Source organism: Actinoallomurus sp. NPDC052274 (assembly GCF_040679475.1).
In the GTDB taxonomy this organism is placed as follows: Bacteria; Actinomycetota; Actinomycetes; order Streptosporangiales; family Streptosporangiaceae; genus Actinoallomurus; species Actinoallomurus liliacearum.
On record NZ_JBFAUT010000002.1, the window covers coordinates 38,288 to 92,596 of the forward strand.

The following is a 54,309-nucleotide window of genomic DNA, read 5'->3' on the forward strand; positions in this document are numbered from 1 at the left end:
CGCCAGCGGGACGGATGACCCGGTCGCCAGGACGCTGCCCGACCCCCGGATCCGCCCGCCAGCGGGACGGATGACCCGGTCGCCAGGACGCTGCCCGACCCCCGGATCCGCCCGCCAGCGGGACGGATGACCCGGTCGCCAGGACGCTGCCCAGCCTTCTCGGGCGTCTCAGTTCGAGGTTTTCCGTTGTCCCATCCAGGCCGCGATCTGGGCACGGGAGTTGAAACCCAGCTTGTTCAGGATGTGCTCGACGTGGCCCTCGGCGGTGCGCTGGGCGATCACCAACTTGGCCGCGATGTCCCGGTTGCTCATGCCCTCCGTGACCAGGTGGGCGATCTCCTCCTCGCGGCGGGTGAGCAGCGAGCCGTCGAGACCGGCGGTCGTGGCGAGCCGCTCGCCCAGTGCGTAGGTGAGGGCCTTGCCGAACGGCATCACGGCGCCCTCCTCACAGGCCGCCGCGAAGGCGCGGTCGCCCAGGGCCGTCCGCACACGGGAGACGCACTCGTCGTGACAGCCCGCCAGGTGGCCGTACCCGGACGGCGGTGCGCCGATCAGCCGCCAGGTCGTCCGCAGGATGCCCAGCAGCCGGGCGGCCCGCTCGTGGTCCTCTTCGGCGGCGGCGATCCAGGCGAGGACCTCGAAGTCGACCCCCATCCCCAGCGGGTCGTCGAGCTCTCGGTGGAACCGCAGGCTGCGCCTCTCCAGCTCCGCCGCGCGTCGCAGGTCGCCCTGCCGCCGGCTCTCGACGCCCAGTGCCATGGTCACGTACGCCCTGTGCCAGCGCTCGCCGCTCGCCTCACAGACGGCCAGCCCCTCCTCCCCGTACGCCATGGCGGACTTGGAATCGCCACGGAAGGAGCAGGCGAGGGAGAGCCAGATCAGCCCCAGCGCCAGACCTTCGCGGTCCCCGGTCGCCCGGTGCGCGGCCAGGCCGTCCTCGTAGTACCGGATCGCCGAGTCGGCGTCTCCCGCGTACATCGCGATCATCCCGCAGCACAGCGCGACGTACGCCTTGACGGATCGGGACCCGAGACGATCGGCGATGGTCCTGGCCTCGTGCAGCATGCTCATGGCCTGGCCGCTCTGCCCCTGCATGACGGCCATCCAGGCGTCGGCCCACAGCGCTCCGGCCCGCTCGGCGGTCGGCTCCCTCACCGCGGCGAGTCCGCGATCCAGCCAGTCGCGTCCCTCGGTGAGGTAGTAGTTGACGATCCAGTGATGACGCAGGCGGGCGGACATCTCCAGGCCGACGGCGCTCTGGCCCGGTGTGGCGAAGGAGTACTCCAGGGCCGCACGCAGGTTGGGATGTTCGGTCCGCAGGCGGGTGAGCCAGGCGACCTGGTCGGGGCCGAACCACTCGCGGTCGGCCCGGGCCACAAGGTCGCGGTAGTAGTCGCGGTGGCGTCGTTGGACGCGGGCCTCGCCGTCGGAGGCGATGAGGCGTTCGTGGCCGTACTGGCGGATGGTCTCCAGGAGGCGGTAGCGGACGGTTCCGGCGTGTTCCTCGCGGACCAGTACTGATTTGTCGACGAGTCCGACGACGAGGTCGAGGACGTCTCGGCGGGCGATGCCGTCGCCGGCGCAGACGGATTCGGCGGCTTCCAGGTCCAGGCCGCCGGAGAAGACCGAGACACGTTCCCACAGGAGGCGTTCGGGCTCGGTGCACAGGCCGTAGCTCCAGTCGATCAGGGCGCGCAGGGTCTGGTGGCGGGGCAGGACGGTGCGCGATCCGGAGGTGAGCAGCCGGAACCGGTCGTCCAGGCGGGCCAGGAGCTGGGTGACCGACAGGGCCCGCAGCCGTACCGCCGCCAACTCGATCGCGAGCGGCAGCGCGTCGAGCCGGCGGCAGATCTGTTCGACCGTCTCGCGGTTGTCCTCGGTGACGATGAAGCCGGGCACGACCGCCTCGGCGCGTTCGGCGAACAGCCGGACGGCGTCGCCGGCGACGACGCCGGTGTCGGGGCTCGTCAGGGTGCGGCCGGTCACCGGGAGGCTGGGCACCGACAGGGTCTGTTCGCTGGCGATGCCGAGGGCCTGGCGGCTGGTGGCGAGGATCCGCAGGCGAGGGCACTCGTGCAGCAAGGTCTCGGCCAGCGACGCGGACTCCGGGAGCAGGTGTTCGCAGTTGTCCAGGACCAACAGACCATGGGCGTCGCGGATGTGGTCGATCAGCACCTCGAGGGCGGGCCGGGTCGAGACGTCATCGATCCGCAGAGCGTCGCACACCGCGGGCAGCAGGTTCCGGTTGTTCAGCTCGGCGAGCTCGACCAGCCACACACCGTCGGGGAAGGACCGGTGAATCAGCATCCCCACGCGGAGGGCCAGCCGGGTCTTGCCGACCCCGCCGACCCCGGTCAGCGTGACGAGCCGGGAGACCGACAGGAGTCGTTTGACCTCGGCCACCTCGTGCCGACGTCCCACGAAACTGGTCAGCTCGGCCGGCAGGCGCGGCCTGTGCGGTCGAGACCCGACTCGATCGGAGTTCAGGGCGTTCATCGGAGCCTCCCAGCGGCTCCTGACCGGCCAGACCACGGCAGAAGCTGCGGCTACGCGCAAACAAGAGTCTAGCCATCTGAATGGTCGTTAACGCAGAGTCACCGTCAAAACGGCTTTGCACTCCCTGGAGGTCACATGAACCGTCCCCCGGCGATCTCCAGGACGGCGCCCGTCATGTAGCTCGACAGGTCCGAGGCGAGGAACAGCACGACGTTCGCCACCTCCTCGGGCTCTCCCGCCCGCCCCATCGGGATCTCCCGCATCTTCCCCTCCCAGACGTCCTCGCGCATCGCCTCCGTCATCGCCGTCCTGATCAGCCCGGGCTGGACCGCGTTGACGCGTACGCCCAGGTAGGCGAGCTCCTTGGCGGCGGCCTTGGTCATGCCGACGATGCCCGCCTTGGCGGCGCTGTAGTTGGTCTGGCCGGCCATCCCGACCTTCCCGGAGATCGAGGAGACGTTCACGATCGCACCCCGGCGCTGCTCCCGCATGACGAGCGAGGCGGCGCGGGTGCCGTGCCAGGTGCCCTTGAGGTGGACGTCGATCACGGCGCCGAAGTCCTCCTCCGTCATCTTGCGCATGGTGGCATCCCGGGTGATGCCCGCGTTGTTCACCATGACGTCCAGCCCGCCGTGCTCCGTCACGCACCGATCGACCAGCGCCGACACCTCGGCGGCCGAGGTGACGTCGCACGCCACGGCGACCCCGCCGACCTCCTTGGCCGCCGCCCGCGCGGCGTCCAGGTCACGATCGCCGATCACCACGCGCGCGCCGTTCGCGGCGAACACCCGCGCCGTGGCCAGCCCGATGCCCTGTGCCGCGCCGGTGATCACGGCGCTCCGTCCCTCCAGCAGCCCCACGGATCCTCCTCGACTCGGGCGACTTCCGCCGTCATGCTCGCACGCCGCTACGGTGGGAGACCGAGGAGGCATGACCGTGCCCGAGCTGACCGAGGAAGAACGCGCCATCGTCGAGGTCGTCGCCGACTTCGTCGACCGGGAGGTACGCCCGGTCGTCCGGGACCTCGAGCACGCGAACACCTATCCCGAGCGCCTCATCGAGCGGATGAAGGAGCTGGGCGTCTTCGGGCTGGCCGTGCCCGAACCGTACGGCGAGGTAGCCGTTTCCAAGCGGTGCTACGTCCTCGTCACCGAGGAACTGGCCCGCGGCTGGATGAGCCTGGCCGGGGCCTTCGGCGGTCACACGGTCGTCTCGCACCTGATCGGCGTCTTCGGTACCGAGGAGCAGAAGCGCCGCTACCTGCCCCGCATGGCGACCGGCGAGCTCCGGGCCACCATGGCGCTCACCGAGCCGTCCGGCGGCTCCGACCTCCAGGCGATCACGACCACCGCCCGGCGGGACGGCGATCACTACGTCGTCAACGGCGCGAAGATCTGGATCACCAACGCGCGCCGGGCGGGCCTCATCGCCCTGCTCTGCAAGACCGACCCCGAGGCGACGCCACGACACCGCGGCATCAGCATCCTGCTCGTCGAACCCGGACCCGGCCTGACCGTCTCCCGCGACCTGCCCAAGCTCGGGTACAAGGGCGTCGAGAGCTGTGAGCTGGCCTTCGACGACCACCGCGCGCCCCTCGACGCCGTGCTCGGCGGCGTGGAGGGCAGCGGGTTCGCGCAGATGATGCGGGGCCTCGAGGTCGGCCGCATCCAGGTGGCCGCACGGGCGCTCGGCGTCGGACGCGCCGCGCTGGAGGACTCCCTGCGGTACGCCCAGGAGCGCGAGGCGTTCGGCCGGCCGATCTGGCAGCATCAGTCGATCGGCAACTACCTGGCCGACATGGCGACCCGACTGCGGGCCGCTCAGTTGCTCACGCTCGACGCCGCCGACCGCCTGGACGGCGGCGAACGCTGCGACCTCGAGGCCGGCATGGCCAAGCTGTACGCGTCGGAGGCCGCGATGCGCATCGCCCTCGACGCCGTCCGCATCCACGGCGCGGCCGGCTACTCGACGGAATTCGACGTCGAGCGCTACTTCCGCGACGCCCCGCTCATGATCGTCGGCGAGGGCACCAACGAGATCCAGCGCAACGTCATCGTCAAGCAACTCATCGACCGCCACCGCCTCCACTGACCACGTGATATGGCCCTCACCGGCTTGCGGGCTCCTCCGCATTCCGGACGGTCTCCGTCGTAAGTGACCAAAGCAGATCAAGACGGCGTGGTAAGCCACGTCGTCCTCCAGCCAATCAGGAGGCAGTTATGGCCCGTCAGGTCGTCATCAAGTCCACCGGGGAGTTCATGGTCTCGGCGGACGCCCCCATTCCGCCCGCCACGGTGCAGGCAGCGACCAAGGGACGGCGTGGAGACGTGTCGGAGCGCGTGCGTCAGGTCCTGAACGGCTTCGACGGTGTCGACGCCTCTTCGGCCACCACCGATGCTCCGAACGGGCGGCCCACCTCCGATGGTGGGTGCGCCATCGTGGTCACGGGCACGCTCAACTAGGAGTGAGCAGACCCCGCTGAGGCGGGAGTCTCCTCTCCACCACCAGCGGCCCTCCACCTCCCGGTCACGGGAGGCCGGAGGGCCGTATGCGTTCCTGGCGCGGCGGTGACTTCGCCGCCGTCGTGGTCACCCTGCCGCCGACGTTGCCGGGCCGATGACCGGTTCGCCGGGTCTGCTACGTCGATACCGACGTCAAAGCCACTGATCGATCGGACCAGATGGCCCAAGGGTCCGATTGAGCCGGCCTTGCACTCGGGGTCGGGCATAACGCTCGGCGAAAGTCCGCGCTGCCGGGTGGTTCATCCTGATAAAGGACCTGCTCCGGGTGGCTTCACCGAGCGTTATGCCCACCCAGTACGAATCGCCGAGTCACCTGGCAGCACGAGAACATACGTCCGGGCTACTACTTGTCTGTTCAGTCGCTTTCCGGGATAGCTGTCTCTTCGGCTTGCGCGGCGTACCCTGGCCGCAGGGTCATCGCTATTCGTTGGGAGCCCCCCATGCCCGAGACTCTTCCCCCTGAGCTGACGCGTGGCGAACGTATCCGTGTCCTTCGTGAACGTCGGGGCATGTCCCGTACGGTGCTCGCCAATCTGGTCGGCCGTGGCCCCGACTGGCTGAAGAAGATCGAGAGGGGCGAGCGGGAGCTACGCGATTACACGCTTCTCGTGCGGCTCGCCGTAGCTCTTCGCGTCAATGACCTGTCCGTAATCACTGGTGGAACGACTCCGGTTCCGGTTGACGCCTCTTCGCGCCTCATGCTGCCGTTCGTCGGTGAGATCCGCGATGCCGTGCGGGGGGCGCTGTTCTCGCATCCGTCACAGGACGACCCGCCGTCCGTGGACGTACTTCGCGGGCGGGTCTCGGAACTATGGCGGCTGTGGCACTCCTCGCGCTTCCAGCGCTCGGAGGTCGGCCAGATGTTGCCCACTCTCATTCGAGACGCTCAAGTGTCGACGCGGCACTTCGACGGGCCGGACCGACGCAAGGCGTACGCGGTGCTCGCCGACGTCTACCACCTGGCGCAACAGGTGCTTGCATACGCCTGTGAGCCGGAGCTGTACTGGATCATCGTCGACCGTGGCCGTCTCGCTGCCCAGGAAGCGGACGATCCAGTGAGCCTCGCGGGAGCCGCATGGACGTACGGCAACGGGCTCCGAGAGACCTACGCCGAAGAGGCCATTCGCGAGGTGGAGACGGCCGCGACCGCACTCACACCGCTCCTGGAGGAGGGCTCCGACGATCTCCGGGCCATGTACGGTGCGCTGCATCTGCACGCCGCGATCACCTACGCGCGGGACGGAAGAGACGGTGACGCATGGCGTCACTGGGACGAAGCCAAACGCGTCGTCGAGCGGCTTCCCGCTGACTACACGCACGCCTGGACCGTCTTCGGGCGGGCGAACGTCGACATTCACGGGATCTCCGTCGGGGTCGACCTCCGCACACCCGGTGCCGCTCTGCAGCGCTCCGAAGATATGAACCTCGACACGGTCCCGTCCGTGGAGCGCCGGTCGCGTGTCCTCATCGAACTCGCTCGGGCACAGCACCAACGGCATGACCATGCGGGCACCCTGCATTACATGAACCGTGCGCACGCAGCGTCGCCGGAGTCCGTGCGCTACACCCCTCTTGCCCGAGGACTCGTGTCCGACCTGCTACGCGAGGCACGGGGACCGCTCAAGAGCGACGCCGTCGCACTCGCTGACGCGGTGGGGGTGCTTGCGGGGTAGGGGTACACAGTGTCCCCATCTGATAACTCTCGGTTGCCTATCGTTCAGGCATGACACAAACGGGAACACGGCCAGAGCTCTCGGAGGACGCGCACACGGTCGCAGACCGTTTGGCGCGGGCCTGCCGGATGGAGGGGTTAAGCGCCGACGTGCTCGGCCCTACGCGAGTGCGGGCCTGCGTGCCAAAGACGCATGCGGGGCTGACGGAGATCATCAAAATCATGCCCGATGAGGGCGAGGTTCTGTCCTTCTACTGGAGCTGGGGCGAGCGCATCTGCCCGGCCGCCGACATAACCAGGGCGGTTGCCGCGATCAAGCACGTCGTCACCCCACCGCTTCATTCGGCATTCTGATGACGTCACCGGACGAGCTGATGCGCTCCGTGCACAACTTCCACGCCACCGTGAACCGGATGCGCCGACCGGGCGTCTCGTGGATCGCCGAGGTCGCACAGCTCAAGATTCTCGTCGGCAAGTATCCAGTCCACGCTCGGGAATTCCTGGCGCATCTGGGCGAACCGGCTGACGGTGACGGAACACCGCTCGGCGCAACAACAGAAAAGGGAAGGACGTGACCGCCGTGGTGCCGGGCCGCGGCCTGTCGGAGTGGACTCGTGCCGGGACCGATATGGACGGTATCCCGCTGTGGCAGTGGAACGGGGAGCCGGTGTATGCCGCGACTCGTGACACGGATCAGCTCATTTTTCTTGGCGCCGCTCTGGCGTGGTTCGACGAGATGAGCGCCGAGGATTTTCATGCGTTCATCTCTTCGGCACCGGTCCCGGCCCACAGCGCGACAACGGACGGCGCCGAAACCGATAGTGAGCGTGCGGCGAATGCCGCAGGCAGCTCTTCGCCTGGCAGAAGGGCTAGCACCCAAACCCAGTGGGTGATTCCGCCGACTCGGAGTATCGACCTCTAGGAGCGCCTAAGACGCGTAACGATGACGATGGGAGGTGAGCATGGGCAGGCACGGTGGAGGCAACAGCGACAGCAACACGCCGACGGACGGCAGAGACCCGCAGGGCGGAAAGCGCGGCACCGGCGGCAACACCAACGACAATCCGAGCGACGGTAAGCGAGGTAAGTGAGTGATGAAGTCCCCTGACCCGCGTGCACGCGCAGAAGCCCTTGCTGACCTGCTCGCGGGTCAAGGGGACCTCACGGATGAGCGGTGGCGGCAAGCGCTGGTGGAGGTGCCACGGCACCTGTTCGTGCCAGACGTCGCCTGGGCGAACCCGGACGGTCCTGCCCCCGGGTACCCCGTCGACCGGACCCGCGACGAAGCGGCCTGGTGGGAGGCCGTGTACTCCGATGCGTCGTTGGTCACCCAACGCGACGACGGCGGCTCCGACGTGCTGGGCGACGGACTGGCCAGCTCGTCCTGTTCGGCTCCGGGAGCGGTCTTCGCATTCCTGGAATCGCTCATGGTCAAGGATCACGATCGGGTCCTGGAGATCGGCACGGGAACCGGTTGGACGGCCGCGCTGTTGTCGCACCGCGTCGGCGACCGGAACGTCACCACCATCGAGATCGATCCGGTGCTGGCGGAGCGGGCGGCGGCGAACCTCAAGACGGCCGGATACGCGCCCCGCCTGGTCGTCGGTGACGGTGCCGAAGGGTGGCCGGACGGTGCGCCGTTCGACCGCGTCCACGTGACCTGCGCGGTCGCGACGATTCCGTACGCCTGGGTGGAGCAGACCCGTCCGGGTGGGCTGATCCTCACTCCCTACAGCCCTGGCTACGGGTACGGCTGGTTGGCCCGCTTGGCCGTCGTCGGCGACGGAACGGCCGTCGGGCGGTTTCCGAGCTCGGCCGGATACATGCTGATGCGCTCGCAGCGCCCGGCACGCGGAGCCGCGTTCGACTGGGTGCACGGGTCGGATGACCCGGCCGAGTCGACGACCCGCCTCGACCCGCGGCACCTGCACGACGACACCGACGCGGATTTGTTCATCTGCGCTGGCGTGCCCGGCGTGCAGAAACGCCTCTACTACGACGAGGAGACGGACTCCGGGGAGGCGACATTCTGGGTGCTCGAGAATGCCGGGCACGATGGGTCTTGGGCGTCGGTGGACTACGTGCCCGGCAAGACCGAGTTCCTCGTCCAACAGCATGGGCCGCGCCGCCTGTGGGATGAAGTCTCCGCGGCGTATCTCCGGTGGCTGTCCCTCGGACGTCCGGCCCGGGATCGGTTCGGGCTGACGGTCTCACCGGAAGGCGAACGCGTGTGGCTTGACGACCCGATCAACCTGATCGGACCGTAGCGGAAGCGGGTCGGGCAGTGTCCGGGAGGTGTGTCATGACTGCCGACATGGTGGTTCCCCTGTGGATGCACGAGCAGATCACGGCGGAGCAGTACGACTCCTGGTCCGACGAGCAGTGCGCCGGCATCGAGGTCGTGGACGGGATGGTCGTCGTGAGCCCGCGTGCGTCCAAACGGCACAACCGGCTGGCCCGCATTCTGGCGAACGCCTTGGACGCCGCTGCGGGCCCGGACTGGAACGCGGACACGGACTTCGACGTGCGGCTTCAGGACGTGCCACTCACCAATCGCCGTTCGGATGTCGTCGTGTATCGGGCGGGCACGATCGACATCAAGCCTACTCGTCCCGAGCATGTGCTGCTGGTGGCGGAGGTCGTGTCACCGGGTTCGGAGACGACCGACCGGATCGTGAAGGTCGACCAGTACGCCAAGGCCGGGATCGCGTTCTACTGGCGCGTCGAGCAGGCCGCGACGGGCGTTCCCCTGGTGTACACGTATGTCCTTGATCCCGCGACCAAGACCTACCGCGACGGCGACGTGTTCACCGGCATCGTCAAGGTCGTGGCCCCGTTCGCAGCGGAGATCGACCTCGGCCAGATCTGAGCCACGCGCTGTCGGCGGTCCGTGCGTGAGCGATGTGTGAGCAGACGGCCCGGCACAAGGCGCCAGGAGCCGCACGCATCGGGTGGACGGAGCGGGCTCAAGCGGTCAGAGTGCTGTGCATGTGGTCGTCCAGCTCAGCCACGAACCGCTCGTTGCGCCAGGGGCTGAGGGCAAGACGCGCTTCGCGAATCCGCTGAGCGGCCACCCGTCCACGTGTGCTCGCCGTCAGATCCACGCACTCGTGGAGGAGTTGGACGGCGGCTGTAGGCGCGTCGAGACGGAGACACGCCGTCGCCCTATCGGTGAGGACAATGCCTCGCTGTACGGCATCCCGTGGTCTCCGGAGTGCGCTAGCGGAGTCGGTGAACTGGCCCTCAGCCTTGACGGGGTCTCCCACGTAAAGGTGACACAGGCCATCGAAGCCTTGTAGCCGTCCGGCGTCGAAGCTTCCTGGCGCGGGATCTTCGGCGCTAGCACGATCAACCTCGTGCGACGCGATGTGCAGCGCGGTGAAGGCACCGCGAGCGTCACCGGCCCGCGCCCTCATCTCGGCTTGCAGGGCGTATGCACGGGCACGAACGAGGGCGCTGCTGCCTTGGTCTGCATCGTGTACGGCCTCGTCCGCCATCGACTGGGCCTTACCGAGGTCTCCTGTGGAGTACAGAGTCACCATCGTCTGGCTTGTTCCTACCATCGCACGGCGCCAGGGGTCCGGCAGGCGGTCAGCGGCGGCCAGGGCCTCGGAGTAGAAGCCGGCCGATGAGGGGTCATCGTAGGTCTCGAAGGCCAGGCGAGCGGCGATGGTGCACGCGGTACTTGAGATCGAAAGAACCTGCTCTCGCAGATCGTCGGGGCACGGGTCCGGCGAGAAGCGTGCGACATGACTCGATGATCGGTACGAGTCCGAGCTGAAGTCGTACGAACGGTACGGCGCCGATGCGGTCATTGAGCTCGGCGACGGCCGCGCCCAATTGTGCGATCAACTCGTCGTCGGTGTGGCATGGGTCGGCCAGCGCCGGCATGAGGGAGCCTGTGAGGCTCGGACTGAGGAAGGCGAGCAGGCCACTGGCCCCATTCGTCAGGGCGTCCGCCACCAGGTCACGAAGCTCCGAAATCCGGGAGGTCTCAATCCCGTACATGGCGAACACGGCCATGAGCTGATCGAGATCGGAACCGGGACCGAGTGCCGTCGTCCCGCGTTGATATGCGTAGATATGGGCTAGCAGGAGCTGATAGCGCTCGCCAGGACGGACCGCCTCGTTCTCCCAGCGTGCGATGGTCCGCTGAATGGTGCTCAGCCGCGCCTGGGCGACAGCGGGCATGCGGAGACGGCGGGCCGCATCTCTTAACGCGCGAGCCTCGTCCAGCAGAGACCAGCCCCGGCCCACACGCAAGACGCGCAAGCGCTGGGCGGCTCGCATCCTGCCTTCGGGCATCACAGAATAAGTACAACACATTACTGTCGGTTACACAGGCACAATGAGGCGAGGCTTCCGCTGTTCAGCGGCGTAGTTCGCCGTGTACCAGGTTCCCCGCGTCTGATCCACGCCGCGCGGAAAGGCGATCACGAACTCACTGCGGTCCACCATCCAACGATTCCGAAAGTGGTAAGCCCCGGTCGATGGATGATCCGAGTGTCGTAGTTCGATCAACTCGCCGAGCCGTCCCTTGCCTTGTGCCGTCGCTATCGCCTGGCGCGCTTCAAAGGGCTGATCAGCGAGCGTTCCGGGAGTCACCACAGTGATCTTCGACCTTGCCTCGGTCACCAGCCAGAGAAGGGCAAGGGAATCAATGCCGACGGCACCTCCGATATAGAAGTGCGTCGCCCCGTCGGCGAATGGCGCAAGGTACTCAGCGAATACCGCATCGTACTCTCCGAGCGGCCGGTGTTCCGTCGTGCGGGTGCCTGTGATCGTTATCGCTGCGGGCATGCCGTACCTCCCACCACATGCCATCGGATGTCATCTGCCGTCAACACCGCCTCGCAGAGTTCCATCGACTCCATGACAGCTCAAGAAGCATCGCAGGAGGAGACCCCGGCCGGACTGAACCATGCTCAGAAGGTGGACCGGTTGGTTCATCTATGCCGCGAACTGGCCAAGCGCGGGATCCGGGTCGAGATGAGCGATGCGCGTCCGGCGGTGTTGGTGCGCTCGACTCTGACGGCGCCGCGGGTGTCGGTCGAGGTGGTCGATGGGGCGTTCGTGTGGCGCCGCGACGACTACGACAGGCACCCGGCCGAGGATGTGGCCGGAGCGGCCTACCGTATCGCCGACTACCTCAAGGCGCGCGACGGGGACGGCCCGGAATGACCGGTCACCACTTGTGGGCGCGTCTCACCCGGCCTCACGGCGTCTCGTCATGAACCCGGATCCTGCGTGGGTGATCTCGCGACGGTTCCCGGGCCTGGTGTTCTGGTTCGGACGGCACACCCGGTCCTGGTGGGCAGTGGTGCGGGTTCCGGGCGGATGGCGGCTGGTGGAGGCGGCCGATGCGGACGACCTTACGCGTGCGGTGCTGGAGGTACGGAACGGGGTGCGGCCTCGTGTGGCGAGGCCGCATCCGGCTGGCCGCTGGGCGAGCTGAACAACCCCTACGAGGTCCGTCAGGCGATGCGTTCGAAGACGGCGGCGAGGCCCTGGCCGCCGCCGATGCACATGGTCTCCAGGCCGTAGCGGGCGTCGCGGCGGCGCAGCTCGTACAGCAGTGTGGCGAGGATGCGGGCGCCGGTCGCGCCGACCGGGTGGCCGAGGGAGATGCCCGAGCCGTTGACGTTCAGCTTCTCGAGGCCGGCCTCGTCCAGGTCCCACTCGCGCAGGACGCCGAGCACCTGCGCGGCGAACGCCTCGTTCAGCTCGATCAGGTCCATGTCGTCGAGGCTCAGCCCGGCGCGGCCGAGGGCCTTCTCGGTCGCGGGCACGGGGCCCAGGCCCATCAGGTGCGGGGGCACGCCGGCGACGGCCCAGGAGACCAGGCGGGCCTGGGGGGTCAGGCCGAGCGCGGTGGCCCGCTCCCGCGTCGTGACGAGGCAGACGGCGGCGCCGTCGTTCTGGCCGCTGGAGTTGCCCGCCGTGACGGTCGCGCCGTCGACACGCATGACCGGCTTCAGCGTGGCGAGCCGGTCGAGGGTCGTGTCGGCGCGGGGGTGCTCGTCCCGGTCGACGACCTGCACGCCCTTGCGGTCGCGGACCTCCACGGGCACGATCTCGTCGGCGAACAGCCCCTTGTCCTGGGCGCGCACCGCGCGCTCGTGGGAGCGCAGCGCCAGCTCGTCCTGCTCCGTACGGCCGATCCCGTAGCGTTCGCGGACGTTCTCGGCGGTCTCCAGCATGCCGCCCGGCACGGGGTGGTGCTCCCCGCCCGCCGTGACACGGGCGCGGGCCAGCCGGTCGGTCAGCTTGATCTCCGGGCCGGGACGGCCCCAGCGCAGGTCGGTGGCGTAGTACTCGACGCCGCTCATGCTCTCCGTGCCGCCGGCGATGACCATGTCGCTCACGCCGGTCGCGACCTGCATCACCGCGTTGACGATCGCCTGCAGCCCGGACCCGCACCGCCGGTCCACCTGCACGCCGGCGACCTCGACCGGCAGGCCGGCGTCCAGGGCGGCGACGCGGCCGATGGCGGGCGCCTCGCCGTTCGGGTTGCAGTTGCCGAGGATGACGTCGCCGATCTCCTGGGGGTCGACGCCGGTCCGCTCCACCAGCGCGCGGATCACCGTCACCGCGAGCTCCTGCGCGCTGACGTCCTTCAACGCTCCGCCGAACCGCCCCACCGGCGTACGAACCGGTGCACAGACCGCAACCTCGCGCATATCACCACATCCTCTCGCGACAACCCTACGTTTCGGGTCACGAGAGGGATCGCCGGGTCTTCCGGCAGGTGAGAACCACTCCGAAGTTCAGCCGGCCTGGTCGCCGGGCGGCATCTGCGGGCTCTCCTCCTCGGCCGTCTCGTGCGCGCCCACGCCGGTGCTCTGCTCGGCCGTCGCCTCGCCGACCGGGCGGTCGGCGCCCTCGGCGGGTTCGGCGTTCCGCCCGGAGGCCATCTCCTCCGCCCGCGCGCTCTCGCTCGTGCCGACGCCCAGCGGGCTCCGTGCGTCCATGTCGGTCGACGGGACGCCCTCTTTCTCCTCCTCGGACGGGACGCGGCCCGGCCACTGCGGCTCGGGTGGAGGCGTCCGGAAGGCCTTGTCACCGGCCTGTTTCGTCTCCTCGCTCGCGGTGCCGACGTCGGGCGCGGAGCCGTGCTGCTCTTCGTCCTCGGGGAAACGGCCCGGGCGGTCGGCGCCCTCTGACTCCTTCACCGGGGAACCCCCCTTCTCCCATCACGGTCAGCAGATCCGGGGCAGCGGATCACCGACCAGCACATCGACGATTCGGGTGCCGCCGAACGCGGTCCGCAGCAGGACCAGCCCCGGCGGGTCCGCTCCGACCCGGCCGATCACGGCGGCCTCCGCGCCGAGCGGGTGGGACCGCAGGGCGGCGAGCGCCGCGTCGGCGGCCGGTTCGGCCACGACGGCGACCATCCGGCCCTCGCAGGCGACGTACAGCGGGTCGATGCCGAGCAGCTCGCACGCTCCGCGCACGGCGGTGCGGACCGGGATGGCGTTCTCCTCCAGCACGACGGAGATCTTGGACGCCTCGGCCATCTCGTTGAGGATGGTCGCGACGCCCCCTCGGGTCGCGTCGCGCAGGAACCGGACCCGCCCGGGGCAGGCGTCCAGCAGCGGCCCGGTGAGCTCGCTGAGCGGCGCGGTGTCGGAGGTCAGGTCGGCCTCGATGTCGAGTTCGCCCCGCGCCAGCATGATCGTGATGCCGTGCTCGCCGATGGGGCCGGAGACGATCACCACGTCGCCGGGACGGGCGGCGGACACGCTCAGCGTCGCGTCACGGTCGAGCACGCCGATGCCGGTCGTGTTGATGTAGCAGCCGTCGCCCTTGCCGCGCTGCACGACCTTGGTGTCGCCGGTGACGATGTTGACGCCCGCCCGCTCGGCCGCCGTCGCCATCGCCTCGGTGATGCGCCGCAGGTCGGCGATGGGGAAGCCCTCTTCGAGGATGAACCCGGCGGACAGGTGCCGTGGCCGGGCCCCGCACATCGCCAGGTCGTTCACCGTGCCGTTGACGGCCAGGTCGCCGATGTTGCCGCCGGGGAAGAACAGCGGCGTCACCACGAACGAGTCGGTGCTGAAGGCGAGCCCGTCCACGGTCGCGCCGTCCTCGAGAGGCTCCAGCAGCGGGTTGCGGAACGCCTCCATGAACACCGCCTCGATCAGGTTGTGCGTGGCCTTGCCGCCGGCGCCGTGGCTGAGGTTGATGTACTCCTCCCGGACGCGCGCCTTCCGGTGCCGGGCCCGCTCGATCCGCTCGAGGACCTGCGCCTCCCGGTCCCCGGGAACCTCCCGTACGGCCTCCGCCCGTGGCCGCTCGTCCCGTACGGCCGCTCCGGGTCGCTCGTCCCGTACGGCCGCCCGTGGTCGCTCGTCGCGTGCGGCCGCCGGTGGCCGTTCGTCGTTCATCGGGTCGTCGCCTCCTTCACCCGCTCCCGGGTGAACCGGCCGTAGTTGTAGTACGCCGCGCAGGCGCCCTCGGACGACACCATGCAGGTGCCGATCGGCGTCTCCGGCGTGCACGCGGTGCCGAAGACCTTGCACTCCCACGGCTTGAGGACGCCCTTGAGCACCTCGCCGCACTGGCAGGCCTTCGGGTCGGCCACCCGGCTGCCCGGGATCTCGAAGATCCGCTCGGCGTCGAAGGCGGCGTACCGTTCCCGCACCCGCAGCGCCGAGTGCGAGATGAAGCCCAGGCCGCGCCACTCGAAGTACGGGCGCAGCTCCATGACCTCGTTGATCGCCATGAGCGCCCGGCGGTTGCCGTCGTACGGGACGACGCGGGAGTACTGGTTCTCCACCTCGCTGCGGCCCTCGGCGAGCTGCAGCAGGATCATGTAGATCGACTGCAGCACGTCCAGCGGCTCGAACCCGGACGTGACCAGCGGCTTGCCGTAGTCCCGGGCGATGAACTCGTACGGCCGGCAGCCGATGATCGTCGAGACGTGGCCCGGTCCGATGAACCCGTCCAGGCGCAGGTCGGGAGAATCGAGGATCGCCTTGATCGCCGGGATGATCGTCACGTGGTTGCAGAAGATCGAGAAGTTCTCGATCCCCTCGGCCTTGGCCCGCAGGACGGTCATCGCGGTCGACGGCGCGGTGGTCTCAAAGCCGATGGCCATGAAGACGACCTGCCGGTCCGGATGCTGCCGGGCGATCTTGAGGGCGTCCAGCGGGCTGTAGACCATGCGGATGTCGGAGCCCTCCGCCATCGACTCGAAGAACGAACCACGGCCGCCCGGCACCCGCATCATGTCGCCGAACGAGGTCATGATCACGTCAGGCTGCTCGGCGATGTGGAGGGCGTCGTCCACCCGGCCCATCGGGATCACGCAGACCGGGCAGCCCGGCCCGTGCACCAGCGTGATCGTCTCGGGCAGGTAGTCCTCCAGGCCGTGCTTGTAGATGGTGTGCGTGTGGCCGCCGCACACCTCCATGAACTTGTAGCGCCGGCCCGGCTCGCACAGCGAGGCGATCTTCGCGGACAGGGCCTGCGCCTTCTCCGCGTCGCGGTACTCGTCCACGAAGCGCATCGGGGCTCACCCCTTCTCGATCTTCGAGTCGCGCAGGGCGGCCATCTCGTCGGCGTACGCCTGGCCGATGCCCTCGAGGAAGGCCAGCGCCGCCTTCGCCTCCTCCTCGTCGATCTTCGACAACGCGAAGCCGACATGGATGAGGATCCAGTCGCCGGGCGCGAGGTGCTCGCCGTCCAGCAGGCCGATGTTGATCGCCCGCCGGACGCCGCTCACGTCCACCTTGGCGAGGTCAGGCCGATCCGGAAGGATCTGCACGATCTCGCCGGGAATTCCCAGGCACATTTGCCGCCTCCACCAGCTCGATTGACTCGAGGACGAGCTCGTCGCCGCCCTCGATCGCCAGGTCGGTCCCGCCGCACGCGGGGCACACCGCCACGAGGCCGTCCGACGTCGTGGTCCGGTCGCACCGGCCACAGGTCAGCCGGACCGGGTCCACGATCAGCTCCACGCGCGCGCCGTCGGCCACCGTCCCGTCGGCGGCCAGCGCGAACGCCTGGTCGAGGGCGTCCGGGCTGATCCGCAGCAGGACCCCCGCCCGTACGCGCGCCCGCCGCACCGGACGGCCGTCCGCACGCCGCTCCACGGCCGCCAGGACCGCCTCCGCGATTCCGAATTCATGCATGTGGGCTCCTCACATTCGCCGGATCTTCAGGTAGCGCCTGATATCGGGCAGTGACTGGACGAACAGGAACGTCAGCCCGGTCAGCGCTCCCGCCACCGCGGTGCCGAGAAGCAGGCGTTTCACCACTGATCACCCCTCCTTCCGGTCGAGGGCCTCCCGTCGGAGACCAGCTCTTCGCGGATCAGGTCGAGGACGAGGTCGGCGGCCGGGTCGACCGCGTCGGCCACCGGGGGGCTCAGGTCCATGCCGGGGGAGGTGTCGGCCGGCTCACAGCCGACGAGGAGGACCCGCCCGGTCGTGCCGTCCAGCGTCGCGGCCAGGGCCAGCACGGCCTCGGGCGTCATGTCGTGCGCGTCCACGGAGCCGTCCGCGACGTCGCCGGGGGCGGGCCGCAGCACGTAGAGCGTGCCGGGCGGGCCGCCGCGCGGCACCGCGTCGATCAGGATCGTGGCGGCGTATCCGCCGGTCAGCTCGTACGCGAGGTGGATGCCGCCGATGCCGAAGTCGGTGACCGTCACGCCCGCGGGCACGGCCATGCCGGCGAGCCGGCGGGCGACCACGCTGCCGAACCCGTCGTCCCCGAGGAAGATGTTGCCGCAGCCCGCGACCAGGATCGTCATGAGCCGCCTCCCGGCCCGGCCTCTCCCGGCCCGGTGCCTCCCGGCCCGGTGCCTCCCGGCCCGGTGCCTCCCGGCCCGGTGCCTCCCGGCCCGGCCTCTCCCGGCCCGGCCTCTCCCGGTCCGCTGTCTCCCGGTTCGGTGTCTCCCGGTTCGGCGTCGCCGGGCAGGGGCTCCACCTCGTCCGGGGCGAAGTAGCGGAACCTGCCCTGCGCACGCGCCAGGTCGGCGCCGGGGTCGTCCTCGAGCGTCACCGCGAGGTACCGGACGCCGTCGACGTCCTGGAAGACCGCCTCGACCAGGGCCGTGCGCCCCGCCAGGAACATGTCGTGCGCGTCCGCCCGCCGCCGGCCCGGCCGGAGCCGTACGCGGCTGCCCCGGGCGACGCGGACACCGGAGACGACCACGCTGTCGGTCTCCGGCGCCACGCTCCGGTCCGCCCCGGGGTTCCACCAGGGCGGCTGCCCACTGGACGGGGCGTCCTCGGGCCGGGTGACCTGCCGGATCGCGCCGTGCAGCCGCTCCATCAGCTCCGGTGGGAGGCCGCCGACGCGTTCGATCAGCTCGGCGGCGCGCGGGTCGGTCGCCCGCGCCTCCGCCCGCTCCCGGTCGGTGAGGGTGAGGGTGCGCAGGCTGAGCAGCTCGTCGATCTCGGTCGAGTCGAACAGCGGCCCCGGGCTCTCCGGCGCGATCGCCGGATGGTCGTACAGGATGATCGGCGCGGACAGCACGACGTCGTGCTCGCCGGGCTCGCCCGCGAGCACCGGCCAGGTGTGCCGGTTCCGGCAGCCCGCCGCGGCCGGGGCCGCCCACTCGGGCGGATCGATCAGTGAGATGAAGTCGCCGCCGCTCAGGCCGATGATCAGGTGGGTGGCGAGCAGCGAACGCCGCAGCGCCTGCTCGCGCGGCGCGCTCGCGTCCGCCCAGCCGTGCGTGTTCGCGACCGTGACGCGGAGCCGGGTCAGTCCGTACGGTCCGGGCAGCCGCTCGGCCCGGACCCGCAGGGCGGCGCGCAGGGACAGGTGGTCCAGGACGACGTGGCCGCGCCGCTCTCCCCGCGCGTCCGTGATCGGCTCCGTCGACCGCTCCCCGCACACTCCGATCACGATGGTCCGTTCGACGCCGATGACGTCGCCGAGGCGGAGCACGACCTCCGCCTCGCGTTCCGCCGCGTCCTCGTAGGTCAGGTACGTAGTGTCGCCCACGGTGAGACCGGTGACCGGCCGGCACCGGCCGCCCACCGCCTCCTCGACCGTACGGGTCCGCAGGTGGAGGAAGCGGAGCAGCACCCGGAGCTCGGCCTCCGGGTCGGCGGTCAGCAGGCACTCGGTCACGCTCGCCGACGGTTCGGCGGTCGCCGGGTAACCGGGCGGGACGAGCACGCCGAACTGCCAGCGCACGCGGTTCTTGGCGGCCGAGGCGCGGTACGGGTACAGCAGGTAGCCCTCGTAGAGGACCGCGTCGGCGACCTGCCGGGCCCGGTCCATCGCCGCCCTCAGCGGCGCGTCGGTGGGTTCGTGTCGCCTCATCGGTCCCCGGCCTCCTCCAGCAGCCGTTCGACGGTCTCGTCCCAGGTCGCCAGCGCGCGGGCGGACTTGTAGCGCAGCAGACCCCGCAGGGTGTCCCGGCGCAGGCGCAGCCAGCCGGTGTCGGGGAAGTACAGGTCCATCACCTCGCGCCACAGCGCCACGGGCAGCCGGTACCGCGCCTCGCGGTCCCAGGGCACCGGCGTGACCTCGAAACCGCGCTCCGACCGGCAGAACACGGTGCCGCTGAACAGCAGCAGCAGCGGGATCTCCCCGTCCTCCAGCGAGGCGAAGTACTTGCCCGCGGCGACCTCGAGGTCGTACCCGCAGGGCACCGGCACGTCGACCTCGATGCTTCCGGTGAACGACGGAACCGTGACGGAGAGGGTGGCGAGCTGCATCGCCCGGACCGTGTCGTGCCAGCGGGTGACGGGGCCGAACAGGTCGCCGAGCAGGTCCGTCTCGCCCGAGGTGTAGTGCCGCCGCGCGGGCTCGATCCGGATCTGACAGCGCAGCGCGATGGCGTGCACGCCGCCGGGTGCGTCGTCGGTGACGCGCAGCCGCAGGACGAGCGTCGGGACGGCGGCGTACGGGTCCGCCTGCGCGCCCACGCACGCGAACTGCGGGGAGCAGGGGAACCGCGACTCATCCATCGCCCGCCTCCTCCGGGAGGACCTCACGGGCGCGACCACGAAGCGCGGCGAAGTAGTCCTCGATCGCCTCCCACGCCTCCTGGCCGCCGGCGAAGCCGCGCCAGTGCAGCCGGACGATTCCGACCAGCTCGTAGCAGGCGTCGATCGGCACGAGGTAGCAGGCGAACCGGTCCTCGGCGGCCCGGTCGACCAGCAGCGCCTCGACGTCGGGCCGTACGCCGGCGAGCGCCGGGTTGGCGGCGAGCACACGGTCCCAGGTGCCGAGGGGGAGCTGCGACTCGGTGGCGCCGCCGGGGCTCGGGTAGAAGGCGACGTTCCGGCCGAGCGCGGAGTTGTGGAAGAAGAAGGCCATGCGGACGGGGATCTGGAGCTCGTCCCAGTCGGCGGCCGACATCCGGAAGTCCCGGGTGTGGAGGTAGCGGTCGGGCACCGAGCGGAACCGCCCCCGGCCCGCGCCGTCCTGGGTGAACAGCAGGTGGCAGGGCGGGCACGTGCACAGCAGCGCGCGGGACTCCAGGTTCACGACGTGGCCGTGCCGGTCGCCGAGGGACTCGGCGCACAACTCGCAGCGCTCCACGTCCGCGGCCGGGGGCTCGCGGAACCGGCGGAGTCCGCCCCAGGTCACCGGACCGCCTCCTCCGGCACCGGGCAGGGACCGGGCGGCGTACGGGGCCGGGGGCCGATCTGGAGCAGCCGGGGCTCGGGCTCCGGCTCGGGGACCAGGCCCTCGACGTCGACGCGCGAGATCTCCGGGGCCGCGCCGGCGATGGCGCGCTCGATGGCCTGGGTCACGGTGACCCGCGAGGACGGGCAGCCGTGGCACGTCCCCTCCAGCCGCAGCCGTACGACGCCCTCCGCGTCGATCCCGAGCAGCTCCACGCCGCCGTCGTGCAGGCCGAGGTACGGGCGCACCTGGTCCAGCGCGGCGCGGACCCGCTCCTCCGCCGTCAGCGGGTGCAGGTCGTGCAGGACCAGCAGACCGGAGACGAGCTCGTCCGAGGCGAGCCGGCGCAGGGTCTCCGCCGCGTCCGTCTCGGTGACGATCTCCATGACGCGTTCGAGCCCGGCGCCGTACAGGCCGACCACGGAGCGCAGCAGCTCCTCGACCTTCGCGGCGGTCGCGGCGTCGCCGAGCCGGCCGAGGTCGGCCAGCAGCGCGTCCACCCGGTCGCCCGTCGCGCGGACGTCGTACGTGCCCGGCATGTCGGCCCCCCTCTCCGCGACCTGCCGGCTCCGGTCACACCGGACCGAAGGCGTGTGGACTGTGCAGTGTGCGCAGCTCCTTGCCCTTGCCGAGGTACATGTGCACGCCGCAGGGCAGGCACGGGTCGAAGCTGCGGACGGTCCGCATGATGTCGATGCCCTTGAACGTCTCCGGTGGGTTCTCCTCGAAGATCGGGGTGTTCTGCACCGCGTCCTCGTACGGCCCCGGGGTCCCGTAGGAGTCGCGGACGCTGGCATTCCACGGCGTCGGCGGGTACGGGTGGTAGTTGGCGATCTTGCCGTCCCTGATCACCATGTGGTGGGACAGGACGCCCCGGACGGCCTCGGTGAAGCCGCAGCTGATCGCCTCGTCCGGCACGGTGAACGGCGACCAGGTCTGCGAGTGCCCTTGCCGGACCTCGTTCATGGCCTGCTCGCAGAAGTACAGCGCGCACGCGGCGGAGTACGCCTGGAAGTAGGTGCGGGCCCGGTTGCGCTCGATCGCGTTGGACAGCGGTTCGCCGTTCCACTGCGGGATCCGCCACTCGAACGTCTTCTCCGGCAGCGTCGCCGTCTTCGGCAGGTTGATCACGACGCTGTGGCCGGTCGACCTGACGTAGCCGATGTCCAGCAGCCCGGACAGCGCCGTCGACCAGAGCCGCGCGAGCGGCCCGCCGCCGGTGTCGAGGGCGAGGAGGTTCTCCCCGTCGAACCAGCGCGGCGACATCACCCAGCTGTACTTGTTCGTGAAGTCGCGCTTCTGCGGCTTCGGGATCGTGTGCTGGTTCCACGGGTGCCGGATGTCCACCGGGTTGCCGAGCGGGTCGGTCCGCACGAACGGCTCTTGGTCCGCCCAGTCGTCGTAGTACGAGCTGCCGAGCAGGATCCGGATGCCGAGGTTGATGTCGACCAGGTCGTTGGTGACGAGGTTCCCGTCGACGATCACGCCCGGGGTGACGAACATCCGCCGGCCCCAGTCGGACATGTTCTCGTACCGGAAGTCGCAGTGCTCCGGGTCGTTCAGGCTCCCCCAGCAGCCGAGCAGCACCCGCCGCCGGCCCACCTCCTGGTAGCCGGGCATCGCGTCGTAGATGAAGTCGAACAGGTCGTCGTGCATGGGCACGACCCGCTTCATGAACTCCACGTACTTGGTGAGCCGGGTGAGGTAGTCGGTGAACAGCTGGATCGTCGCGACCGTGCCGACGCCGCCCGGGTACAGCGTGGACGGGTGGACGTGCCTGCCCTCCATCAGGCAGAACATCTCCCGCGTCGTACGGCTCACGGCCAGCGCCTCGCGGTAGAAGTCCCCTTCGAGGGGGTTCAGCGAGCGCATGATGTCGGCGATCGTGCGGTAGCCGTGCTCGCCGGCGTGCGGGGCCTCGGTGCGTTCGGCCTGGGCCAGCACGCCCGGGTTGGTCTCGCGGATCATCTTCTCGCAGTAGTCGACCCCGACCAGGTTCTCCTGGAAGATGTTGTGGTCGAACATGTACTCGGCGGCCTCGCCGAGGTTGATGATCCACTCGCCGAGGGCCGGCGGGCGTACGTCGTAGGCCATGTTCTGCGCGTACACCGAGCAGGTGGCGTGGTTGTCGCCGCAGATCCCGCAGATCCGGCTCGTGATGAAGTGCGCGTCGCGCGGGTCCTTGCCCTTCATGAAGATGCTGTAGCCCCGGAAGATCGACGAGGTGCTGTAGCACTCGGCGACCTCCCGGTTGGCGAAGTCGACCTTGGCGTAGATGCCGAGGCTCCCGACGATGCGGGTGATCGGGTCCCACGCCATCTCGACGAGGTTGCGCTCCCGCTGCTCGGCGGGCTTGGCGCGCTGCGGTGCGGTGGTCATGGGATCACCTCCAGGGCGGCTGGTAACCGGTGAGCAGGGCGCGGCCCTTCTGCCGCCACCTCGGCTCCTTGTCGACGGTGTCGAGAGTGATCTTTCGCAGCCGGCGGATGGCCTTCCCGTACAGGCTGCTGGCCCCCGAGGAGACCCGCGCGCCGGGCGGCTCGTCCATGAACGGCATGAACTTGTCCGGGAAGCCGGGCATCGTGCAGGCGATGCAGATGCCGCCGACGTTCGGGCAGCCGCCGACGCCGTTGATCCAGCCGCGCTTGGGCACGTTGCACTTCACGACCGGGCCCCAGCAGCCGATCTTGACCAGGCACTTCGGCGAGCCGTACTCGGTGGTGAACTGGCCCTGCTCGTAGTACCCGGCGCGGTCACAGCCCTCGTGGACGGTCTGGCCGAACAGCCAGGTCGGGCGCAACATTTCGTCGAGCGGGATCATCGGGGCCTGCCCGGCGACCTGGTACAGCAGGTACGTGATGGTCTCCGCCAGGTTGTCGGGGTGGACCGGGCAGCCCGGGACGTTCACGATCGGCAGGCCGGCCTTCGACTTCCAGTCCCAGCCGAGGTAGTCGGCCACGCCCATCGCGCCGGTCGGATTGCCGGCCATGGCGTGGATGCCGCCGTACGTCGCGCAGGTGCCGGCGGCGAGGACGGCCGTCGCCTTCGGCGTCAGCCGGTCCAGCCACTCGCTGGTGGTCATGGGCTGGCCGGTCTCGGGGTTGTTGCCGAAGCCGCACCAGTAGCCGTCCAGCTTGATCGACTCATTCGGGATGGACCCCTCGACGACCAGGACGAACGGCTCGAGCTCGCCGCGCTCGGCCTTGAAGAACCACTCGATGAACGTGTCGGCCCCCTGCATCGGGCCGCACTCGAAGTCGATCAGTGGCCAGTGCACGGCGACCTTGGGCAGCCCCGGCAGCGCGCCGAGCACGATGTCCTCGATGCTGGGCTGCGTCGCGGCGGTCAGGGCGACCGAGTCGCCGTCGCAGCTCAGCCCCGCGTTGATCCACAGGATGTGGACGACCGGTTCCTCCGTCGCCTCGGGTTCGGCCGTCGGTGGTGCGGTCGGCGCCGTCATGTCGTCGCCTCCTGGACTGAGAGCGCCCCGAGGGCGTGCTGCGTCAGCTCCCACAGGACGTGGTAGACGGTCGTCTGCGCCTCCTGGATGCGGTGCACGGACGACGACGGGATCACGAACAGGTAGTCGAGGGACTCCAGCTCGGCCAGCCTGCCTCCCTGGTAACCGGCCAGCGCGATCGTCAGCATGCCGCGCCGGGCCGCCTCCTCGACCGCCCGGATGACGTTCGGTGACCCGCCGCTCGTCGACAGGCCCAGCGCGATGTCGCCCGTACCGCCCAGCGCGGCGAGCTGGCGGGCGAACACCACCTCGAAGCTCACGTCGTTGGACAGCGCGGTCAGCACCGCCACGTCATTGGTCAGGCACAGCGCGGGCAGGGCCCGCCCGCACGGCGGATACGAGAACGCCTCGGCGACCTCCTGGGCGTCGGTGCTGCTGCCCCCGTTGCCGAACGTGAACAGCCGGCCGCCCATGGCGAACCGCTTGGCCATCGCCTCGGCGCACTCGGCGAGCAGCACCCCCGACCGCTCGGCGACCTCCCGCCGCAGGGCGACGATCTCGTTCGCCTTCTCCGCGGTCGACCGGCCGACCTCGGCCAGGACGTTCTCTATCTCGGACTCTCCCGAGTACAGGAAGGGGTACAGCTCCTGCATCCCCTCCGGTGGCTCACTCCCGGTCATGGACCCTCCTTCGTCGGAGGAGTGACCAGAGGGGCTGTGCTCGTTGATTCCCTCGCTTCGCTCGGTCATGGACCCTCCCCCCTGCGACTCCGCCGGCGTCCGCGCGTGTCACCACCGCGATGGCCTCTTTCGCGTGGACCAGGATCGTGTCGCCGACGGCCGCGTCGACCAGCGCGACGCTGACCTCCTCACGCGCGCCGCCGCCGACGTCCGCGACCGCGAGGCCGCCCTCGAGCAACCGCACCACCGTGACGGGCACGGCCTCGTCGGAGCAGGTGACGCACACCTCCTCCGAGCACGGGCCGCGCTCGGTCACCCGATCACCTCCGGGCCGAGCAGGCCGGGCTGCTCGAAGAACACGTGAACGAGCTCCCACAGGATGTGGTATGTCGTCACGTGGATCTCCTTGACGACCGCCGGGTCGTCGCTCTGCGCGGTCAGCAGGTGGTCGACCGCCGGGCTGCCGGCCAGCATGCCGCCGTCCCCGCCGGTCAGCGCGACGGTGAGCAGCCCCAGCTCGTGGCCTGTCTCCAGGCCACGAAGGACGTCCACGCACTGACCGGTCGCGGAGATCCCCAGGGCGATGTCCACCGGCGCGCCCCACTGGCGGACCTGGTGGGCGAAGACCTGACAGAACCCCTCGTGGCTGGCCACCCCCGTGATGGCCGCCGCGTCGTTGCTGACCGCGAGGGCGGGCAGCGCCCGCTTGCCCACGATCACGGGGTGCATGAACTCCACGGCGACGTGCGCCGCGTCCGTGCCCGCCCCGCCGTTGCCGAACGCGATGAGCTTGCCGCCTCGATGAAAGCGGACCGCCATGTCCTGGCAGGCGAGGGCCACCCGGTCGGAGTCCTCGGCGAGCATCCGGCCGGCCGTCTCACGCCTCGCGAACGCCTGACTGACCCGTTCCATGGGTGGTGTCACAGTCATGTGCACGCTCCATTTCGGATCTGTGTCGTCACGCTATGTCCATGTCGTTCTGGGGCAACACCCTGTGACGCACAACCAGGGGTAAAGCCTCGGCGCGCCGAGTAAGTTCTCGGCGACGACCATCGCGGAAATGTTTCAGGGGCCTCACGTCGCGGGCAACGAGCGACGCGGGGCCCCACCTGCTCCGTATCAGCCTCGACGGGCGATGAGCGGGCGCATGGTGTCGGCGTCGCCGACGGCGCCGGTGACCCATGTCCCGCCACCGGGGACGGCGGCCGCTCCGAAGAGTGACGCGGTGCCCGTGGCCGGTGCCACGTCGGCGGTCCAGCGCTGGCCGGTCCACCGCAGCACGGACATCGCGTACTCCGAGACGCCGGGAGAGAAGGTGTCCCCGACGGCTGTCAGCCGTCGGCGGTCGGCCGAGATGTCGGCCACCTCGCCGGGCACGTCCGGGGTGGGCGTGGTGGCCCATACGCGGCCGTTCCGGTGCATGAGGAGCGGCTTGCGGATGGCGTCTCCGCTGAACGTGGACTTAGTCCAGCCGCCCACCCATACGTCACCGGCGCCGAGGACTCGAACGGTCTCGACCCGTTTGGTCCATTGGTCGGTGGCGGGTTCGGGCAGCCGTTTCCAGGAGCTCCCGTCCCAGTGAAGAAGCAGGAGCTGCTCGGGGTGCCGGCCATTGTCGCCAGCGGTGCCCACGACCCACACTTCGTTCGATCCACGTGCGTCCACCGCGCTGAGCCGGAACTGATCACCGAGGTCGGGCAGTTGGACGTTGCGCCACTGGCGGCCGTCCCAGTGCTGGACGATGCCGTGTTCGACCTCGGTCTGGTTGTCGTTGCCAGGCGGAGACCACCTTCGTCGTGGCGGGAGGCGATGCGGCCGATGCGGCGGGCACCGCACCGACCAGGGCCGCCAACGTGCCGGCGACCGTGGCCCATCGGTTCATACGTGCCTTCATTCCGCCGTCACCGCTCGCCTGCGCGGTCGACGACCTTGACGGTGACCCGGGTGAGCGATTTCGTGACGGCCCCCACGGGGAGACCCTTCCACTTGGGGTCCACACCGTTGGTCTTCGAGATCGGCGCATTGTGGCCGTTGTTGACGGTTCGCTGCCCGACCATCTGGTAGGTGGCCGGGTCGAGGAGGAACTGTTCGCCGTAGCCGTGTGTCACCGCGATGGCGGGACGGCCGGCACCGTCCTTGACCTTCTCCACTGTGACGCCCGGGATCGTGGCGATGACGCGATACAGGGCGGCCTGGGTCTTGGGTGGAATGCCGACCGGGGTGCTCCAGATCCACTGCGCCGCGTTTCCGAAGGCCTCCCCGTCACGCGTCGGGTAGCGCCAGTCGCTGCGGTTCTCCCTGTCGACATCCTTGTAGATCTTCCTGCGCAGCGCGGTGGGGTCCGTCGGAAGCGACGCGAGCGCCCGGTACTTCTTCTGGCCGTACCGCGAAACGGGGACCCTCGAGGAGAAGTAGACGAGTTTTCCGTTCTGCAGTTCGGCGGTCTTCGCACCGTCGAACCTTGCCCAGTCCTCCCTGGTCACATGGCGCGTGCCGGCCTCGGTGCCGATCCCGTACTCCAGCGTCTTCTCGTACAGCCACTGGTTCATGCGGGGGATCGGCTGCGGGCGGGTCTCCGCGGCCTGGGCGGCCTTGCCGAGCACCTCCGACGCGCTCGCCAGGCGCACCGTCGGCGCCTGCGTCGTTGTGGTGCCGCCCGAACCGAGGGTCAGGACCCCGGCGGTGACCGCGGCGGCGGTCACCGCGGCGACCGCCGCTCCGTTGCGGGCGCGGTGCCGCAACCGCATCCGGCGACCACGCCGTACGCCCCCGTCGACCAGGGCGCTCACCTCCGGCTCGATGCCTCCCGCCGCTCGGTGCATCGCCTGGCTCAGCCGTCGCTCCTCGACATCCATCACTTGTTCTCCCCTTGGTCCTTCGAGTGGATCGTTCCTGCGATACGCCGGTGCCATGGCCCCGTCACCGGATGAGCACGTCGAGTTCGTCGCCGAGCGCTTCGCGGAGCCTGCCAAGGGCCCGCATGCTTCGGTTTCGTACGGCACCGGAACTCAGCCGGAGAAGGGCCGCGACCTCCTCGACGCTCTGGTCCTCCCAGTAGCGGAGCACCAGCACGGCGCGGTCCTGCGCGGAAAGCCGCGCGAGCCCGTTCAACAGCGTCAGGCGAAGTGCCTGATCGGAGTCGGCTGCAGCGGTGTCCGGCAGCCGTTCTCTCGGCGTCTCCCCGTTGCTGCGTTTTCGGGTGTGAGAGAGGTAGGTCCGCAGGAGTACCTTGCGGGCATAGGCCGCCGGGTTCTCGGCGCGTTGCACGCGCCGCCATGACGCGTAGAGCTTGCCCAGCGTCGTCTGCACCAGGTCCTCGGCCAGATGCCAGTCGTCGCACAGCAGGCAGGCGGTACGAAAGAGCGAGGCACTGCGGGCGGCGGCGAACTCCTGGAAACCATTCGGATCTTTGGCCATCGGGCCTTCCTCGGCGTCGTCCGTTCGTCTTCTACTCTCCAGACGCCGCGACGCCGCAGGCGCGTCACACCCACACCGCCGCCGGACAAGAAACGATCCCCTCGGCTCCGGTGAGGAAGCCGAGGGGATCGTGAGATCGATCGTGGACGGATGGTCGCCGCCGCCCGCGAGTCAAAGATCCAGGTGACGACGGAGGGCTGTGTCGAGCAGCCTGAGCGTGGGCAGAGGGACAGTGCCGACGTGTTGTCGCAGTCGGTCCGGGGCGATCGAGCGCACCTGCTCGGCCTGGGCCTTCGAGTCGGTCCTTAGCCCACAGTCCGATGCGGAAAGAAGGACCTGGAACGGGTAGATGCGTGCAACGTTGGACGTCACCGGCACGACGGTGATCACCCCACGGCCGGTGCGTTCTGCGGCTCGATTGGCGGCGTCGTTGCTGACGATCACCGCGGGTCGGAGCTTGTTCGCCTCGGATCCCTGCGCCGGTTCGAGATCGACGAGGTAGACGTCACCTCGACGCATCGGCTATGCCGTCTGCGGAGGCCCGGTCCCACAACTCGGTTTCGCTGCAGTAGTCCGGCTCCTGCCACGCAGCCGCATAAGCGTCTTCAAGGGCCGACGACCGAAGCAGCCCGATGGCCTCGTGGAGCACAGCGGATCTGGACTTCGCCCCGGTCTGTGCGGCGTACTCGTCGATGAACGCGACATCGTCGTCCGGGATGCTCACACCTACCTTCATGCTTCACATCGTACCTATATTCATACTTCACTTCCAAAGGTGGGTGGGAACTTCGAGTGCTCCTACTGGAACGCCGTCGTGGTGAGGGCGGACTCGGGGGCGAGGGTGAAGTCGGGGTCGATCTGGGTGGCGAGGTCCTGGCCGGTGGCGGAGTTCGCCCAGGCGCGGGCGTTCTTGAGGTGGAACTCGATCGCCTGGCGGGTGAACTTCGGCCAGTCCTTCGGGCGGGCGTCGACCGCCGCCCGGATGGTGGCGAGCGCGGCCCGGTCGTGGTCCTCCAGGTCGCCGAGGTGGAACGGGCGGCCCTGCTCCATCGCGCGTACGGCGCCGGACTGGCCGACGCAGCACAGCAGGTCCGCGCCGACGTGGTCGCGCAGGAACGCGACGTCGTCGGGACCGTGCACCTTGTTGCCGATGACCTTCAGCGCCACGTCGTAGTCGGCGGCGTACTCGGTCCACTGGCGGTAGACCGCGACCCCCTTCCTGGTCGGCTCGGCGACCAGGAAGGTCAGGTCGAAGCGCGTGAACATCCCGGAGGCGAACGACTCCGCCCCCGCCGTGCAGTCGACGACGACATACTCGCCGGGCCCGTCGACCAGGTGGTTGAGGTACAGCTCGACCGCCCCGGTCTTGGAGTGGTAGCAGGAGACGCCCAGGTCCTCCTCGGTGAAGGGCCCGGTCGCCATCAGCGTCGCGCCGGCGGCCTCGACCGAGAGCCGGGAGTGGATCGGGTCGTCGCCGCCGATCCGGAGGAGCCGCGACCCGCGGCCCGGCGGCGTGGTCTTCACCATCGCCGCCGCCGAGGAGATCCGCGGGTTGGTCCCCCGGAGGTGGTCCTTGATCTCGGGCAGGTGCGCGCCCATAGCCGGGATCGCGGCGGCGGCCTGCTCGGACAGGCCCAGCGCGACGCCGAGGTGCTGGTTGATGTCGGCGTCGACCGCCACGACCGGTGCCCCCTCCGCCGCCAGGTGACGGACGAACAGGGACGACAAGGTCGTCTTGCCGCTGCCTCCCTTGCCGACGAACGCGACCTTCATGTGTTCCTCCCGGTGCAGCCGGTCTATCGCCTCTGGTGTCGCCCGGCGTCGCCACGCGAGTACGGGGCGCGACCGGGTCGTGTGCTGCCGATCGTAGCGGAAACGAAAATCATTTTCGCTGCCGATCCGGATACTCGGCGCGACCGGCGACGCTCAGGCGTGGCAGACCGTGCTGGCCGCGGGCGCCTGGCCGGCGATCAGGTAGTCGACCTCGTGCGTGCGGGCGCAGGAGGAGTTGTAGAGCGCGGTGTGCCCGTCCCCGTCGTAGGTCAGCAGCCGGCTGCCGTCGATCTGCCGGGCCAGCGAGCGGGCCCAGACGTACGGGGTCGCCGGGTCGTACGTGTTGCCGACCACGAGGATCGTCGGCGCTCCGGTGATCCGCTCGGGCCGGGGCGGGTTCGCCGCCCGTACCGGCCAGCCGCTGCATCCGGTCGTCATGTCCCACATCTCCGAGTACCGCCACATGTGCGGTGCCGCCTTACGGACGGCCGCCAGCCGGGCCCGCAGGTCGGCGAAGCCCCGCAGCTCCGGCGGGAAGTCCTGGCATCCGACGGCGCGGTACGCCGTGTAGCCCGGGTCGACGCCGGGCACCGCCTGCCCCAGCGTGGTGGGATCCGAGGGCGTCTTCTCCGCGTCGGCCAGGGCCTGGGCGAGTTGCGGCCACAGGAAGGTCAGGGTGAGGTACGTGTAGGCGCCACCGGTCACCTCGGCGGCGGTGAGCGGACGTCCGAGGTTCCGGTCGACGATCTCGCCCTTGTCCGCCCGCGCCGTCAGGGCGTCGAAGTCGGCGACGATGTCACGGCCGCGCAGCGGGCAGTCGGCCTGTCCCTGGCACCACTGCGCGAACCGGCGGAACTCCGTCTCCATCGCCGCCGACTCGTCCACGGCGTCGCGGGCGACCGAGCGCGTGTGGTCGACGGCGCCGTCCAGCACCATCGCCCGTACCCGCCCCGGGAAGAGCCGGGCGTACGCCGCCCCGAGCTCCGTCCCGTACGAGACGCCGAGCCAGGAGATCCTGGACTCACCGAGCGCGGCGCGGATGGCGTCCACGTCCCGGGCGGCGCTGGTCGTGTCGACGTGTCCGAGCAGGGAGCCGGTCGCCTTGCGGCACTCCAGGCCGTGGCTGCGGCTGCTCGCCGTCAGCCGCCGGTACTCCGCCGGGGTGGTGGGAAGGGTGGGGGCCGCCGGGTCGTACACCGGCGTCGAGCAGCGGACGGGCGTGCTGTCGCCGACTCCGCGCGGGTCGAAGCCCACCAGGTCGAACCGCTCGCGCAGCGGCTTGAGGTCCGGCGTGCCGAGCAGCATCCCGCCCTGCGCGACCACCGCGGTACCCGAGCCGCCCGGGCCGCCGGGGTTGAGCAGCAGCGAGCCGATCCGGCGCGCCGGGTCGGTGGCCGGCAGGCGGTTCAGCGCCAGCGTGATCCGCCGCCCGCCCGGCCGGGACCAGTTCAGCGGAACGGTGATCGTCGCGCATTCGAGCTGTCGCGGGGTGTTCTCCGTATGGCAGTCGTGCCAGGTCGGTTTGGGGTCGGGGCGGATCGCGGCCGTGGCGGGGACGGACCCCGAGGTCAGCGTGGCCGCCGCGGCCAGGGCCACGGTGACGGACGAACGCTTCATCGAAACTCCACTACACGGGGGATCGAGGGCGGCAATGATCATTCCGAAATCCCGGGTCGGCGGGCGTCGGCCGCCGGGGGGACCTCGCGGCGCCCGCTCGTAATACCTTCGGCCGACGTGTCCACCACCTCGGGGCGACCGGCCGGGGGTCGAAGTCCTCCGCTCGTGAGACCCGCTTTGACCACGGCTTTTCTGCTTGTTAGGCGAATTCGGAATTTTCTCGCCCGTCGCGCTGTTGATGATTGCCGAGAGTTGGGCGGCTTCCGCGGAGTTGCCGGGCGGTGACATGCCGATGTCCCGCCGTACGGCACGTTTGCGCACTCGCGAAACGGGCATGGTGCTTCATTAACGCGCCACGCCGTGCATGGTATCCGTCACCCTCTTGGAAACGATCAGTAATCGCGCGATGCTGTGATGGTCACGGGTGCCCCACGGTGTTCCGGACTGGAGGTCCCATGGACGTTGCCCTGGACATGTTCGCGATGGAGTGCGAGGACTACACCCTCGCCATGCCGCGTGGTGAGGTCGATGCCTTCACCGGGCGTACGTTCCGGGGGCGTCTGCTGGAGCTCGTCGCGGCGGCCGACCGGCCGCTGCTGGTCGACATGAGCGGGGTGCCGTTCTTCTCCGCGGCCGGGCTGAACGCCGTGGTCGCGGCCGAGAAGCTCTCCCGCGAGCGGGGTGTCCCGGTCGCGTACTTCGACCTCGTGCCCTGCGTCGAGCGTCCGTTCCGCATCACGGGCGTGGACAAGGTCGCGCTGATCTGCCCGACCCTGCAGGACGCCATCTGGTGCGTCCTCCCGCTGAGCGACGCCGAGATCGCGAGCTGGGAGCTCTCCTAGGCCCTGCACTCGTCACTTCGGACGGCCCGGCCGCACGGTCGGGCCGCCGACATCTCGGGTCTCTCCTTTCGACGACGCTCACCACCGGGGGTGCTCGGTGTGCGATACGACCAGTTCGGCGGGCTCGGACGAGATCGGCTCGGCGGCGATCGCCTTCGCGTGGCTCGCACTGCGCCGCATCAACTGGGCGTCCTCCTTGAGGGTCTCGACCGTCCGGTGCGGCGGTGACACGCGCCGCATCCGCTGGCGGCCCAGGGCGGCCATGACGGCGCCCGCCACGGCCCAGATACCCGTGATGATCAGTGCCGCCCAGGCGATGTCCACCACGTGGGCGAGAGCGAAGATCGCCGTCAGTGATCCGATCACCATCACCATGTAACCCGCGAAGCCCGCCCCGCCGAAGAGCCCGGCGGCCTTCCCGGCCTTCATCGCCTCCTGGCGGATCTCCGCCTTCGCCAGGGCGACCTCCTGCCGCATCAGCTTCTGCAGGTCGGCGGTCGTGTCGCTGACGAGCCGCCCCAGCGAGGTGTTCCCGGACACGGCCGTTCGCCGAGTGCCGGGGCCGTGCAAAGAGGTCGTCATGTCAGCTCACCTCCGTTCGGTTCGCTGCCGCTCGACTCGGCGCCTCCTCGTGGAGGTTCGCCAGGTCCGTCCTGTGAAGCGATCCCATACCCGTTCCGGGCCGTTCGACCCCTCACGACCTGCTATTCCGCCACGACGCGGAAGCTCTTCACCTCGCCGTCGGCGACGTCCGGCACGACCATTCCGGCGGCCACTCCCGTGCGCAGGTAGTCGACGACGGCCTCGTCCAGACGCTCGCCGGGCAGGGCGGCCGGGATGCCCGGCGGGTACGGCGTCATCATCTCGGCGGCGATCCGGCCGACGGCCTGGTCGGCCGGGACCTGCTCGACGCGGCCGAAGAACGCGTCGCGGGGGAGGAGAGTGGAACGGCAGGTGTGCGCCCCACGCCTCGTCGACGATCAGCGGCCGGCCGTGCCGGTGGCACACCTCCGTGACGGCCCGCAGGTCGGCCGACGTCCCGTACGGGGTGGGGCTGGTGACGAGCGCGCCGCGCGCGTCCGGGTGCTCGGCGAAGCGCCGGGCGAAGCCCTCCGCCGACGGCGGGTGGGCCACTGCGCGGGGCCGAAAACACGTGATCGCTCCAGGTGAGGCGGGTGTCCCGGAGGGGACCCTGCTGCCGGGTCCCCTCCGGATCACTCACCGGGGAGCGGGTGCGCTCTCCTACGAGTTCGTCCACTCCGCGACCGCGTACACCTCGTACGAGGACACCTCACCGGGTCGGTGGAACCGGTCGGGCATGTCCTGGACGCGCAGCGCGCGGGGCTTTCCGTCGTCGCCCGGCGGGAGTCTCCGGCTGCCGTGCGGCGGCGTCGCCACGACGTCACGCATGGTCAGGAGGGTTCCGGTGCCGGGGTCGATGATCCACTGACGCCGGTAGGTGCCGAGCTGCTTGGGCGCGGTGTAGATGCCGAGGGGGACCGTCGTCTCCAGCGGCAGGGAGATCACCGTTCCGGTACGGCCCAGGGGGTCGGTCGCCGTGCCGCCCGCCCGGACGCCGGGCAGCGCGGCGAGCATCCGGAACGCCGCCGCCCGTACCTTCGGCGGGGCAGGGGCGTCGGCCAGCAGGACGCCGGCCACGTCGCTCAGCGCGCGGACGCGCTCCTCGCCCCGCAGCGCCCCCAGCGGCTCCTTCCCGGCCGTCGAAGAGTACGCGTGCCAGCGGTCGCGCAGGGCGAGCAGCGTCTTCTCCAGCGCCTTCGGCTCGGTCGGCAGCTTGGCGATCTGCGCGGGCGTCATGCCGTAGAACTGCGCGACCTCGCCACCCTTCATCGGTCGCGGACGCGGCGCCCCCACGGGGGACTTCGCGTCCAGGAACAGCGTCCCCACCACGCCTGGGTCGCCGCTCGGAACGTCGACCTTCATCGGGGATCCCGCTCGCTGCCACTTCGCCTTGTCCTGGGCGGTCCAGGGGCGGGCGGGCAGGTCGGCGAAGTTCCTGGACTCCCTGCCGTCGCGTCCGACCCAGCTGTCGTACTGCTGCCGCGAATCGACCTTGTAGTGGTCCGCCCTGGCCGTGCCGACATCGTAGATCGTTCCGTCGATGCGCCTGGTGTGCCAGTACGCGCCGTTCGGCGTCGCCTTCTCCGCACTGGTCGCGGCGGCCAGCAGGACGTTCCCGTCGCCGCCCGTCCGGATCGGAACCGACCGGCCGGGCGGACGCGGGTCCGAGTGGCCGGACAGGACGGCCATGGATCCCGCGGCCACCGCTCCGGCCGCGACCACGCCCATCAGCGGCAGGGTGAGCCGACGCGGGGTACGCGAGCGAGGCGCGCGCGCGGGGGCGGAGCGCCAGTTGGTGCGCAGGGCGAGCCGGTCGGGGTTCTCCTCCCGGGCCAGCGCCGTCCGCATCTGCCGCAGAGCGTCGATCTCATCCATCGTTCTTCTCCTCCGGGAGGGCCTTGCGCAGCTTCTTCCGAGCTCGGTGGATCTTGGCCTTGACGGTGCCGATGGGCAGGTCCAGCGTCGCCGCGATCTCGGCGTACGACAGTTCGCCCCAGGCGAGCAGCAAGAGGGCGTTACGGTCCTGGGCGCTGAGCGCGGCGAGGGCCTTCGCCAGGTGCGGGCCGAGCGCCGCGGCCGCCATGCGGTCGTCGGCCGACTCGGTCACGCCGTCCTCGGCGGGGTCCACCCCGGTCCGGGCGAACGCCCGGTACATGCGGGTCTCCTGCCGATGGTGCCGGGAGATGAGCTTGCTGGCGATGCCCCACAGCCACGCGCTGAACTCCGAGCGCCCGTCGAATATCTCCCGGCGCCGGAACGCGACGGCGAACGTCTCCGACACGACGTCGTCGGCCAGGGTGGGCCCGAGGCGCCGTTTGACGTAGGTGTGGAGTCGTGGCGCGTGGCGGCGGAACAGTTCGCCGAACGACTCGGGGTCCTCCAGGGAGGCCGCGACGAGTGCCGGATCGTCGGGTTCCTCTCGCGGCAGGCTCACCGCTCTGATCGTGGCCATGGGCCGCTATGTCCCTTCATGCGTCACTCTCCGTTCCTGCTGACACCCCCTCTCTCCCGAAGACCGGGGCCGGGTTGCGTTCGGACGCGCCGAATCATGATCTTCGTCATCGCGACCGGATCGTCATCTCTTCGCCCTGCCGGTGCCGTATCGCTCGGGTACGGTGCGCGGCATGGTCGATGCGTTCGATGTGCGTGCGGAGCTGGCCGGTGTCGAGGATCGCGCCGGTGCGTGGCGGTTCATCCAGGGGTTCGCGGCGGCGTGGGCGACACCGCTCACGGACGCGGACGGCTGGGACGACGCCGCCCTGGACGCCGTCGAGGCCCGGCTCGGGATCACGCTGCCCGTCGCGGTGCGCGAGGCGTACGCGCTGTTCGGCCGGCGCACGGACCTGACCGCCAACCAGGATGAGCTGCTCGAGCCGAAGCAGCTCCACGTCATCGACGGCCTGCTGGTCTTCCGTGACGAGAACCAGGGCGCCGCGCGCTGGGGCGTCCGGCTCGACGGCCCGGATCCCGCCGTGTGCGTCCGGCCCGATCTGGAGGACGAGGACGCCGAGCACTGGGAACCGTGGCTCGACTCGTTCTCCCTCGCCTGCGTCGAGCTCGTGCTGTCGGAGGCGCTGCACGCCGCCGAGGAGCTCGCCGACTACCGCGAGGCCGACGAGGACGACCTCGAGGCGCTCGAGCGCTACGCCCGCCTTCCCCTCCCGGAGTACCCGTCGGGGCAACTGCCCGGCACGCGCTGGTTCGCGGGCCTGGACGTGCTCGTACGGGAGGACGAGCGGTCCTGGATCACGATCCGCGCCCGTTCGGAGGAGGCCCTCGTCAACGCCTGCGAGGACTTCGGCGACGGCTGGCTCGCCTGAGACGCCCACGCCCCCGACCGGACCGGCCGGGGGCGCATGTGCGGTGGCGTCAGGCCGGGGCGGCCTCCGCGCGGGCCGTCTTCGGGAGCAGGAACCCGAGTCCGAACGCCAGCACGATCAGCCCGATGGTGACCAGCGCGGTGGTCTTCGCGGCGTCGAGCGAGTCCCGCCGGTGGGTGTCCAGACCGGCCGTCGTGAGGGCCTTGACGACCGCGGGTGACGCGGGCCCGGCGGCGCGGCAGCTCGCCGGGACGACGTCCGGGTCCTTCTCGGCCTCCCGGTCCTGGACGCACGCCCGGACCCCGGCGACGATCCCGGCCTGGGCCGGAGCGGGCACGCCGGCGCGGGTCAGCTCGACGCGGAGCCGCGGGGCGGCCGTCGCGTCGAAGTTGTGGTGCGCCTGCGCGCCGAGGAGCCCGAAGAACACCGTGCCGATCACCGCGACGCCGAGCGACATGCCGAGCTGCTGGATCGCCTGCAGGGTGCTGGACGCCGAGCCGACCTCGTGGTCGGCGACCTCGCCGAGGATGATGTCGAACATCGGCACGAAGATCATGCCCATCCCGGCCCCGCCGATCAGCAGCGGGACGACGAAGTCGAGGCTGGTGAGGCCGGGCCCGGCGTACTCGAAGACGGCGTAGAGGACGGCGAGCCCCGCGCCCATGCCGGTCAGTCCGATGTGCAGGAGCCGGCGACCCAGCCTGACTATCAGCATGCCGCTGATCGCCGACCCGATCATCGCGCCGAACGCCCAGGGCGCCGTCGTGAGGCCGGCGCGCAGCGGGCTGTACCCGAGTCCGACCTGCATGAAGACGCCCAGCGTGAGCATCGTGCCGCCCATCGCGCCGGTGAAGGCGATCGCGAACAGCACCCCGGAGGCGTACGAGCGGCGGGCGAACACCCCGGTCTCGACCAGCGGCGTCGCTCCGGTCCGCTTGCGGCGCACCTGGTACGCGGCGAACAGCGCGAGCACCGGGACGGCGGCGACGAGGAGCACCTCGCTCCAGGCCGGCCAGCCCAGCTCACGCCCCTGGACCAGCGGGAAGATCAGCATGAAGATGCCCGACGCGGCCAGCGCGACACCGGGCAGGTCGAGCCGCGCCGAGCGCACGGCGGGCGGCGTGACCGGCAGGAACCTCGCCGCGACGGCCAGCGCGAACGCGCCGATCGGCACGTTGACCAGGAAGATCATCCGCCAGCCGGTGCCGAACAGGTCGGCGTGGATGAGCGTTCCGCCGATGACCGGGCCGAGCACCGCCGACAGACCCATGACCGGGCCGAACGCGGTCCACGCCTTCTTCATCTCCGCGGGCGGGAACAGGTCGCGGATCAGCCCGAACCCCTGCGGCAGCATCACCGCCCCGAACGCGCCCTGCAGCACCCGCGAGACGATCAGCGCGGTCGGGGAGACGGCGGTCGCGCAGGCCACCGACGCGACCGTGAAGCCCGCGACGCCGATCAGCAGCATCCGTTTGCGGCCGAACATGTCGCCGAGCCGCCCGCCGATCAGCAGCACCACGGCGAGCGCCATGGTGTATCCGGCCGCCATCCACTGCAGCGTCGCGTACGAGCCGCCGAGGCTCGTCCGGATCGCCGGCGCCGCCGTGTTGATCACCGTGCTGTCCAGCAGGTCCATCACGCTCGAGGCCAGGACGGCCGAGAAGGCGAGCCATCGCCACCGGTACGGTCCGGCGGCCTTCTCGTCGGCCGAGACGGGGGATTCGAGGATTTCGGTCAAGACCATCTCCTGAGAACGAGGTCGATGGACACGACGTTAGGGTCGATAACGGCCACTTTCTGACCTCAATGACCGGAACTCTGGAGACATGGCGAACACCAGCTCACGCACGCTCCGGCTGCTGTCCCTCCTGCAGACCCACCGGTACTGGCCCGGCCCCGAGCTCTCCGATCGCCTCGGCGTCTCCGCCCGCACGCTTCGCCGCGACATCGACCGGCTCCGTGAACTGGGCTATCCGGTCGTCGCGCACCGCGGCGTGGATGGCGGCTACCAGCTCGCGCCCGGCGCCGCGCTGCCCCCGCTCGTCGTCGACGACGAAGAGGCCGTCGCACTCGCCATCGGCCTGCGGATGGCCGCGCAGGGCGCCGTCGCCGGGATCGAGGAGTCGGCCGTACGGGCGCTGACCAAGGTCGTCCAGGTCATGCCGCCCCGCCTGCGCCGCCGCATCGACGCGCTCCGCACGGTCACCGTCCCCGCCGCCTGGGGCGCCGGCCCGACCACCGACGCCGACGCGCTGACCGCCGTCGCCCAGGCCTGCCGCGACGAGGAACGCCTGCGGTTCTCCTACCGGGCGCGGGACGGCGAGCTGACCGCCCGCCACGTCGAGCCGCACCGGCTCGTCTCCCTCGGCCGCCGCTGGTACCTCGTCGCGTACGACCTGACCCGCCACGACTGGCGCAGCTTCCGGCTCGACCGCCTGGCCGACCCGGGCAGCACCGGCGAGCGGTTCCGCCCCCGAGACCTGCCCGCCGAGGACGCCGCCGACTTCGTACGGGCGGCCATCAGCACCATGCCGGCGGCGTACGACGTGGAGGTGCTCGTGCACGCCCCGGCGGCGAAGGTGCGCGCCGTCGTCTCGCGCTGGGGCACGGTCGAGGAGCTCGACGAGGACCGTTGCCGGCTGCTGATGACCGTCGACGGGCTGGAATGGCCGACGATGCTGATCGGCGCGGTCGGCGCCGACTTCGAGATCGTCGGCCCGCCCGAACTCACCGACTTCGTCCGCGAGTGGGGCACCCGCTTCCTCCGCCTCACCGCCGCCGACGACCGCCCCGGATCTCGTACGCCATGACGACGGAGATCACGGCCGAAGGTCCTGCGCGGCCTGGTTTCGGTGGTCGACGGGCCGACTCGCTGGACAGTGACCGGGTGTGACGGCAAGGCCGCCGGAGGCTCCGAACCGACACGTGACCGAGCGGCCAGGCAGAGTCACCGCTCTAGGCGTTGTGATGCATGGACCGGTTCCATGCTGCCCGCCTGCTCTTCCACAGCCATCATGAATGAGGTCACGTCCAGGACGCCGGCCTCAAGAGAGTCAACAAGGCGATCAATGGTCCCAGTAGTCATGGGCTGTCCTTCGTTTCGTTGACCTGACAGATCAATCCTGCCCATCAGTGGCTGCTGTAGTTGATCGTGAGGATAACGACAACAGGGTGAGGGTCACCGTCAAAAGACGCTTTGTATTTGTCACAGTACTGATAGTCGATGCGGGCTGAGCTCGTGAGCTCGTAATGGATGGTTCGAGACCACCCTGGATCCTTCGGTCGGCCAGCGGCACCTTTCAGAACAGTGGTCTGGGCGATCGGGTCAGGCTGGCCGGGTCTTTGGGAAACATGATCCCAGAATTGCTGGGCCTGTTTGATCCCGACCCGCTCGGTCAGTTCCTGGTAGTGGCCGAGGAATTGACGATGCACCAGAACCCGGTATTGAGGAGCCTGATCCGGGCTGCCTCCGGGACGGCGAGCCGGCCGGTAGGGATCGTAGGCGCTAGGGGGCGTCATCTGGCGGGCTGACCTCTACGTAGTTTTCGGGGTCGTGTGCTCCGAGCAGGACGGAACGCCGCAGGGGATCCTCTAGTTGTCGAGCGGTGATGCGCCACGCGTTGACGCACTCGTCGAGCACTGCAGTGTCGCCATCTGCTTCGGCTGCGACGAGGGAGTCATGAAGTTCGTCCGCGAACTCCTGAAGATCCTCACGGCCGAACGATCGAAGCCATGCCAGATCGCCCAACTCGCTGGCGCGGGGAAGCTCGGGCCTGCGAAGCAGGCTCGCAAGTCGCATGTACGCCCCTCCCCACTTGGTGAGTGTCTCGAGGAGTCGAAGCTTGCTTTCCGGAAGCATGACGAGGCTGGTTCCATCCTTGTCGCGAAGCCTCGCCTCCCCTCTGCGGGCAGCGTCAAGGAACTCGGTCCGCTTGCTCGCAAGATCGGTCGGCTGGAAGATCAAATCGGACATGGAGCCCACCTTGCTAGCAGGATCATGGGTAGGATACTATCCGCAATCATGGTTGGCATCACACCTACCAAGTTAAATCACGCGACCGGTATTTCCAGAGGTGGCAGGTCGGTTTGGATACGGGAAAGCCCTTCGATGCGACCGAGAGTTACCTAAGGGACGTTTCGTGCCAGCCCTGGCCAAAGTGGCGCACGGTGAGCCTGGTCACCGCCCTGCGGGGGATTCTGCGCAGGGCACCGGTGTTCCGCCAGTCCACGCCTCAGGCTCGCCGTGAGGCGTTCTTGGGGGCGGCCCGTGAACTCTCCAGTCGCGGTCTGGACTCATCGTCACTCGTTCGCTACGGGATGTGCGAGGAGATCGTGGGCCCGCTGATCGTCGGTCTGGTCATCGGACAGGCGTTCGGCCACGACGTAAGTCTCGACGGAGTGAACCTCCACCAGTGGAGTTCAGCTCTTGAGCTGTCGCCACTGACGCTTAAGTCCGGTAATTTAACGTTTTCCGAGCTGCGTGGTTACCTCGAGCGCCTCGGCGGCGGGTGCCGAAGGCTCGGTCAACGAGCGTCGGGGCGTCTGGCATGTGGCCATTCGCATGGATGAGTTGGGCGTGTGATCTGCCCTTCTCCGAGCCTTTGGCCCGTCGGCGCGGTGACCACTCCCACGGCAGAGTCAACTCCGGTACGCGAACGAGTTGGCCGTTGCCGTGGCCGCGGCCGCTTGAGGTGGGTGGCTCGCCGTCAGGGGTGCGCGGTGACGACGGAGATCTCGACGCATTGACCGCCGTTGGCGCCGGAGCGGCTGGACTTTCGCCAGTCGGAGGCTTTCGAGTTCATGTTTCCTCCCGGACCTGCCGGATGAGGTCCAAGGATGCGGACACCGGCAAAGCGACGACGCGGAGCGCTTCGTAGGTCTGCTGTAGGGCTTTGACGAGGTCGGGCTTCTCGTGGAGATGACTGGTCGCCGGATCTTCACTGTAAGCGATGTCCGGCGCTTCGTCGAAGCTCAAGATTGTGAAGCTTGAGGTCAGTCCCGCGTGGGCGCCGGCGGCGTGGGGAATCACCTGGATGTTGATTCCCGGTTGCTGTGCGAGTTCGGCCAGTCTGTCGAGTTGAGCGCGTTGCGTCTCCTTATCGCCGATCTCTCGGCGGAGGACCGACTCGTCGATGATCGCCCATATGACTGGCGGCTTGTCCCTGGTCAGAATTCCCTGGCGCTCGATCCGGGCGGCGACCAGGTCGTCGATGACCTCTGGTCGGGCGGCGGGTCGTCCGGCGGTGAGCAGGGCGCGCGCGTACTCGGGGGTCTGGAAGATGCCTGGGATCACGACGACGTCCCACATGTGGATTCCGGAGGCTTCGTGCTCGGCTTCGGCGTAGCGGGCGAAGGACTCGACCGGGTGGGTCTCGTGTTTGAGGAGGCCGTGGAGGACTAGGAGGGTGCCGCCGGTTTTGAGGGCCTTGTCGCAGCGCTCGACGAAGTCGCGGCGGGGGACCTTCTGGGCGGTCTCGACGTTGCTGATCATTCCTTCCGAGTAGTTGATCAGCTTGGCGAGCTGGCCCTGGGTCATGTTGTCGGCGGCGAGTCGGTAGCGGCGTAGTTCGGAACCGAGTGCGATCAGCGTTGGACTGCGCATCTATGTCCCTTTCTGTACTGCTTTCCGGGGGGTTCACGGGCCCTCACCTCAGTGCGGGGCGAATTCACGAAGTGAAAGGCATTCCGTGCTGGGTATCCACGCCTGCACACAGCGTAGTTGTTCATGGCCAGGATGGTGGCGAATCGGCGGAATCAAATGACCGAGAGGGGCGGTGCCGGTCATGCATCGCATAGCAGAAGAACGTCGTATCGCTTGGGAACGCGGGGAGATTCACGGGGTGCTGCTCGGGGAGATGCGGCTTCCGATACGACCCGAATCGGCGACGCCTGCGCGCCGTTTTCTGACGGCGGTCTCTCTCGGCTGGGGGATTCCGGACGTCGCCGACACGGCCGAGTTGCTCGGCTGCGAACTCGTCACGAACGCGGTCCGCTACGCCGCGGCGATGCCGGGTTCGACGCTACGGCTCATCCTGATCCGGGACGGCGAACGGCTGCGCGTGGAGGTCCACGACCCGTCCGGTGAACCGCCGGCCACGAGGGACCCGGGACTGGAGGCCACGACCGGGCGCGGCCTCCTCATCGTCGGCGCGCTCTCCATCGACGCCGGCTGGCATCCCACGGCGCACGGAAAGGCGGTGTGGTTCGAACTTCTTCCACGCTGGCCGTGACCGTACGGCGCCTGTCGGTGGCGGCGTTGGCGGCCGCAGCCGACCGGGACGGGTCGGGACGGGTCGGCGGTCAGCCCGCGGGGACGGGCAGCAGCCGGTAGGAGCCCTCGTCGGCGATCACATGACCGGCGGTGGGCGGCGCGAAGTGGGTGCCAAGGAGGAGGGTGTCCGTGTCGGCGAGGGAGGCGAACAGCTCACGGCGCGTCCCCTCGGACTGCCGCGGGTCGATGTCGACGCAGGCGCCGATGGCGGGGTGGGCGAGCTGGACCGGGTGGTGGACGCAGTCGCCCGTGATCAGCGCCTTTTCGCCCTGGCTGGTCAGTTCGACGGCGACGTGGCCGGGGGTGTGGCCGGGCGTGGGGATCAGGCGCAGGCCTGGGAGGATCTCCGTGCCCTCGGCCGGGACCTCGACCAGGGCCAGCAGGCCCGCCTGTTCGACCGGGAGCACCGAGTCGCGGAACATCTGCCGGCGCGCCTCCTCCATGTTGTACGTGGCCCAGAACTCCCGTTCCGTGCGGGTGGTGAGGTAGCGGGCGTTGGGGAAGGTGGGCTCCCAATCGCCGTTCACCTTCCGCGTGTTCCAGCCGACGTGGTCGGCATGCAGGTGGGTGAGGATCACCAGGTCGACGGCGTCCGGGGAGAAGCCGCCGGCGGTGAGTCGCTCCAGGAAGTCGGTCCGCAGGTTGTGCCAGGCCGGGTTGGCCCGCTCCTTGCCGTTGCCGATTCCGGTGTCGACGAGGACGCGCAGCCCGTCCACGGCGAACGCGAAGCTGTGGCTGTCGATGTGCAGGGTGCCGTCGTGGTCGGCGAAGTGGGGGTGCAGCCAGTCCTGGGCGGTCACCACCTCGGAGGTGGCGTCGGGCAGCAGCCACGGTCCGGTCGCGGGCGGCAGAAGGACTTCGTCGACGCGGTGGACGGTGACGTCGCCCACAGTCCAGGAGGGGATGGGGGTGGCAGGGGAGTTCTGCATGGTTCGTCGTTTCCTTTGCTCTCTTCAGTCGAGGCGGTCGGCCGAGGGGTGGCCGGCGGCTGCCCGGCGCCGTAGCGCGACGAGCGCTGCCAGGGCTGCCACGGCGAGGAGGGCCGCGATGACGGCGTAGGCGTGCGAGGCGATCCCGAGCCCGTACTGCTGGGTGACGGCGCCCGCGGCGACTGCGGGCAGGCTCATGGAGAGGTAGCTGAGGACGTAGTAGGCGGCCAGGGGCGCGGCGCGGTCGTGCTCGTCGAGCGAGGCGAGAAGCATGCGCAGCGCCCCCTGGGAGACGGCGCCGAAGGCGATGCCCGCCAGGGCCGCGCCGCCGTGGACGGCGAGCAGTCCGGCACCGTGCAGACCGCTCAGGGTCAGAGCCGTGGCGGGGAGGACGGACAGACAACCGCCGATCAAGGTGGCGAGGGGCGCGGTGCGGCGCAGCGCCCACACGGTGAGCGCGGCGGTGGCGCTGAGGGTGAAGAAGACCATGCCGCGGGCTGCCTGCGGGGCGTCGGGGGCCACCAGACGTACGAAGGCCGGGCCGAGGGAGGAGTAGAAGCCGCCCAGAGACCAGATGGCGACGATTCCGGTGCCGACGGCCGGCAAGGCGTGGCGCGCCGTGGGCGGGACACCGAGCCGGGGGGTCAGCGACCGCATCGTGCCCGCGCGACGACGGACTGTCTCCGTGGTGAACGTGACCGCGATCGTCTGGATGACGAACAGCGCCGCCAGCAGTGCGTAGACGGTGACGGTGGGGGCGGGAGCGAAATGGACGAGGAGGGTGGAGGCGAGGACGCCCATGGCCATGCCGGCGACCGGCGCGATGCTGTTGGTGAGTGCGGATCGGCCGGGGTGCCGGGGGTTCTCCAGGTCGAGGAGAGCCGCGCCCGCAGCACTGGTGGCCGCGCCGGTGGCCGCTCCCTGGAGGAACCGCGCGGCTGTCAGGACGACCGCCCCGTCCGCTGAGGCCAGGAGAACCATGGCGGCGGCCTCGACGATCAGGGAGGCTGCCAGGACGGGGCGCCGGCCGAGGTGGTCGGAGAGCGCTCCGGTGGTGAGCAGGGCCGCCAACAGCGCCAGTGCGTAGGCGCTGAAGACCACCGTCACGGCGAGCGGGGACAGACCCCACTGGTCCTGGTAGAGGGGGTAGAGCGGCGTCGGAGCACTGGATGCGGCCAGGAGGGCCGCCAGCACCGACGTGTCGAGGACGAAGGAAGCCGCGCGGTTCTTCTCGTGGGCGGCGTGGTCGGCCCGGAGGGAACATGGCGCGGGTGCGTCGTACCTCACGCTGGGCATGGAACTCCTTCCCGCAAAAGCAATTCGTTTGCGTTAAGCCACCGTAGAACCTACAGTCGAGCTAAAGCAAACCGTTAGCTTTTGGCGTGGCGTGCTTTGTCACTCCAGGCCCGATCAGGAGAGGTCCGTGTCCTCCATCGAACTCACGCCGCCTGAGGCAGCCCGCTGGGCCGCCCGTGCCGGACTTCCGCTGCCGACCGATCGTCACGCCGCGGTCGCGGCCACCGCCGATCACATCCACTCCGTCGTCGCGGTCCTGCGGGAACTGGACTTCGGGGACACCCCACTCGCCGGCGCCTACCGCGCGGGGGAGGAGAAGCGCGATGCAGCCGTATGAGCTGTCCCTCGCCGCTGCCGCGGAGGCGATTCGGACCCGGCGGCTGTCCCCCGTGGAACTGGTGGACTCGGTCCTCGACCGCATCGAACAGGTGGAGCCGCACCTTGATGCCTATGTCACGGTCGTCGCGGAGCAGGCCCGCCTGGCGGCGCGCGAGGCCGAGCGCGAAGCGGCACAGGGCCGGTACCGAGGGCCGCTGCACGGCATCCCGGCCGGGCTCAAGGACCTGATCGACGTGGCCGGATCGCCCACCACGGCCAGCTCCCGGGTCCGCGCCGGCCACCGCGCGGCATCCGACAGCACGGTCGCCGCGCGCCTGAGGGCCGCCGGCGCGATCCTGGTCGGCAAGACGCACACCCACGAGTTCGCCTACGGCCTGACCACCCCGCAGACCAACAACGCCTGGGACCGCGGCAGGGTCGCCGGCGGCTCCAGCGGAGGGTCCGCCGTCGCCGTCGCCTCAGGCGCGGCGACCTTCGCCCTGGGCACCGACACCGGCGGATCGATCCGGGTACCCGCCGCGCTGAACGGGGTCGTCGGCCTCAAACCGACCTACGGTCTCGTCCCTCGCCACGGTGTCACGTCCCTGTCCTGGTCGCTGGACCACGTCGGCCCGATCACCCGCACCGTCGAGGACGCGGCCGTGGTCCTGACCGCCCTCGCCGGGCACGATCCGCGCGACCCCGCTTCGCTGGCCACCCCCGCCGTCGACCACCGCCCCGGTGCGGGGTCAGACCTGACAGGGCTGCGCGTCGGCCTGCCGCGTACCTACTACTTCGACCAAGTCGACGCGGAGGTGGAGGCCGCCGTCCGGCGCGCGATCGCGCAGTTGGAGGCGCTGGGCGCACGGCTCATCGAGATCGACATCCCGATGACCCGCTACATCCAGGCCACCCAGTGGGGACTGATGGTGCCGGAGGCCACCGCCTACCACGAGAGCACCCTGCGGACGGTCCCCGAGCAGTACCAGGCGGACGTCCGCATCCTCCTGGAGGCCGGCGAGCTGATGGGCGCCGGTGACTACCTGCGCGCCCAGCGCTCGCGGACACTGATGCGGAGGAAGTGGGCCCGCATCCTGGAGGAGGTCGACGTGATCGCCGCCCCGACGGTCCCGACGACCGCGGTCAGAGCCGGCGAGGAGACGATCACCTGGTCCGACGGCGCGGTCGAGAGCGTCTCCGACGCCTTCGTCCGCCTCTCCTCCCCCGCCAACATCACCGGGGTGCCCGCGCTGTCCGTCCCGGTCGGTCACGACACAGCGGGCCTGCCGATCGGCATGCAGTTGCTCGGCCGGCCCCTCGGGGAGCGCGTACTCCTGCGGATCGGTCACGCCTATGAGCAGGCGCAGCCCGCCCGGGCGCTCGCGCCGGTCGCCTGAGAGCGGTGCGTGGGCCGGGCCGAGATCGCAGGCCCGGCCCACGCACCGTTCGGCTTCGGTGGGGTTCAGGACGGGATGCCCGCGACGAGGAGGTAGGGGAGGGCTCTGACCCAGACGTCGAACAGGCGCTCGCCTTAAAAGCAAGGATTTCGCTTTAAGATGGTGCCATGAGTCGTCGGCAGATAGTGCGCCCAGGCGGGCGCAGCGCCCGGGTCCAGGCGTCGGTACACACCGCCGTGCGCGAGCTCCTGTCGGAGGTGGGCCGCGACGCGCTGACAGTGCCACTGGTCGCCCAACGCGCCGGAGTCACCCCGTCGACGATCTACCGCCGCTGGGGCGACCTGCAGGAACTGCTCTCAGACGTCGCGGTGGAGCGGCTGCGGCCCGACACGGAGCCGGAGGACCACGGTGACCTGCGGACCGACATGACGGCCTGGGCCGAACAGTTCCTCGACGAGATGGCCTCCTCTTCGGGCCGCGCCTACATCCGTGACGCTCTGCTCGGCGACCCGGACGGCAACAACGCCGGCCAGTGCTCGGCCTACGCGGCCGAACAGATCGACGTCGTCCTCGCCCGTGCGCGCGACCGGGGGGAGGACGCCCCCGATGTCGAGACGACCATGGACCGCGTCGTCGCCCCCGTGATGTATCGCATCCTCTTCCGCCCGGCGGGGCTCGACGCCGCGTACGCCCGCCGGATCGTGACCGAGTTCCTCGGCGCGACCGGGGAGGACGACTGACCGCGCGACCCGCGCCCCGCGGGATTGCCGACGTAGTGGTGTCGTTCCGTACGACGGCGGTGGTCAGCGCCGAACTCCGGAGCAGCGCCGCTCGTGGCCGTACGCGTCAGAGGGAGCCGGTAGGCGAAGCGCAGGCCGGTCAGCCCGCATCGGCGGTGTGGGCGACTCCGGGTCTGGTGAGTTCCTCCGGTACGACGACTCGGTCGTACAGTTCCGCGCTGACCCCGCATTCCAGCGCCGCCTGTTTCAGCGGCAGGCCTTCGTCCAGGGCGCGGTGGGCGATCCGGGCCGCCTTGTCGTAGCCGATGATCGGGCTGAGCGCGGTGACCATCATGATCGAGCGTTCCAGGTTCTCGGTGAGGCGGTGGGTGTTGAGCCTGGCGCCCTCGACGAGGTAGACGCGGAAATGCTCGATCATGTCCGCGAGGATCCGCACCGAGTGCAGGACGTTGTAGATGATCACCGGGCGGAAGGCGTTGAGCTCGAAGTTTCCTTCGCCCCCGGCGATCGAGACGGCGGTGTCGTTGCCGATCACCTGTACGGCGACCATCAGCATCGCCTCGGCCTGGGTCGGGTTGACCTTGCCCGGCATGATCGACGACCCGGGCTCGTTCGCGGGCAGGACGAGCTCGTGCAGGCCGGTCCGCGGTCCGGACGCCAGCCAGCGCAGGTCGTTGGCGAACTTGAACAGGGGCGCGACCAGCGCGCGGATGGCGGCCGACACGCGTACGAGGACGTCACAGGACGCCTGGGCGGCGAACGCGTTGGGCGCGCGGGTGAAGGGCCGGCCGGTCAGGTCGGCGATCCGGGCGGCGACCTCGTCACCGAAGCCGGGCGATGCGTTCAGGCCGGTGCCGACCGCGGTGCCACCGATCGCCAGCCGGTACAGCTCACGTTCGACCTGCCGGAGGTGGTCGATGGCGTCGGTGAGCTGGGCGGCGTAGCCCGACCACTCCTGGCCGACCGTGAGCGGGGTGGCGTCCTCCAGGTGGGTACGGCCGATCTTCACCACGTGCTCCCACTGGCGGCTCTTCGCGTGCACCGCGTCCCGCAGCCGGTCCAGTGCGGGCAGCAGCCTGGTCTCGATCATCTGGACGGCGGCGATGTGCATGGCGGTGATGAAGGTGTCATTGGAGGACTGGCCCATGTTGACATGGTCGTTCGGATGGATGGGATCCTTACCGCCCAGCCGCCCGCCCAGCAGCTGGATCGCCCGGTTGGAGATCACCTCATTGACGTTCATGTTCGACTGGGTGCCCGAGCCGGTCTGCCAGACGTAGAGGGGGAACTCCTCGTCGAGCTCGCCGTGGATCACCTCGTCGGCGACGCGGGCGATCAGCTCGGCCTTCCACCGGGGGAGCCGACCGGCCTGTCCGTTGACGATCGCGGCGGCCTTCTTGATGTAGCCGTAGGCGTGGTAGATCTCCTTCGGCATCCGGTCGTCGCCGATGGCGAAATGTACGAGCGATCGTTGCGTCTGCGCGCCCCAGTAGTGGTCGGCGGGCACCTCGATCTCGCCGATCGAGTCGGTCTCGGTGCGGGTACCGGAGCCGGTCAGCCCGATCGGCAGGTCCTTGACCACGGGTGTCTCGCCGGTCGTCATGGCCTTCGCCCTCTGACCGGCCGGTAGACCGGCTGCCACATCGCGTCGCGGACCTGCCGGGCCGGGTTTTTGAGGTCGGCGCGGGCGAGGTTCTCACGGGCGGCCCGTTCGGCGACGGCGACCGCGACGGTCGCCGAGACCTCGCGCAGGTCGTCGACCTGAGGGAGCAGCGACGCGCCCGGCGTGGCCACGTCGACCATGCCGCCGACGGCCTCGGCCGCGGCCTGGAGCATGCCGTCGCTGATCCGCCGGGCACGGGACACGATCGCCCCCAGGCCGAGGCCCGGGTACAGCAGGGCGTTGTTGGCCTGGGCGATCGCGTAGGTGACGCGGCGGTAGGTGATCGGATTCACCGGGATGCCCGTGGCGACCAGGGCCCGGCCGTCGGTCCAGCGCAGCAGGTCGGCGGGCATCGCCTCGATCCGCTCGGTCGGGTTGGAGATCGGGAAGATGATCGGCCGGTCCACGTGGGCGGCCATCGCGCATACCACCTGCTCGGTGAACGCGCCGTGCGCCGTCGAGGTCCCCAGCAGCATGGTGGGGTTCACCTGCCGGACCACCTCGAGCAGCCCGATGCCGTCGGCGTCCTTCTGCCAGTCGGCGACCTCGGCGGCGGGGCGCGCGTACGGCACCTGGAAGTCCCGCAGGTCGGTCATGTCGTCGGTGAGCAGGCCCTGCTTGTCGACCGGCCAGATCCGGCGGGTGGCCTCCTCCTCGCTCAACCCGGCCCGGACCATCGCGGCCCGTAGCTGGTCGGCGATCCCGGTCCCCGCGGTCCCGGCCCCGAAGACGGCGATCCGCTGGTCGCGCATCGGCGTCTCGGACACGCGTACGGCGCCCAGCATCGCGGCCAGCACGATGGCGCCGGTGCCCTGCATGTCGTCGTTGAAGGTGGGGATCCGGTCGGTGTACTTCTCCAGGATCCGCCGGGCGTTCGAGGGACCGAAGTCCTCCCAGTGCAGCATGGCGCCGGGGAACATCCGGGTCACCGTGGTCACGTACGCGTCGATGAAGTCGTCGTAGCGCTGCCCACGGACCCGCGCGTGCCGGTTGCCGACGTATCCGGGGTCGTTCAGCAACTCGGTGTTGTCGGTGCCGACGTCGAGCGCCACCGGGACGGCGCGGGTCGGGTCGATCCCGGCCGCGGCGGTGTAGACGGCGAGCTTGCCGGCCGCGATGCCGGCTCCGCCGCCCACGCCCCAGTCGCCGATGCCCAGGATCTGCTCGGCGTCGGAGGCCACCACCAGATCGACGCCGTCGGAGTCCAGGCCGAGGTTGGCGAAGGCGCGCCCGATACCGGGCACGTCGTCGATGGACAGGTAGACGCCCCTGGGCCGCCGGTACTGCTCGCTGTAGTTCTTGATGGCCTGGGCGACCGTGGGGTCGTAGACGATCGGGAGCATCTCCCGCAGATGGTCCGACAGCAGCCGGTAGTACAGGACCTCGTTGCGGTCGCGCAGGGCCTCCAGGTAGACGTTCCTCAGCAGGTCCGTCGCCTGTGCCCGGTACTGCGCGTACACCCGGCCGGCCTGCCGGTCGATCGTCTCGACCACCGGTGGCAGCAGGCCGTGCAGCCCCAGTTCGTCGCGCTCCTCGACGGTGAACGCGGTCCCTTTGTTCAGCACCGGTTCGCGCAGGATCGCCGGCCCCCGGGCGAAGGCGGCATACCCGTCTTCGGTCACCTCGAAGAGCCGAGGGCTTCCGGCCGCGCGCCCGTGACCTTCTTCCGCTTCCCGAAGCATGACCCGCTCCCCTCGCGAACGGCCTCGTTCACGTACAGCCCTGCCCGGGGGAGGACCTCGATCGCGCAAAGCCAGTCCCAATTCGCGCCAAGTGCGAAGAATCCCGTCCTCTTTCGCGTGACCGTACGACGGCGTGGGTCCCCGGGTCGGCCGTCGCCGCGCGGGGCGCGGTCAGGGGGAGCCGGGGGAGATCAGGCCGGACTCGTAGGCGGCGATGACCGCCTGCACGCGGTCGCGCAGGCCCAGTTTGGTGAGCACGTTGCTGACGTGCGTCTTCACCGTGTGCTCGCTGAGGACCAGGGCGGTGGCGATCTCGGCGTTGGACAGGCCCCGGCCGAGCAGTACCAGTGTCTCCCGCTCCCGGCCCGTGAGCGCGTCCAGGCCGGTCGGGGCGACGGCCGCCCGTGGCCGGCGCGCGGTCAGGTCGGAGATGAGCCGGCGCGTCACCGTGGGGGCGAGCAGTGACTCGCCCGCCGCCACCACCCGTACGGCGTGGACGAGGTCGTCGCGGCGTACGTCCTTGAGCAGGAACCCGCTCGCACCCGCGTACAGCGCGTCGTACACGTAGTCGTCCTGGTCGAACGTCGTCAGCATCAGCGCCCGGCTCGAGGTGCGGGCGCAGATCTCCCGGGCCGCCTCGATGCCGTCCATGCCCGGCATGCGGATGTCGAGCAGGACCACGTCCGGCCGGTGTTCGGTCACCGCGGCGACGGCCTCCGCGCCGTCGGACGCCTCGGCCAGCACGGTGATGTCGGGTTGTGACTCCAGGATCATCGCGAAGCCGCTGCGCACCAGTTCCTGGTCGTCGGCGATGACGACGCCGATGCTCACGAGGCCACCACCGGCAGGGTCGTGGTCACGGTGAACCCCTGCGCGCCGCCGTGCGCCGACGCCGTCCCGCCACAGGCCGCGGCGCGTTCGCGGATGCCGATCAGCCCGTTGCCGCCGCCGCCCAGGGTCCCGCCGCCGGTCCCGTCGTCCCGAACAGTGATCATGAGAGAGTCTCCCCAGTCCAGGGTGACCGCCACCTCGGTGGCGGCCGCGTGCTTGAGCGTGTTGGTGAGCGCCTCCTGGACGATACGGAAGGCGGCCACCTCCGCGTCCGCCGTCAGCCGACCCGGCTCACCGGACGCCGAGTAGGACGCGTCCAGCCCGGTCTCGCGCACCTGCGCCACCAGCGAGGGGATGGCCGCGACGGTCGGCTGCGGCGCCCGTACGCCGGTGTCCTGCTCCTCCTTGAGGATGCCGAGCGTACGGCGGAGCTGTGTCATCGCGTCCCGGCCGGCCGAGGCGATCGCGTCGAACGCCTGCTCCGCGCGGTCCGGCATCGTACGGACCGCGACCGGCCCCGCCTCGGCCTGGACGATCATCAGGCTGACCGCGTGGGCCAGCACGTCGTGCATGTCGCGGGCGATGCGGGCCCGTTCGGTGGCCACCGCCCGGGCGGCATCGGCTGCACGGTCGCGTTCGAGCTGGCCGGCGCGGTAGGCCAGGCTCTGCAGGCGCTGCTCCCGCCGCTGCGCGATCGTGCCGAGGATCAGGGCGCCCGAGCCGGTGAGCATCCCGATCAGCGCCGTCGTCGGGCTCTTCACGGTGGCCAGGCTGGTGACGATGACCAGCACGAGGGCGAAGAACCGATGCCACCGCCGTCCCACCCAGGCGAGCGAGTAGAGGGCCACGAGCATCCCCCAGGCGATCGGCTCCGACGCCGCGTGGTTCAGCGTGTTGTATCCGATCAGCGACCCGTAGATGGTCACCAGGCAGAGGAGGGGGAACCGCCGCCGGACGACGAGGGGCAATGCCGCAGTGGCCATGAACACCCAGGCCCATGGCGAGAACGGCCCCGGCTGCTCCGACCGGGTGATCACCAACGGGGTGTACAGCACGGCGAGCACGAGCAGGGCGACCCCCGTGTCCGCGACGTACGGCCGCGCGCCGGGGGGCACGCGGTCCTTCAGCGCACTCACGTGGGCATCCTTTCGGCTTCCGGCGTCCGTACGAGGTGGCCGCCCGTCACGCGATCGCGTGGGGGGCGCGCTGCGCATGGCGGACGGCCGGTGCCGTGAGGGCGAGGACGTAGAGGATCCCGGCCGCGGGAATGAAGTCCAGGCTCGCCGCCGCGGCGACCGTGCCGGCCAGGACGAGGACGGGCGTCCACCAGGGGACGACCCGCGCGGTCACGACGGCCGCCGTGACCGTGAGCCCGAGCAGCCCGACGTAGAACAGGATCGGCACGACGGTGTAGACGACCGGCGTCACGCCGGGGACCTGCTGGATCTGGTGGAACATGTGCTCCTTGTCGGCGGCGTCGCGGGCGAGCAGGCCGACGACGATGTCGATGCCGATCTGCGCGATCGAGGCGGCCAGCCCGATGAGTCCCAGGCCGGCGAACACGCTGGCCGTACGGCCGGGGGCGGTCTGGCGCAGCCCGACGATGACCAGGGCGAACAGAAAGAGACCCGCGAGCATCAGCAGGTGCCCGACCGTCCAGCCGAGGCGGCTCGTGCGGTCGATCAGGCGGACCACGCCGTACGCGCCCATCAGGGCGGGCGCGGCGATGAAAGAGATCCGGGTGGTGTTCACGGTCGCTCCCGAGGAAGACGTTGACTGATGAGGCAATCCTCGGGATTACCGGCCGTCGGGGGATCGCCGGTGCGAGCCATCTTCCGGCCTCCCTCGCACGACCGATGCGCGGTCAGGGCGTGTGGGTGGCCGCCGTGATGACGGCGTCGGTGAGCGCGGCGGCGTAGGCGTCGGTGAGCTTACCGGGGTCGAACAGCAGCGCGTACCACATCGGGCCGAAGACCAGGTCGATGAGCACCTCGTCGTCGGGGTGGGTGACCTGCCCCCGGTCCCGTGCCCGGCTGAGGATCTGGCGGACGGCGTCACGGCGCGCCGCGATCAGTTCGCTGCTCACACGCTGGGCGAAGGCGGGGGCCTGCAGCGCCTCGGCGGCCAGGGCCTGGTTGAGTGCGCCGGGCGCGCCGCGCTGGGCGGCGAAGGTCTCCTCCAGCAGGGTCAGCAGGTCCTCGCGCAGGTCGCCGGTGTCGGGCGTGGGCAGCCGGGTGCGGGCGTAGGCGGCCAGCACGTCCAGGATCACCTCGCCCTTGCCCGGGTAGCGGCGGTAGACCGCCTGCTTGGACACGCCGCTGCGGGCGGCGATGCCCTCCATGCTCATCCCCCGGTAGCCCTGCTCGGTGATCAGGTCCAGGGCGGCCTGGCGGATGGCGTCGTCGACGGCGGGGTCGCGGGGTCGTCCGGTCATGGCCCGCAGTCTATTTGACATACGCACCGGTCCGTATTTAAATCTCATACGCAACGTTCCGTATTGAAAAGGAGGGGCCGTGCACCCCCGTTCCTCCACCCCCGCGCTCCTGTCGCTGGCCCTGGGTTACTTCGCGCTGGGCACCGCCTCGCTGGCGGTGGTCGGCCTCAGCGGCCCGATCGCCGCCGACCTGCGGGTGCCGGCCGCCACCGTCGGCACCCTGGTCACCGTCTTCTCCCTGGTGTTCGCCCTGGCCGCCCCGATCGCGACGATCGCCCTGGGCCGCCTGGACCGCCGTCGGGTGCTGCTGCTGGGCCTGGCGCTGATGACGATCGGCGGCATCGCGAGCGCGGCGGCCCCCACCTTCGCGGCCCTGGTCGCCGCCCGGGTGGCCGCCGGCCTGGGTGCGGCGATCTTCGGACCGGCCGCCTCGGCCACCGGCTCGATGATCGTGCCGGCCGAGCAGCGCCCCCGCGCGCTCGCGGTGGTGTTCGGCGGGATGACCGCCGCCACCGTGCTGGGCGTGCCGCTGGCCTCGGCCGCGGGCACCGCGATCGGCTGGCGGGCCACGATCGCCGCGGTGGTGGCGCTGACCCTGGTGGCGGGCGGGCTGCTGGCGGCGCTGCTGCCGCCGGTGGCGGCCGGCCCGGCCCCCACCGCGCGGGCCTTCGCCGGGGTGCTGCGCACCCCCGGAGCCGCATCGATGATCGTCACCACGCTGCTCGTGCTGACCGCCCAGTTCACCGTCTACGGGGTCGCCGGGGTCTACCT

At 70.1% G+C, this 54,309-nt stretch carries 61 protein-coding genes and 2 pseudogenes (1 of these 63 running past the window's edge); 18 read left to right on the top strand and 45 right to left on the bottom strand.

What is annotated here, in order from left to right; all coding sequences use genetic code 11:
• Positions 1–168 precede the first annotated feature (168 nt).
• A complete protein-coding gene (locus AB0K82_RS01980) occupies positions 169–2,496 on the bottom strand; it encodes a LuxR C-terminal-related transcriptional regulator (protein ID WP_364391582.1) in 2,328 nt (775 codons plus the stop codon).
• A 131-nt stretch (positions 2,497–2,627) separates the two neighbouring features.
• Entirely contained in the window at positions 2,628–3,356 is a 729-nt protein-coding gene (gene fabG, locus AB0K82_RS01985; RefSeq protein ID WP_364391584.1) for a 3-oxoacyl-ACP reductase FabG, read from the bottom strand.
• Between the two features lie 70 nt (positions 3,357–3,426).
• On the opposite strand from fabG, the gene AB0K82_RS01990 reads away from it, so the two are divergent.
• From AB0K82_RS01990 to AB0K82_RS02025, 8 genes are all read left to right on the top strand, one after another.
• Positions 3,427–4,587, top strand: coding sequence for an acyl-CoA dehydrogenase family protein (locus AB0K82_RS01990; protein WP_364391586.1), 1,161 nt, complete (start codon positions 3,427–3,429; stop codon positions 4,585–4,587).
• Between the two features lie 128 nt (positions 4,588–4,715).
• Positions 4,716–4,958, top strand: a complete 243-nt coding sequence (locus AB0K82_RS01995) for a hypothetical protein (protein WP_364391588.1) — start codon at positions 4,716–4,718, stop codon at positions 4,956–4,958.
• A gap of 500 nt (positions 4,959–5,458) precedes the next feature.
• Positions 5,459–6,691, top strand: coding sequence for a helix-turn-helix transcriptional regulator (locus tag AB0K82_RS02000; protein ID WP_364391590.1), 1,233 nt, complete (start codon positions 5,459–5,461; stop codon positions 6,689–6,691).
• Between the two features lie 50 nt (positions 6,692–6,741).
• The gene (locus AB0K82_RS02005; RefSeq protein ID WP_345350739.1) at positions 6,742–7,044 is read left to right on the top strand and encodes a hypothetical protein; all 303 of its coding nucleotides are present in this window, start codon (positions 6,742–6,744) and stop codon (positions 7,042–7,044) included.
• On the top strand, positions 7,044–7,265 hold the full coding sequence (locus AB0K82_RS02010) for a hypothetical protein (RefSeq protein WP_364391592.1): 222 nt from the start codon (positions 7,044–7,046) through the stop codon (positions 7,263–7,265). The genes AB0K82_RS02005 and AB0K82_RS02010 overlap by 1 nt, the downstream gene beginning before the upstream one ends.
• Positions 7,262–7,612: a hypothetical protein gene (locus tag AB0K82_RS02015; RefSeq protein ID WP_364391594.1), complete on the top strand. Its 351-nt coding sequence runs from the start codon at positions 7,262–7,264 to the stop codon at positions 7,610–7,612. Before AB0K82_RS02010 ends, AB0K82_RS02015 begins: the two co-directional genes overlap by 4 nt.
• Before the next feature lie 274 nt (positions 7,613–7,886).
• Complete coding sequence (locus tag AB0K82_RS02020) at positions 7,887–8,957, top strand: methyltransferase domain-containing protein (protein WP_364391596.1); 1,071 nt, start codon at positions 7,887–7,889, stop codon at positions 8,955–8,957.
• Between the two features lie 35 nt (positions 8,958–8,992).
• Positions 8,993–9,559 carry a Uma2 family endonuclease gene (locus tag AB0K82_RS02025; protein ID WP_364391598.1) on the top strand — a complete coding sequence of 189 codons (567 nt, stop codon included), beginning with the start codon at positions 8,993–8,995 and terminating at the stop codon, positions 9,557–9,559.
• 767 nt (positions 9,560–10,326) lie between these two features.
• Here AB0K82_RS02025 and AB0K82_RS02030 read toward each other — a convergent pair.
• Positions 10,327–10,881 carry a hypothetical protein gene (locus AB0K82_RS02030; RefSeq protein ID WP_364391600.1) on the bottom strand — a complete coding sequence of 185 codons (555 nt, stop codon included), beginning with the start codon at positions 10,879–10,881 and terminating at the stop codon, positions 10,327–10,329.
• A 144-nt stretch (positions 10,882–11,025) separates the two neighbouring features.
• Positions 11,026–11,490, bottom strand: a complete 465-nt coding sequence (locus tag AB0K82_RS02035) for a hypothetical protein (protein WP_364391602.1) — start codon at positions 11,488–11,490, stop codon at positions 11,026–11,028.
• A 72-nt stretch (positions 11,491–11,562) separates the two neighbouring features.
• On the opposite strand from AB0K82_RS02035, the gene AB0K82_RS02040 reads away from it, so the two are divergent.
• Positions 11,563–11,871: a hypothetical protein gene (locus tag AB0K82_RS02040; protein ID WP_364391604.1), complete on the top strand. Its 309-nt coding sequence runs from the start codon at positions 11,563–11,565 to the stop codon at positions 11,869–11,871.
• Between the two features lie 293 nt (positions 11,872–12,164).
• On the opposite strand, the gene AB0K82_RS02045 is transcribed toward AB0K82_RS02040, so the two are convergent.
• The 23 genes from AB0K82_RS02045 to AB0K82_RS02155 form a co-directional block, all read right to left on the bottom strand.
• Positions 12,165–13,370 carry an acetyl-CoA C-acetyltransferase gene (locus AB0K82_RS02045; protein WP_364391606.1) on the bottom strand — a complete coding sequence of 402 codons (1,206 nt, stop codon included), beginning with the start codon at positions 13,368–13,370 and terminating at the stop codon, positions 12,165–12,167.
• Positions 13,371–13,457: 87 nt separating this feature from the next.
• Positions 13,458–13,862: a hypothetical protein gene (locus AB0K82_RS02050; protein WP_364391608.1), complete on the bottom strand. Its 405-nt coding sequence runs from the start codon at positions 13,860–13,862 to the stop codon at positions 13,458–13,460.
• Positions 13,863–13,889: 27 nt separating this feature from the next.
• A complete protein-coding gene (gene hypE / locus AB0K82_RS02055; protein ID WP_364391610.1) occupies positions 13,890–15,077 on the bottom strand; it encodes a hydrogenase expression/formation protein HypE in 1,188 nt (395 codons plus the stop codon).
• Positions 15,074–16,201, bottom strand: coding sequence for a hydrogenase formation protein HypD (gene hypD / locus AB0K82_RS02060; protein WP_364391612.1), 1,128 nt, complete (start codon positions 16,199–16,201; stop codon positions 15,074–15,076). Before hypD ends, hypE begins: the two co-directional genes overlap by 4 nt.
• A 6-nt stretch (positions 16,202–16,207) precedes the next feature.
• Positions 16,208–16,486: a HypC/HybG/HupF family hydrogenase formation chaperone gene (locus tag AB0K82_RS02065; protein WP_364391614.1), complete on the bottom strand. Its 279-nt coding sequence runs from the start codon at positions 16,484–16,486 to the stop codon at positions 16,208–16,210.
• Positions 16,434–16,826 carry a hydrogenase maturation nickel metallochaperone HypA gene (locus tag AB0K82_RS02070; protein WP_364391616.1) on the bottom strand — a complete coding sequence of 131 codons (393 nt, stop codon included), beginning with the start codon at positions 16,824–16,826 and terminating at the stop codon, positions 16,434–16,436. The genes AB0K82_RS02065 and AB0K82_RS02070 overlap by 53 nt, the downstream gene beginning before the upstream one ends.
• A gap of 119 nt (positions 16,827–16,945) precedes the next feature.
• Positions 16,946–17,446 carry a hydrogenase maturation protease gene (locus AB0K82_RS02075; protein WP_364391619.1) on the bottom strand — a complete coding sequence of 167 codons (501 nt, stop codon included), beginning with the start codon at positions 17,444–17,446 and terminating at the stop codon, positions 16,946–16,948.
• On the bottom strand, positions 17,443–18,972 hold the full coding sequence (locus tag AB0K82_RS02080; RefSeq protein ID WP_364391621.1) for a hypothetical protein: 1,530 nt from the start codon (positions 18,970–18,972) through the stop codon (positions 17,443–17,445). The genes AB0K82_RS02075 and AB0K82_RS02080 overlap by 4 nt, the downstream gene beginning before the upstream one ends.
• Positions 18,969–19,622, bottom strand: a complete 654-nt coding sequence (locus AB0K82_RS02085) for a DUF6084 family protein (protein ID WP_364391623.1) — start codon at positions 19,620–19,622, stop codon at positions 18,969–18,971. The genes AB0K82_RS02080 and AB0K82_RS02085 overlap by 4 nt, the downstream gene beginning before the upstream one ends.
• Entirely contained in the window at positions 19,615–20,247 is a 633-nt protein-coding gene (locus AB0K82_RS02090) for a DUF5947 family protein (RefSeq protein WP_364391625.1), read from the bottom strand. Before AB0K82_RS02090 ends, AB0K82_RS02085 begins: the two co-directional genes overlap by 8 nt.
• Positions 20,244–20,825, bottom strand: a complete 582-nt coding sequence (locus AB0K82_RS02095) for a NifU family protein (protein WP_364391627.1) — start codon at positions 20,823–20,825, stop codon at positions 20,244–20,246. The genes AB0K82_RS02090 and AB0K82_RS02095 overlap by 4 nt, the downstream gene beginning before the upstream one ends.
• Positions 20,826–20,859: 34 nt before the next feature.
• Positions 20,860–22,665: a nickel-dependent hydrogenase large subunit gene (locus tag AB0K82_RS02100; RefSeq protein WP_364391630.1), complete on the bottom strand. Its 1,806-nt coding sequence runs from the start codon at positions 22,663–22,665 to the stop codon at positions 20,860–20,862.
• A 4-nt stretch (positions 22,666–22,669) separates the two neighbouring features.
• Entirely contained in the window at positions 22,670–23,746 is a 1,077-nt protein-coding gene (locus AB0K82_RS02105; protein ID WP_364391632.1) for a hydrogenase expression protein HypE, read from the bottom strand.
• Positions 23,743–24,426, bottom strand: a complete 684-nt coding sequence (locus tag AB0K82_RS02110; protein WP_364391634.1) for an SIS domain-containing protein — start codon at positions 24,424–24,426, stop codon at positions 23,743–23,745. Before AB0K82_RS02110 ends, AB0K82_RS02105 begins: the two co-directional genes overlap by 4 nt.
• On the bottom strand, positions 24,413–24,742 hold the full coding sequence (locus AB0K82_RS02115) for a HypC/HybG/HupF family hydrogenase formation chaperone (protein WP_364391636.1): 330 nt from the start codon (positions 24,740–24,742) through the stop codon (positions 24,413–24,415). Before AB0K82_RS02115 ends, AB0K82_RS02110 begins: the two co-directional genes overlap by 14 nt.
• Entirely contained in the window at positions 24,739–25,356 is a 618-nt protein-coding gene (locus AB0K82_RS02120) for an SIS domain-containing protein (protein ID WP_364391638.1), read from the bottom strand. Before AB0K82_RS02120 ends, AB0K82_RS02115 begins: the two co-directional genes overlap by 4 nt.
• Positions 25,357–25,545: 189 nt before the next feature.
• Positions 25,546–26,058 (bottom strand): hypothetical protein, encoded by a 513-nt coding sequence (locus AB0K82_RS02125; RefSeq protein WP_364391640.1) that lies wholly within the window; start codon positions 26,056–26,058, stop codon positions 25,546–25,548.
• A gap of 269 nt (positions 26,059–26,327) precedes the next feature.
• Positions 26,328–27,281 (bottom strand): CU044_5270 family protein, encoded by a 954-nt coding sequence (locus AB0K82_RS02130; protein ID WP_364392137.1) that lies wholly within the window; start codon positions 27,279–27,281, stop codon positions 26,328–26,330.
• Positions 27,282–27,345: 64 nt separating this feature from the next.
• Positions 27,346–27,843, bottom strand: a complete 498-nt coding sequence (locus AB0K82_RS02135; RefSeq protein WP_364391642.1) for a SigE family RNA polymerase sigma factor — start codon at positions 27,841–27,843, stop codon at positions 27,346–27,348.
• A 171-nt stretch (positions 27,844–28,014) separates the two neighbouring features.
• Positions 28,015–28,362 carry a type II toxin-antitoxin system PemK/MazF family toxin gene (locus tag AB0K82_RS02140; RefSeq protein ID WP_364391645.1) on the bottom strand — a complete coding sequence of 116 codons (348 nt, stop codon included), beginning with the start codon at positions 28,360–28,362 and terminating at the stop codon, positions 28,015–28,017.
• A complete protein-coding gene (locus tag AB0K82_RS02145; protein WP_364391647.1) occupies positions 28,349–28,579 on the bottom strand; it encodes a ribbon-helix-helix domain-containing protein in 231 nt (76 codons plus the stop codon). The genes AB0K82_RS02140 and AB0K82_RS02145 overlap by 14 nt, the downstream gene beginning before the upstream one ends.
• Before the next feature lie 62 nt (positions 28,580–28,641).
• Complete coding sequence (locus AB0K82_RS02150) at positions 28,642–29,616, bottom strand: ATP-binding protein (RefSeq protein ID WP_364391649.1); 975 nt, start codon at positions 29,614–29,616, stop codon at positions 28,642–28,644.
• A gap of 153 nt (positions 29,617–29,769) precedes the next feature.
• Positions 29,770–31,233, bottom strand: a complete 1,464-nt coding sequence (locus AB0K82_RS02155) for an alpha/beta hydrolase (protein ID WP_364391651.1) — start codon at positions 31,231–31,233, stop codon at positions 29,770–29,772.
• Between the two features lie 455 nt (positions 31,234–31,688).
• Here AB0K82_RS02155 and AB0K82_RS02160 point away from each other — a divergent pair, with 455 nt between their 5' ends.
• Positions 31,689–32,075, top strand: a complete 387-nt coding sequence (locus tag AB0K82_RS02160) for an STAS domain-containing protein (protein ID WP_364391653.1) — start codon at positions 31,689–31,691, stop codon at positions 32,073–32,075.
• Positions 32,076–32,153: 78 nt separating this feature from the next.
• On the opposite strand, the gene AB0K82_RS02165 is transcribed toward AB0K82_RS02160, so the two are convergent.
• From AB0K82_RS02165 to AB0K82_RS02185, 5 genes and pseudogenes are all read right to left on the bottom strand, one after another.
• Complete coding sequence (locus AB0K82_RS02165) at positions 32,154–32,657, bottom strand: phage holin family protein (RefSeq protein WP_364391656.1); 504 nt, start codon at positions 32,655–32,657, stop codon at positions 32,154–32,156.
• Positions 32,658–32,779: 122 nt separating this feature from the next.
• Positions 32,780–32,980 (bottom strand): annotated as a pseudogene (locus AB0K82_RS02170) (ornithine decarboxylase); the annotation flags it as partial.
• 43 nt (positions 32,981–33,023) lie between these two features.
• A pseudogene (locus AB0K82_RS02175) lies at positions 33,024–33,293 on the bottom strand (hypothetical protein); the annotation flags it as partial.
• A gap of 24 nt (positions 33,294–33,317) precedes the next feature.
• Entirely contained in the window at positions 33,318–34,532 is a 1,215-nt protein-coding gene (locus AB0K82_RS02180; protein WP_364391658.1) for a CU044_5270 family protein, read from the bottom strand.
• The gene (locus tag AB0K82_RS02185) at positions 34,525–35,091 is read right to left on the bottom strand and encodes an RNA polymerase sigma factor (RefSeq protein WP_364391660.1); all 567 of its coding nucleotides are present in this window, start codon (positions 35,089–35,091) and stop codon (positions 34,525–34,527) included. The genes AB0K82_RS02180 and AB0K82_RS02185 overlap by 8 nt, the downstream gene beginning before the upstream one ends.
• A gap of 190 nt (positions 35,092–35,281) precedes the next feature.
• Between AB0K82_RS02185 and AB0K82_RS02190 the strand changes: the two genes are divergently transcribed.
• The gene (locus AB0K82_RS02190; RefSeq protein WP_364391663.1) at positions 35,282–35,977 is read left to right on the top strand and encodes a hypothetical protein; all 696 of its coding nucleotides are present in this window, start codon (positions 35,282–35,284) and stop codon (positions 35,975–35,977) included.
• 49 nt (positions 35,978–36,026) lie between these two features.
• On the opposite strand, the gene AB0K82_RS02195 is transcribed toward AB0K82_RS02190, so the two are convergent.
• Positions 36,027–37,715, bottom strand: a complete 1,689-nt coding sequence (locus tag AB0K82_RS02195) for a DHA2 family efflux MFS transporter permease subunit (protein ID WP_364391665.1) — start codon at positions 37,713–37,715, stop codon at positions 36,027–36,029.
• 88 nt (positions 37,716–37,803) lie between these two features.
• On the opposite strand from AB0K82_RS02195, the gene AB0K82_RS02200 reads away from it, so the two are divergent.
• Positions 37,804–38,787 (top strand): YafY family protein, encoded by a 984-nt coding sequence (locus tag AB0K82_RS02200; protein WP_364391667.1) that lies wholly within the window; start codon positions 37,804–37,806, stop codon positions 38,785–38,787.
• 319 nt (positions 38,788–39,106) lie between these two features.
• On the opposite strand, the gene AB0K82_RS02205 is transcribed toward AB0K82_RS02200, so the two are convergent.
• Complete coding sequence (locus AB0K82_RS02205) at positions 39,107–39,409, bottom strand: hypothetical protein (protein ID WP_364391670.1); 303 nt, start codon at positions 39,407–39,409, stop codon at positions 39,107–39,109.
• A gap of 73 nt (positions 39,410–39,482) precedes the next feature.
• Positions 39,483–39,950, bottom strand: coding sequence for a hypothetical protein (locus AB0K82_RS02210; protein ID WP_364391673.1), 468 nt, complete (start codon positions 39,948–39,950; stop codon positions 39,483–39,485).
• A gap of 194 nt (positions 39,951–40,144) precedes the next feature.
• Between AB0K82_RS02210 and AB0K82_RS02215 the strand changes: the two genes are divergently transcribed.
• Positions 40,145–40,546, top strand: coding sequence for a hypothetical protein (locus tag AB0K82_RS02215; RefSeq protein ID WP_364391675.1), 402 nt, complete (start codon positions 40,145–40,147; stop codon positions 40,544–40,546).
• Positions 40,547–40,683: 137 nt separating this feature from the next.
• On the opposite strand, the gene AB0K82_RS02220 is transcribed toward AB0K82_RS02215, so the two are convergent.
• Both AB0K82_RS02220 and AB0K82_RS02225 read right to left on the bottom strand, forming a co-directional pair.
• A complete protein-coding gene (locus AB0K82_RS02220; protein ID WP_364391677.1) occupies positions 40,684–40,779 on the bottom strand; it encodes a DUF397 domain-containing protein in 96 nt (31 codons plus the stop codon).
• Complete coding sequence (locus tag AB0K82_RS02225; RefSeq protein ID WP_364391679.1) at positions 40,776–41,579, bottom strand: helix-turn-helix transcriptional regulator; 804 nt, start codon at positions 41,577–41,579, stop codon at positions 40,776–40,778. The genes AB0K82_RS02220 and AB0K82_RS02225 overlap by 4 nt, the downstream gene beginning before the upstream one ends.
• A gap of 253 nt (positions 41,580–41,832) precedes the next feature.
• Between AB0K82_RS02225 and AB0K82_RS02230 the strand changes: the two genes are divergently transcribed.
• Positions 41,833–42,207, top strand: coding sequence for an ATP-binding protein (locus tag AB0K82_RS02230; RefSeq protein WP_364391682.1), 375 nt, complete (start codon positions 41,833–41,835; stop codon positions 42,205–42,207).
• Positions 42,208–42,277: 70 nt separating this feature from the next.
• Here AB0K82_RS02230 and AB0K82_RS02235 read toward each other — a convergent pair whose 3' ends face one another.
• Together AB0K82_RS02235 and AB0K82_RS02240 are read right to left on the bottom strand one after the other, a co-directional pair.
• Entirely contained in the window at positions 42,278–43,177 is a 900-nt protein-coding gene (locus tag AB0K82_RS02235; RefSeq protein WP_364391685.1) for an MBL fold metallo-hydrolase, read from the bottom strand.
• Between the two features lie 24 nt (positions 43,178–43,201).
• Positions 43,202–44,473: an MFS transporter gene (locus AB0K82_RS02240; RefSeq protein ID WP_364391687.1), complete on the bottom strand. Its 1,272-nt coding sequence runs from the start codon at positions 44,471–44,473 to the stop codon at positions 43,202–43,204.
• A 127-nt stretch (positions 44,474–44,600) separates the two neighbouring features.
• Between AB0K82_RS02240 and AB0K82_RS02245 the strand changes: the two genes are divergently transcribed.
• The 3 genes from AB0K82_RS02245 (at position 44,601) to AB0K82_RS02255 (ending at position 46,928) form a co-directional block, all read left to right on the top strand.
• On the top strand, positions 44,601–44,810 hold the full coding sequence (locus AB0K82_RS02245; RefSeq protein WP_364391689.1) for a hypothetical protein: 210 nt from the start codon (positions 44,601–44,603) through the stop codon (positions 44,808–44,810).
• On the top strand, positions 44,797–46,188 hold the full coding sequence (locus AB0K82_RS02250; RefSeq protein ID WP_364391691.1) for an amidase: 1,392 nt from the start codon (positions 44,797–44,799) through the stop codon (positions 46,186–46,188). The genes AB0K82_RS02245 and AB0K82_RS02250 overlap by 14 nt, the downstream gene beginning before the upstream one ends.
• Positions 46,189–46,355: 167 nt before the next feature.
• On the top strand, positions 46,356–46,928 hold the full coding sequence (locus tag AB0K82_RS02255) for a TetR/AcrR family transcriptional regulator (RefSeq protein ID WP_364391693.1): 573 nt from the start codon (positions 46,356–46,358) through the stop codon (positions 46,926–46,928).
• A gap of 139 nt (positions 46,929–47,067) precedes the next feature.
• On the opposite strand, the gene fumC is transcribed toward AB0K82_RS02255, so the two are convergent.
• The 6 genes from fumC to AB0K82_RS02285 form a co-directional block, all read right to left on the bottom strand.
• Positions 47,068–48,531 carry a class II fumarate hydratase gene (gene fumC / locus AB0K82_RS02260; RefSeq protein ID WP_364391696.1) on the bottom strand — a complete coding sequence of 488 codons (1,464 nt, stop codon included), beginning with the start codon at positions 48,529–48,531 and terminating at the stop codon, positions 47,068–47,070.
• On the bottom strand, positions 48,528–50,213 hold the full coding sequence (locus AB0K82_RS02265) for an NAD-dependent malic enzyme (protein ID WP_364391698.1): 1,686 nt from the start codon (positions 50,211–50,213) through the stop codon (positions 48,528–48,530). The genes fumC and AB0K82_RS02265 overlap by 4 nt, the downstream gene beginning before the upstream one ends.
• Positions 50,214–50,444: 231 nt before the next feature.
• Positions 50,445–51,104, bottom strand: a complete 660-nt coding sequence (locus AB0K82_RS02270; RefSeq protein ID WP_364391701.1) for a response regulator transcription factor — start codon at positions 51,102–51,104, stop codon at positions 50,445–50,447.
• Entirely contained in the window at positions 51,101–52,240 is a 1,140-nt protein-coding gene (locus AB0K82_RS02275) for a histidine kinase (RefSeq protein WP_364391704.1), read from the bottom strand. The genes AB0K82_RS02270 and AB0K82_RS02275 overlap by 4 nt, the downstream gene beginning before the upstream one ends.
• A 46-nt stretch (positions 52,241–52,286) precedes the next feature.
• Positions 52,287–52,856, bottom strand: a complete 570-nt coding sequence (locus AB0K82_RS02280) for a hypothetical protein (RefSeq protein WP_364391706.1) — start codon at positions 52,854–52,856, stop codon at positions 52,287–52,289.
• A 112-nt stretch (positions 52,857–52,968) separates the two neighbouring features.
• Positions 52,969–53,538, bottom strand: coding sequence for a TetR/AcrR family transcriptional regulator (locus tag AB0K82_RS02285; RefSeq protein ID WP_364391709.1), 570 nt, complete (start codon positions 53,536–53,538; stop codon positions 52,969–52,971).
• 79 nt (positions 53,539–53,617) lie between these two features.
• On the opposite strand from AB0K82_RS02285, the gene AB0K82_RS02290 reads away from it, so the two are divergent.
• Positions 53,618–54,309, top strand: the 5' portion of a protein-coding gene (locus AB0K82_RS02290; protein WP_364391711.1) for an MFS transporter. The gene runs 508 nt beyond the window's last position; only the first 692 of its 1,200 coding nucleotides appear in the window; the start codon lies at positions 53,618–53,620; its stop codon lies off the right edge, out of view.

Excerpts from the sequence above, each read along its gene's own strand:
- AB0K82_RS01980 (WP_364391582.1), bottom strand. The coding sequence starts at position 2,496 with ATGAACGCCCTGAACTCCGATCGAGTCGGGTCTCGACCGCACAGGCCG.
- AB0K82_RS01990 (WP_364391586.1), top strand. The coding sequence starts at position 3,427 with ATGACCGTGCCCGAGCTGACCGAGGAAGAACGCGCCATCGTCGAGGTC.
- AB0K82_RS01995 (WP_364391588.1), top strand. The coding sequence starts at position 4,716 with ATGGCCCGTCAGGTCGTCATCAAGTCCACCGGGGAGTTCATGGTCTCG.
- AB0K82_RS02000 (WP_364391590.1), top strand. The coding sequence starts at position 5,459 with ATGCCCGAGACTCTTCCCCCTGAGCTGACGCGTGGCGAACGTATCCGT.
- AB0K82_RS02005 (WP_345350739.1), top strand. The coding sequence starts at position 6,742 with ATGACACAAACGGGAACACGGCCAGAGCTCTCGGAGGACGCGCACACG.
- AB0K82_RS02010 (WP_364391592.1), top strand. The coding sequence starts at position 7,044 with ATGACGTCACCGGACGAGCTGATGCGCTCCGTGCACAACTTCCACGCC.
- AB0K82_RS02025 (WP_364391598.1), top strand. The coding sequence starts at position 8,993 with ATGACTGCCGACATGGTGGTTCCCCTGTGGATGCACGAGCAGATCACG.
- AB0K82_RS02030 (WP_364391600.1), bottom strand. The coding sequence starts at position 10,881 with ATGCCCGCTGTCGCCCAGGCGCGGCTGAGCACCATTCAGCGGACCATC.
- AB0K82_RS02035 (WP_364391602.1), bottom strand. The coding sequence starts at position 11,490 with ATGCCCGCAGCGATAACGATCACAGGCACCCGCACGACGGAACACCGG.
- AB0K82_RS02040 (WP_364391604.1), top strand. The coding sequence starts at position 11,563 with ATGACAGCTCAAGAAGCATCGCAGGAGGAGACCCCGGCCGGACTGAAC.
- AB0K82_RS02045 (WP_364391606.1), bottom strand. The coding sequence starts at position 13,370 with ATGCGCGAGGTTGCGGTCTGTGCACCGGTTCGTACGCCGGTGGGGCGG.
- hypE (WP_364391610.1), bottom strand. The coding sequence starts at position 15,077 with ATGAACGACGAACGGCCACCGGCGGCCGCACGCGACGAGCGACCACGG.
- hypD (WP_364391612.1), bottom strand. The coding sequence starts at position 16,201 with ATGCGCTTCGTGGACGAGTACCGCGACGCGGAGAAGGCGCAGGCCCTG.
- AB0K82_RS02065 (WP_364391614.1), bottom strand. The coding sequence starts at position 16,486 with ATGTGCCTGGGAATTCCCGGCGAGATCGTGCAGATCCTTCCGGATCGG.
- AB0K82_RS02070 (WP_364391616.1), bottom strand. The coding sequence starts at position 16,826 with ATGCATGAATTCGGAATCGCGGAGGCGGTCCTGGCGGCCGTGGAGCGG.
- AB0K82_RS02075 (WP_364391619.1), bottom strand. The coding sequence starts at position 17,446 with ATGACGATCCTGGTCGCGGGCTGCGGCAACATCTTCCTCGGGGACGAC.
- AB0K82_RS02080 (WP_364391621.1), bottom strand. The coding sequence starts at position 18,972 with ATGAGGCGACACGAACCCACCGACGCGCCGCTGAGGGCGGCGATGGAC.
- AB0K82_RS02085 (WP_364391623.1), bottom strand. The coding sequence starts at position 19,622 with ATGGATGAGTCGCGGTTCCCCTGCTCCCCGCAGTTCGCGTGCGTGGGC.
- AB0K82_RS02095 (WP_364391627.1), bottom strand. The coding sequence starts at position 20,825 with ATGCCGGGCACGTACGACGTCCGCGCGACGGGCGACCGGGTGGACGCG.
- AB0K82_RS02100 (WP_364391630.1), bottom strand. The coding sequence starts at position 22,665 with ATGACCACCGCACCGCAGCGCGCCAAGCCCGCCGAGCAGCGGGAGCGC.
- AB0K82_RS02105 (WP_364391632.1), bottom strand. The coding sequence starts at position 23,746 with ATGACGGCGCCGACCGCACCACCGACGGCCGAACCCGAGGCGACGGAG.
- AB0K82_RS02110 (WP_364391634.1), bottom strand. The coding sequence starts at position 24,426 with ATGACCGGGAGTGAGCCACCGGAGGGGATGCAGGAGCTGTACCCCTTC.
- AB0K82_RS02120 (WP_364391638.1), bottom strand. The coding sequence starts at position 25,356 with ATGACTGTGACACCACCCATGGAACGGGTCAGTCAGGCGTTCGCGAGG.
- AB0K82_RS02130 (WP_364392137.1), bottom strand. The coding sequence starts at position 27,281 with ATGGATGTCGAGGAGCGACGGCTGAGCCAGGCGATGCACCGAGCGGCG.
- AB0K82_RS02135 (WP_364391642.1), bottom strand. The coding sequence starts at position 27,843 with ATGGCCAAAGATCCGAATGGTTTCCAGGAGTTCGCCGCCGCCCGCAGT.
- AB0K82_RS02140 (WP_364391645.1), bottom strand. The coding sequence starts at position 28,362 with ATGCGTCGAGGTGACGTCTACCTCGTCGATCTCGAACCGGCGCAGGGA.
- AB0K82_RS02145 (WP_364391647.1), bottom strand. The coding sequence starts at position 28,579 with ATGAAGGTAGGTGTGAGCATCCCGGACGACGATGTCGCGTTCATCGAC.
- AB0K82_RS02150 (WP_364391649.1), bottom strand. The coding sequence starts at position 29,616 with ATGAAGGTCGCGTTCGTCGGCAAGGGAGGCAGCGGCAAGACGACCTTG.
- AB0K82_RS02155 (WP_364391651.1), bottom strand. The coding sequence starts at position 31,233 with ATGAAGCGTTCGTCCGTCACCGTGGCCCTGGCCGCGGCGGCCACGCTG.
- AB0K82_RS02160 (WP_364391653.1), top strand. The coding sequence starts at position 31,689 with ATGGACGTTGCCCTGGACATGTTCGCGATGGAGTGCGAGGACTACACC.
- AB0K82_RS02165 (WP_364391656.1), bottom strand. The coding sequence starts at position 32,657 with ATGACGACCTCTTTGCACGGCCCCGGCACTCGGCGAACGGCCGTGTCC.
- AB0K82_RS02180 (WP_364391658.1), bottom strand. The coding sequence starts at position 34,532 with ATGGATGAGATCGACGCTCTGCGGCAGATGCGGACGGCGCTGGCCCGG.
- AB0K82_RS02190 (WP_364391663.1), top strand. The coding sequence starts at position 35,282 with ATGGTCGATGCGTTCGATGTGCGTGCGGAGCTGGCCGGTGTCGAGGAT.
- AB0K82_RS02200 (WP_364391667.1), top strand. The coding sequence starts at position 37,804 with ATGGCGAACACCAGCTCACGCACGCTCCGGCTGCTGTCCCTCCTGCAG.
- AB0K82_RS02210 (WP_364391673.1), bottom strand. The coding sequence starts at position 39,950 with ATGTCCGATTTGATCTTCCAGCCGACCGATCTTGCGAGCAAGCGGACC.
- AB0K82_RS02220 (WP_364391677.1), bottom strand. The coding sequence starts at position 40,779 with ATGAACTCGAAAGCCTCCGACTGGCGAAAGTCCAGCCGCTCCGGCGCC.
- AB0K82_RS02225 (WP_364391679.1), bottom strand. The coding sequence starts at position 41,579 with ATGCGCAGTCCAACGCTGATCGCACTCGGTTCCGAACTACGCCGCTAC.
- AB0K82_RS02230 (WP_364391682.1), top strand. The coding sequence starts at position 41,833 with ATGCGGCTTCCGATACGACCCGAATCGGCGACGCCTGCGCGCCGTTTT.
- AB0K82_RS02235 (WP_364391685.1), bottom strand. The coding sequence starts at position 43,177 with ATGCAGAACTCCCCTGCCACCCCCATCCCCTCCTGGACTGTGGGCGAC.
- AB0K82_RS02240 (WP_364391687.1), bottom strand. The coding sequence starts at position 44,473 with ATGCCCAGCGTGAGGTACGACGCACCCGCGCCATGTTCCCTCCGGGCC.
- AB0K82_RS02250 (WP_364391691.1), top strand. The coding sequence starts at position 44,797 with ATGCAGCCGTATGAGCTGTCCCTCGCCGCTGCCGCGGAGGCGATTCGG.
- AB0K82_RS02255 (WP_364391693.1), top strand. The coding sequence starts at position 46,356 with ATGAGTCGTCGGCAGATAGTGCGCCCAGGCGGGCGCAGCGCCCGGGTC.
- fumC (WP_364391696.1), bottom strand. The coding sequence starts at position 48,531 with ATGACGACCGGCGAGACACCCGTGGTCAAGGACCTGCCGATCGGGCTG.
- AB0K82_RS02285 (WP_364391709.1), bottom strand. The coding sequence starts at position 53,538 with ATGACCGGACGACCCCGCGACCCCGCCGTCGACGACGCCATCCGCCAG.